This is a genomic window from Streptomyces sp. NPDC029216 (genome assembly GCF_040648015.1).
In the GTDB taxonomy this organism is placed as follows: domain Bacteria; phylum Actinomycetota; class Actinomycetes; order Streptomycetales; family Streptomycetaceae; genus Streptomyces.
Genome location: NZ_JBEZWL010000054.1, coordinates 1 through 47,560, shown reverse-complemented (window position 1 = coordinate 47,560; position 47,560 = coordinate 1). Strand labels below are relative to the sequence as shown.

General features: G+C 72.0%; 56 protein-coding genes and 8 pseudogenes. 30 read left to right on the top strand and 34 right to left on the bottom strand.

What is annotated here, in order from left to right; all coding sequences use genetic code 11:
• Positions 1-164 precede the first annotated feature (164 nt).
• Positions 165-1,259 carry a polyprenyl synthetase family protein gene (locus AB0F18_RS20525; RefSeq protein ID WP_362062651.1) on the top strand — a complete coding sequence of 365 codons (1,095 nt, stop codon included), beginning with the start codon at positions 165-167 and terminating at the stop codon, positions 1,257-1,259.
• Positions 1,260-1,373: 114 nt separating this feature from the next.
• On the opposite strand, the gene AB0F18_RS20520 is transcribed toward AB0F18_RS20525, so the two are convergent.
• Positions 1,374-1,937 carry a GNAT family N-acetyltransferase gene (locus AB0F18_RS20520; RefSeq protein WP_362062649.1) on the bottom strand — a complete coding sequence of 188 codons (564 nt, stop codon included), beginning with the start codon at positions 1,935-1,937 and terminating at the stop codon, positions 1,374-1,376.
• On the opposite strand from AB0F18_RS20520, the gene AB0F18_RS20515 reads away from it, so the two are divergent.
• Complete coding sequence (locus tag AB0F18_RS20515; RefSeq protein ID WP_362062657.1) at positions 1,848-2,279, top strand: LysR family transcriptional regulator; 432 nt, start codon at positions 1,848-1,850, stop codon at positions 2,277-2,279. The two genes, AB0F18_RS20520 and AB0F18_RS20515, sit on opposite strands and share 90 nt — an antisense overlap.
• A gap of 274 nt (positions 2,280-2,553) precedes the next feature.
• On the opposite strand, the gene AB0F18_RS20510 is transcribed toward AB0F18_RS20515, so the two are convergent.
• Positions 2,554-3,927 (bottom strand): TerD family protein, encoded by a 1,374-nt coding sequence (locus AB0F18_RS20510; protein WP_362062647.1) that lies wholly within the window; start codon positions 3,925-3,927, stop codon positions 2,554-2,556.
• Between the two features lie 563 nt (positions 3,928-4,490).
• On the opposite strand from AB0F18_RS20510, the gene AB0F18_RS20505 reads away from it, so the two are divergent.
• The gene (locus AB0F18_RS20505) at positions 4,491-4,667 is read left to right on the top strand and encodes a hypothetical protein (protein ID WP_362062645.1); all 177 of its coding nucleotides are present in this window, start codon (positions 4,491-4,493) and stop codon (positions 4,665-4,667) included.
• A 307-nt stretch (positions 4,668-4,974) separates the two neighbouring features.
• Positions 4,975-5,616, top strand: a complete 642-nt coding sequence (locus tag AB0F18_RS20500) for a carbonic anhydrase (RefSeq protein ID WP_362062643.1) — start codon at positions 4,975-4,977, stop codon at positions 5,614-5,616.
• A 14-nt stretch (positions 5,617-5,630) separates the two neighbouring features.
• Here AB0F18_RS20500 and AB0F18_RS20495 read toward each other — a convergent pair.
• From AB0F18_RS20495 to AB0F18_RS20455, 9 genes and pseudogenes are all read right to left on the bottom strand, one after another.
• Positions 5,631-5,801 (bottom strand): annotated as a pseudogene (locus tag AB0F18_RS20495) (translation factor Sua5); the annotation flags it as partial.
• A 50-nt stretch (positions 5,802-5,851) separates the two neighbouring features.
• The gene (locus AB0F18_RS20490; RefSeq protein WP_362062641.1) at positions 5,852-6,583 is read right to left on the bottom strand and encodes a hypothetical protein; all 732 of its coding nucleotides are present in this window, start codon (positions 6,581-6,583) and stop codon (positions 5,852-5,854) included.
• A complete protein-coding gene (locus AB0F18_RS20485) occupies positions 6,580-6,996 on the bottom strand; it encodes a hypothetical protein (RefSeq protein WP_362062639.1) in 417 nt (138 codons plus the stop codon). The genes AB0F18_RS20490 and AB0F18_RS20485 overlap by 4 nt, the downstream gene beginning before the upstream one ends.
• A 579-nt stretch (positions 6,997-7,575) precedes the next feature.
• Entirely contained in the window at positions 7,576-8,160 is a 585-nt protein-coding gene (locus tag AB0F18_RS20480; protein ID WP_362062637.1) for a nitroreductase family protein, read from the bottom strand.
• Between the two features lie 354 nt (positions 8,161-8,514).
• Positions 8,515-9,102 carry a hypothetical protein gene (locus tag AB0F18_RS20475; protein WP_362062635.1) on the bottom strand — a complete coding sequence of 196 codons (588 nt, stop codon included), beginning with the start codon at positions 9,100-9,102 and terminating at the stop codon, positions 8,515-8,517.
• 272 nt (positions 9,103-9,374) lie between these two features.
• A complete protein-coding gene (locus AB0F18_RS20470; protein WP_362062633.1) occupies positions 9,375-10,655 on the bottom strand; it encodes an MFS transporter in 1,281 nt (426 codons plus the stop codon).
• A 231-nt stretch (positions 10,656-10,886) separates the two neighbouring features.
• A complete protein-coding gene (locus tag AB0F18_RS20465) occupies positions 10,887-11,291 on the bottom strand; it encodes an STAS domain-containing protein (protein WP_362062631.1) in 405 nt (134 codons plus the stop codon).
• A gap of 149 nt (positions 11,292-11,440) precedes the next feature.
• A complete protein-coding gene (locus tag AB0F18_RS20460) occupies positions 11,441-11,608 on the bottom strand; it encodes a hypothetical protein (RefSeq protein ID WP_362062629.1) in 168 nt (55 codons plus the stop codon).
• 89 nt (positions 11,609-11,697) lie between these two features.
• Positions 11,698-12,114 (bottom strand): hypothetical protein, encoded by a 417-nt coding sequence (locus AB0F18_RS20455; RefSeq protein WP_362062627.1) that lies wholly within the window; start codon positions 12,112-12,114, stop codon positions 11,698-11,700.
• A 227-nt stretch (positions 12,115-12,341) separates the two neighbouring features.
• Here AB0F18_RS20455 and AB0F18_RS20450 point away from each other — a divergent pair, with 227 nt between their 5' ends.
• The 4 genes from AB0F18_RS20450 (at position 12,342) to AB0F18_RS20435 (ending at position 14,522) form a co-directional block, all read left to right on the top strand.
• Positions 12,342-12,758 (top strand): hypothetical protein, encoded by a 417-nt coding sequence (locus AB0F18_RS20450; RefSeq protein ID WP_362062625.1) that lies wholly within the window; start codon positions 12,342-12,344, stop codon positions 12,756-12,758.
• A gap of 116 nt (positions 12,759-12,874) precedes the next feature.
• A complete protein-coding gene (locus AB0F18_RS20445) occupies positions 12,875-13,180 on the top strand; it encodes a DUF6247 family protein (protein WP_362062624.1) in 306 nt (101 codons plus the stop codon).
• Positions 13,177-13,431, top strand: a complete 255-nt coding sequence (locus AB0F18_RS20440; RefSeq protein WP_362062622.1) for a hypothetical protein — start codon at positions 13,177-13,179, stop codon at positions 13,429-13,431. Before AB0F18_RS20445 ends, AB0F18_RS20440 begins: the two co-directional genes overlap by 4 nt.
• Before the next feature lie 284 nt (positions 13,432-13,715).
• On the top strand, positions 13,716-14,522 hold the full coding sequence (locus AB0F18_RS20435) for a tetratricopeptide repeat protein (protein ID WP_362062620.1): 807 nt from the start codon (positions 13,716-13,718) through the stop codon (positions 14,520-14,522).
• 634 nt (positions 14,523-15,156) lie between these two features.
• Here AB0F18_RS20435 and AB0F18_RS20430 read toward each other — a convergent pair.
• Entirely contained in the window at positions 15,157-16,134 is a 978-nt protein-coding gene (locus AB0F18_RS20430) for a winged helix-turn-helix domain-containing protein (protein WP_362062618.1), read from the bottom strand.
• 89 nt (positions 16,135-16,223) lie between these two features.
• On the opposite strand from AB0F18_RS20430, the gene AB0F18_RS20425 reads away from it, so the two are divergent.
• The 4 genes from AB0F18_RS20425 (at position 16,224) to AB0F18_RS20410 (ending at position 19,485) form a co-directional block, all read left to right on the top strand.
• The gene (locus AB0F18_RS20425) at positions 16,224-17,531 is read left to right on the top strand and encodes an MFS transporter (protein WP_362062616.1); all 1,308 of its coding nucleotides are present in this window, start codon (positions 16,224-16,226) and stop codon (positions 17,529-17,531) included.
• A gap of 39 nt (positions 17,532-17,570) precedes the next feature.
• Complete coding sequence (locus AB0F18_RS20420; RefSeq protein ID WP_362062614.1) at positions 17,571-18,176, top strand: DinB family protein; 606 nt, start codon at positions 17,571-17,573, stop codon at positions 18,174-18,176.
• Positions 18,177-18,474: 298 nt separating this feature from the next.
• On the top strand, positions 18,475-18,819 hold the full coding sequence (locus AB0F18_RS20415) for a hypothetical protein (RefSeq protein ID WP_362062612.1): 345 nt from the start codon (positions 18,475-18,477) through the stop codon (positions 18,817-18,819).
• Positions 18,820-19,128: 309 nt separating this feature from the next.
• Positions 19,129-19,485 carry a hypothetical protein gene (locus AB0F18_RS20410; RefSeq protein WP_362062610.1) on the top strand — a complete coding sequence of 119 codons (357 nt, stop codon included), beginning with the start codon at positions 19,129-19,131 and terminating at the stop codon, positions 19,483-19,485.
• Positions 19,486-20,104: 619 nt separating this feature from the next.
• On the opposite strand, the pseudogene AB0F18_RS20405 reads toward AB0F18_RS20410, so the two are convergent.
• Together AB0F18_RS20405 and AB0F18_RS20400 are read right to left on the bottom strand one after the other, a co-directional pair.
• Positions 20,105-20,203, bottom strand: a pseudogene (locus AB0F18_RS20405) (IS5/IS1182 family transposase); the annotation flags it as partial.
• Between the two features lie 15 nt (positions 20,204-20,218).
• Positions 20,219-20,551 carry a hypothetical protein gene (locus AB0F18_RS20400; protein ID WP_362062608.1) on the bottom strand — a complete coding sequence of 111 codons (333 nt, stop codon included), beginning with the start codon at positions 20,549-20,551 and terminating at the stop codon, positions 20,219-20,221.
• Between the two features lie 335 nt (positions 20,552-20,886).
• On the opposite strand from AB0F18_RS20400, the gene AB0F18_RS20395 reads away from it, so the two are divergent.
• The 4 genes from AB0F18_RS20395 to AB0F18_RS20380 are packed head-to-tail and all read left to right on the top strand — an operon-like array spanning position 20,887 to position 21,707.
• A complete protein-coding gene (locus AB0F18_RS20395) occupies positions 20,887-21,069 on the top strand; it encodes a hypothetical protein (RefSeq protein ID WP_362062606.1) in 183 nt (60 codons plus the stop codon).
• A gap of 37 nt (positions 21,070-21,106) precedes the next feature.
• Positions 21,107-21,343, top strand: a complete 237-nt coding sequence (locus AB0F18_RS20390) for a hypothetical protein (protein WP_362062604.1) — start codon at positions 21,107-21,109, stop codon at positions 21,341-21,343.
• Between the two features lie 26 nt (positions 21,344-21,369).
• Positions 21,370-21,555 carry a hypothetical protein gene (locus AB0F18_RS20385; protein ID WP_362062602.1) on the top strand — a complete coding sequence of 62 codons (186 nt, stop codon included), beginning with the start codon at positions 21,370-21,372 and terminating at the stop codon, positions 21,553-21,555.
• Positions 21,552-21,707: a DUF6126 family protein gene (locus AB0F18_RS20380; protein ID WP_362062599.1), complete on the top strand. Its 156-nt coding sequence runs from the start codon at positions 21,552-21,554 to the stop codon at positions 21,705-21,707. Before AB0F18_RS20385 ends, AB0F18_RS20380 begins: the two co-directional genes overlap by 4 nt.
• Before the next feature lie 186 nt (positions 21,708-21,893).
• Here AB0F18_RS20380 and AB0F18_RS20375 read toward each other — a convergent pair whose 3' ends face one another.
• The 10 genes from AB0F18_RS20375 to AB0F18_RS20330 form a co-directional block, all read right to left on the bottom strand.
• On the bottom strand, positions 21,894-22,259 hold the full coding sequence (locus tag AB0F18_RS20375; RefSeq protein ID WP_362062596.1) for a metalloregulator ArsR/SmtB family transcription factor: 366 nt from the start codon (positions 22,257-22,259) through the stop codon (positions 21,894-21,896).
• A 138-nt stretch (positions 22,260-22,397) separates the two neighbouring features.
• The gene (locus AB0F18_RS20370) at positions 22,398-22,619 is read right to left on the bottom strand and encodes an alkylphosphonate utilization protein (RefSeq protein WP_362062593.1); all 222 of its coding nucleotides are present in this window, start codon (positions 22,617-22,619) and stop codon (positions 22,398-22,400) included.
• Positions 22,620-22,670: 51 nt separating this feature from the next.
• A complete protein-coding gene (locus AB0F18_RS20365; protein WP_362062590.1) occupies positions 22,671-23,108 on the bottom strand; it encodes an anti-sigma factor antagonist in 438 nt (145 codons plus the stop codon).
• A 17-nt stretch (positions 23,109-23,125) separates the two neighbouring features.
• Positions 23,126-23,554 carry an ATP-binding protein gene (locus AB0F18_RS20360; protein ID WP_362062588.1) on the bottom strand — a complete coding sequence of 143 codons (429 nt, stop codon included), beginning with the start codon at positions 23,552-23,554 and terminating at the stop codon, positions 23,126-23,128.
• Positions 23,551-23,976: a pyridoxamine 5'-phosphate oxidase family protein gene (locus AB0F18_RS20355; RefSeq protein WP_362062585.1), complete on the bottom strand. Its 426-nt coding sequence runs from the start codon at positions 23,974-23,976 to the stop codon at positions 23,551-23,553. Before AB0F18_RS20355 ends, AB0F18_RS20360 begins: the two co-directional genes overlap by 4 nt.
• Positions 23,973-25,658, bottom strand: coding sequence for a SulP family inorganic anion transporter (locus AB0F18_RS20350; RefSeq protein ID WP_362062655.1), 1,686 nt, complete (start codon positions 25,656-25,658; stop codon positions 23,973-23,975). The genes AB0F18_RS20355 and AB0F18_RS20350 overlap by 4 nt, the downstream gene beginning before the upstream one ends.
• 41 nt (positions 25,659-25,699) lie before the next feature.
• The gene (locus AB0F18_RS20345; RefSeq protein WP_362062582.1) at positions 25,700-26,041 is read right to left on the bottom strand and encodes a metalloregulator ArsR/SmtB family transcription factor; all 342 of its coding nucleotides are present in this window, start codon (positions 26,039-26,041) and stop codon (positions 25,700-25,702) included.
• A gap of 159 nt (positions 26,042-26,200) precedes the next feature.
• Entirely contained in the window at positions 26,201-26,866 is a 666-nt protein-coding gene (locus tag AB0F18_RS20340; protein ID WP_362062580.1) for a CBS domain-containing protein, read from the bottom strand.
• 178 nt (positions 26,867-27,044) lie between these two features.
• Positions 27,045-27,260: an MBL fold metallo-hydrolase RNA specificity domain-containing protein gene (locus AB0F18_RS20335; protein ID WP_362062653.1), complete on the bottom strand. Its 216-nt coding sequence runs from the start codon at positions 27,258-27,260 to the stop codon at positions 27,045-27,047.
• A gap of 68 nt (positions 27,261-27,328) precedes the next feature.
• On the bottom strand, positions 27,329-27,658 hold the full coding sequence (locus AB0F18_RS20330; protein ID WP_362062577.1) for an MBL fold metallo-hydrolase: 330 nt from the start codon (positions 27,656-27,658) through the stop codon (positions 27,329-27,331).
• A 131-nt stretch (positions 27,659-27,789) separates the two neighbouring features.
• Here AB0F18_RS20330 and AB0F18_RS20325 point away from each other — a divergent pair.
• From AB0F18_RS20325 to AB0F18_RS20290, 8 genes and pseudogenes are all read left to right on the top strand, one after another.
• A pseudogene (locus tag AB0F18_RS20325) lies at positions 27,790-28,206 on the top strand (zinc-binding dehydrogenase); the annotation flags it as partial.
• Positions 28,207-28,211: 5 nt separating this feature from the next.
• Positions 28,212-28,898, top strand: a complete 687-nt coding sequence (locus tag AB0F18_RS20320; RefSeq protein WP_362062574.1) for a pyridoxamine 5'-phosphate oxidase family protein — start codon at positions 28,212-28,214, stop codon at positions 28,896-28,898.
• 209 nt (positions 28,899-29,107) lie between these two features.
• Positions 29,108-29,326: pseudogene (locus AB0F18_RS20315) on the top strand (hypothetical protein); the annotation flags it as partial.
• 121 nt (positions 29,327-29,447) lie between these two features.
• Positions 29,448-29,897, top strand: coding sequence for a universal stress protein (locus tag AB0F18_RS20310; RefSeq protein WP_362062572.1), 450 nt, complete (start codon positions 29,448-29,450; stop codon positions 29,895-29,897).
• Between the two features lie 69 nt (positions 29,898-29,966).
• Positions 29,967-30,236 (top strand): annotated as a pseudogene (locus tag AB0F18_RS20305) (hypothetical protein); the annotation flags it as partial.
• A 171-nt stretch (positions 30,237-30,407) separates the two neighbouring features.
• Positions 30,408-30,848: a putative PEP-binding protein gene (locus AB0F18_RS20300; protein WP_362062569.1), complete on the top strand. Its 441-nt coding sequence runs from the start codon at positions 30,408-30,410 to the stop codon at positions 30,846-30,848.
• A gap of 49 nt (positions 30,849-30,897) precedes the next feature.
• Positions 30,898-31,395, top strand: coding sequence for a flavodoxin domain-containing protein (locus AB0F18_RS20295; protein WP_362062566.1), 498 nt, complete (start codon positions 30,898-30,900; stop codon positions 31,393-31,395).
• 296 nt (positions 31,396-31,691) lie between these two features.
• Positions 31,692-32,159 (top strand): hypothetical protein, encoded by a 468-nt coding sequence (locus AB0F18_RS20290; protein WP_362062564.1) that lies wholly within the window; start codon positions 31,692-31,694, stop codon positions 32,157-32,159.
• Between the two features lie 315 nt (positions 32,160-32,474).
• Here the strand turns inward: AB0F18_RS20290 and AB0F18_RS20285 are convergent, their stop codons facing one another.
• From AB0F18_RS20285 to AB0F18_RS20270, 4 genes and pseudogenes are all read right to left on the bottom strand, one after another.
• A complete protein-coding gene (locus AB0F18_RS20285; protein ID WP_362062561.1) occupies positions 32,475-32,840 on the bottom strand; it encodes a hypothetical protein in 366 nt (121 codons plus the stop codon).
• 412 nt (positions 32,841-33,252) lie between these two features.
• A pseudogene (locus AB0F18_RS20280) lies at positions 33,253-33,381 on the bottom strand (restriction endonuclease); the annotation flags it as partial.
• A 471-nt stretch (positions 33,382-33,852) separates the two neighbouring features.
• A complete protein-coding gene (locus AB0F18_RS20275; protein ID WP_261993330.1) occupies positions 33,853-34,305 on the bottom strand; it encodes a hypothetical protein in 453 nt (150 codons plus the stop codon).
• A gap of 168 nt (positions 34,306-34,473) precedes the next feature.
• Entirely contained in the window at positions 34,474-35,166 is a 693-nt protein-coding gene (locus AB0F18_RS20270) for a hypothetical protein (protein ID WP_362062559.1), read from the bottom strand.
• Positions 35,167-35,349: 183 nt separating this feature from the next.
• Between AB0F18_RS20270 and AB0F18_RS20265 the strand changes: the two genes are divergently transcribed.
• The 3 genes and pseudogenes from AB0F18_RS20265 to AB0F18_RS20255 form a co-directional block, all read left to right on the top strand.
• Complete coding sequence (locus AB0F18_RS20265) at positions 35,350-36,648, top strand: histidine kinase (protein WP_362062556.1); 1,299 nt, start codon at positions 35,350-35,352, stop codon at positions 36,646-36,648.
• Complete coding sequence (locus AB0F18_RS20260) at positions 36,645-37,334, top strand: response regulator transcription factor (RefSeq protein ID WP_079430956.1); 690 nt, start codon at positions 36,645-36,647, stop codon at positions 37,332-37,334. The genes AB0F18_RS20265 and AB0F18_RS20260 overlap by 4 nt, the downstream gene beginning before the upstream one ends.
• 279 nt (positions 37,335-37,613) lie before the next feature.
• Positions 37,614-37,712 (top strand): annotated as a pseudogene (locus AB0F18_RS20255) (IS5/IS1182 family transposase); the annotation flags it as partial.
• A gap of 530 nt (positions 37,713-38,242) precedes the next feature.
• Here AB0F18_RS20255 and AB0F18_RS20250 read toward each other — a convergent pair.
• On the bottom strand, positions 38,243-38,824 hold the full coding sequence (locus AB0F18_RS20250; RefSeq protein ID WP_362062553.1) for an NAD(P)H-dependent oxidoreductase: 582 nt from the start codon (positions 38,822-38,824) through the stop codon (positions 38,243-38,245).
• 302 nt (positions 38,825-39,126) lie between these two features.
• Between AB0F18_RS20250 and AB0F18_RS20245 the strand changes: the two genes are divergently transcribed.
• Positions 39,127-39,270 (top strand): hypothetical protein, encoded by a 144-nt coding sequence (locus AB0F18_RS20245; RefSeq protein ID WP_362062550.1) that lies wholly within the window; start codon positions 39,127-39,129, stop codon positions 39,268-39,270.
• Here the strand turns inward: AB0F18_RS20245 and AB0F18_RS20240 are convergent.
• The 4 genes from AB0F18_RS20240 to AB0F18_RS20225 all read right to left on the bottom strand — a co-directional run bounded on the left by AB0F18_RS20240 (position 39,257) and on the right by AB0F18_RS20225 (position 41,873).
• On the bottom strand, positions 39,257-39,424 hold the full coding sequence (locus AB0F18_RS20240; RefSeq protein WP_362062547.1) for a hypothetical protein: 168 nt from the start codon (positions 39,422-39,424) through the stop codon (positions 39,257-39,259). The genes AB0F18_RS20245 and AB0F18_RS20240 overlap by 14 nt on opposite strands.
• 231 nt (positions 39,425-39,655) lie before the next feature.
• Positions 39,656-40,207 (bottom strand): RICIN domain-containing protein, encoded by a 552-nt coding sequence (locus tag AB0F18_RS20235; protein WP_362062544.1) that lies wholly within the window; start codon positions 40,205-40,207, stop codon positions 39,656-39,658.
• A 41-nt stretch (positions 40,208-40,248) separates the two neighbouring features.
• Positions 40,249-41,172: a pyridoxamine 5'-phosphate oxidase family protein gene (locus AB0F18_RS20230; RefSeq protein ID WP_362062541.1), complete on the bottom strand. Its 924-nt coding sequence runs from the start codon at positions 41,170-41,172 to the stop codon at positions 40,249-40,251.
• Positions 41,169-41,873 carry a hemerythrin domain-containing protein gene (locus tag AB0F18_RS20225; RefSeq protein ID WP_362062539.1) on the bottom strand — a complete coding sequence of 235 codons (705 nt, stop codon included), beginning with the start codon at positions 41,871-41,873 and terminating at the stop codon, positions 41,169-41,171. The genes AB0F18_RS20230 and AB0F18_RS20225 overlap by 4 nt, the downstream gene beginning before the upstream one ends.
• A 226-nt stretch (positions 41,874-42,099) precedes the next feature.
• Between AB0F18_RS20225 and AB0F18_RS20220 the strand changes: the two genes are divergently transcribed.
• Entirely contained in the window at positions 42,100-45,498 is a 3,399-nt protein-coding gene (locus AB0F18_RS20220; protein ID WP_362062536.1) for a BTAD domain-containing putative transcriptional regulator, read from the top strand.
• A 208-nt stretch (positions 45,499-45,706) separates the two neighbouring features.
• Here AB0F18_RS20220 and AB0F18_RS20215 read toward each other — a convergent pair whose 3' ends face one another.
• Positions 45,707-46,201, bottom strand: a complete 495-nt coding sequence (locus tag AB0F18_RS20215) for a DUF4232 domain-containing protein (protein ID WP_362062533.1) — start codon at positions 46,199-46,201, stop codon at positions 45,707-45,709.
• A gap of 836 nt (positions 46,202-47,037) precedes the next feature.
• Here AB0F18_RS20215 and AB0F18_RS20210 point away from each other — a divergent pair.
• Positions 47,038-47,560: pseudogene (locus tag AB0F18_RS20210) on the top strand (hypothetical protein); the annotation flags it as partial.

Genomic DNA, 47,560 nt, shown 5'->3' with positions numbered 1-47,560 from the left:
AAAGTCCCGTCGTCGCCCGGAGGGGCAGACGGGACTTTGACGACAGACCCTAGGGACGGGCCGCCGGGCGACCGGCTCCGCCGAACAGACGCCGGCGAGGCCATGAAGGCCGGACGGATCGGACGGGGAACCGATCGGTGCGTGGAACGTGGCAGGCTGGGCCGGTGAACGACGCCCTCACCGCCGCCTGGCGGCGCGCGGCCGGCCATCAGCGCCGGTTCGACGCCCGCTTCGCCGCCTACTTCGATTCCCTGACCGACCCCGCGGGCAGCCGCTTGGAGATACCGCGGCACGGCACCTTCCCCGCCCGTGCGCTGGAGCTGGTGCGCGAGCTGTCGCTGCGCGGCGGCAAACGGCTGCGCGTGATCCTGCTCCACGAAGCCGCGGCCCTGGTCACCGACGACGAGAGCGTTCCGGGACTGGACGAGGCCGCCATCAGCATCGAGCTGCTGCAGACCCACGGCCTGATCCACGACGACATCATCGACGACGCCCCCACACGCCGCGGCGGCCCCTCCACCTACTACGCCTACCGCCAGGACTTCCCGGACCGGCCCGACACCGCCCTCGCCCTCGCCGTCCTCGCCGGCGACCTGGCCGCCTTCCTCGCCGGCCGCGTCCTGCTCACCGGCACCCTGCCCCCCGACCGCGCCCTGGCCATGGCCGCCGTCCACGCCGACACCGCGGCGGCCACCGTGGCAGGACAACTCCTCGACCTGGAACGCGACTTCCACCCCACGCCCGACCTCGACCTCCTCCACGAGGTCACCGAGTACAAGTCCACCCGCTACTCCATCCTCGCCCCCCTGCGCATGGGACTGCTCGCCGCGGGAGCCGACCTCGCCCCGCACGACGGCGAACTGCGCCGCTACGCGACCGCCCTGGGCATCGCCAACCAGATCCACGACGACTGGCTCGACCTGTTCGGTGACCCGCAATCCCTCGGCAAGCCGGTCGGCTCCGACATCCGTTCCGGCCGCCGCAGCTACGCCGTCCGCGCCCTTGTGGCCGTCTGCGACGAGAGCGAACGCAAGCTGCTGGACGAAGCGCTGGGAGATCCGGGCTGCGACGACGACACCCTCGAACGCCTGCGCGGCATCGCGCGGGCGCACGGTATCGACCGGCAGCTGCGGGCCGACGCCGACCGCTACGCACGCCGGGCCGCGGCCCAGACCACCACGTGGCGGGAGCACTGGCGCCCGGACGCCGTGGCGTTCTTCGAGCACATGCCGGCCTGGAGCGTCACCCGCGACCGATAGCGGGCCTTCCCCGATCCCGCCGCCGGTACGACTGCGGCTCCCCGGTCCTCACATCAGCCGGCCCGGCGGCCGCGCACGGCTCGGGCCCGGTCCCGCAGGCGATGGGGTCCTGCATCAGCCCCGGCCGGCCTTCCACTCGCGGGCGAGCATCGCGTAGACGTACTCACTGCCCCAGCGCACCTCGTCCAGGTCGTTCTCGACGAGGTGCGCCTCCCGGCGCATGCCGAGGCGTTCGCACACCCGTACCGAGCCGGTGTTGAGTACGTCGAGGCGGGCGAAGAGCCGGTGGGCGCCCAATGCGGCGAAAGCCAGCCCGGCGACCGCCCGCGCCGCCTCGGTCGCGTAACCCCGGCCGCCGTACGCGGGGTTGACGGCCCAGCCGATCTCGACCTGGCGAGCCCGCGCGCTCGCGAGTTTCAGGACGACCTCCCCGACGACCTTTCCCTCGTCGGCCGGGCAGACGGCGACCACCAGGTCGTCACCGTCCGCGGCCCATGCCGTTCCGGCCGCGCGCCGTGACACGCTCTGCGCGCACTGCTCACGGGTGAGCGGCTGCCGGTAGAGGTAACGGGCGACCTCGGGGAGGCCCTGGTAGGCGTACAGGTCATCGAGGTCGTCCGGTGTGAACGGACGCAAGAGGAGCCGTTCGGTGCGGAAGGGCAGCGACAGCGTGGTCATCGGTCCGGTGTTCCTCCCCGAGGGCTGTCCGGCACCCCGGGTGACCGGACCGCGGAGCCCTCAACGACTCGTCTTGGAGACAAGGCAGTTCTAGGCGCCTCCCACCGGCAGCGCAACGCAATTTCACGGGCGGCGCAGCGCCTCGGCTTGCGGTCTCCGTCGCTGAGCCGGCAGCTCCGCCCGCTGGAGACGGAGGCCGGCGTGCTCCTGTACGCGCGCTCTCCGGCCGGGACGACGCTCACGGCTACCACGACGCCGTACTGGCCGCCTGCCACGCCGCCGGATGGCGGCCCGCCGTGCGCACCGCGGCTCCGCGCCGGGCGCTGCTGCTGGCGGAGTTGATCTCGGGCGACCCGGTGGTCGCGCTGCGGCCCCGACCCGCCGCGGAGGAGCCGCGACTGGCGTGGCGCCCGCTGGCCCAGGACCCGCCCCGGCTGCGGCTGGCGCTCGCCACGAGTTCCAGACGACCCGTTCCGCCCTCCCCAGCCTCACCGGACGACGCGGGCTTGACCGGCAAGATCCCAAAGAGACGGCCTAGCCCGGCCCGATTGCTCCGCGGGACGGGGGCCACCGGCGGCGGCCCGCCGCTGGATCGGTCCGGCCGCCGCCCGCGTGTTCAGCGAAGGCGCTTCCAGAAGGGCGGGATCTCGCCTTCCCGCCGGTTGGGGTGAGGGGTGACCTCGCGGGGGGTGATCGACCAGGGGCTGTCACACGAGACGACCAGCAGCCTGGCCCCTCGCGTCAGAGCCACCGTGCTCCGTCCCGACTTGTACCCGGTGTACAGAACACGGCGCGAGGCGCTGCGCCGGACGGACTCGAGCCGGAACCAGGCCTCGTCCCTGCTGTTGCGATGCCTGATGGCGAGGTCAATGGCAGGGCCCGCGTACGCCAGGACGTCAGGACCGGTGCCCTCGACGCGTTCGGAGACGTCCCGCAGCACCGAGACCGGGCTCACGGTGACCTTCCACTCGCCCCGCCCCTTCACGCGCAGCCGCAGCGGTCCGTTCCCGTCGTGGTCGACGAGTCCGCGGCCGTTGAAGTCCTCCAGCCAGCTGTGGATGACCGAGGGGGACCTCTCGCTGTTGCGGTGGTTCAGCGCGGTGACGTCGAAGACGCTGTCTCCTACCCGCTCCACGTCGACCACCGCGAACCCGGCCGGTATGGGAACGTCCACCCGGACGATGTCCTCGCCCCTGCCCTCCTGCGAGAAGACGGGGAAGTCCGGGCCGAAGTCGGTGGGGAGCCGGTTCAGTCGCTTCGTGAAGGTGCCCAGCAGTGGCGCGCCGGTCTTGGAAACAGGAGTGCCGGCGGGCAGGGCGAGGGCCGCCTCGGGGACGGCGTCCGTGCCCTCGGCCGAGACCGGCTCCGGAAGCGGTGGGGCGGGCGGGGGAGCCTCGGGCAGCGCGGGCGCGGGGGGCGGCGCGACGGCCGGCTCCGCCTCGGGCTCTTCCTCCTCCACCGTGAACCCGTAGTCGGTGGCCAGCCCCGGAAGCCCGGAGTCGTACCCCTGCCCGACCGCACGGAACTTCCAGCCCCCGTCCCGGCGGTAGAACTCACCCAGTACGTAGGCGGTTTCGGTCGTGGCATCGTCGTCGTCGACCGAGTACACCGCCATCCGCCGGCCCGTCACCGTGCTGACGGCCTCCACGTACAGCCCTGGTACCTCACCGAAGGTCCCGCCCTCTGCGGAGGCCGCGATGACGATCCGTTCCACTTCCGGCTCGACCCGGCCCGGGGCGATCTCCAGCCAGTCCGCCAACCGGCCGTCCTCGCTCCGGGCGTGGCCCAGCAGCGCCACGGCGCTGGCGGCGTGCGAGCGCTGGTTGTAGAAGATCAGGTCACTCCGCCCCCTCACCCTGCCGCTGTCGTCCAGAAGCAGTGCCGCCGGGTCGATCTCCGGCACACCGGGCCCGTCCGCGCCACGGACTACCGCGACCCGCATGGGCTCGCCGGACACGGGCAGATTGCCCCCCTTGATGATCTGCGTCATAACGGCATCGTCGCAGGCCAGTTGCCCTGACGTCGAGCACTTGTTCCCTGCGGGCGGGGAGCACTTCCGTCGTCTCGCTCGGCGACTCCGGCAACATCGTGCGGAAGGGCCCCGGGCCGGGGGCGTTCCAGGGCCCGGGTCAGGCGGGACCCCGAGACCCTGAAGAGCCGTCCTGTGCGCAAGCCCGCCGCGCAATGCCCGGACGGTCGGTAGAGTCCTCGTCAGCCGGAGCGGTCGGGCGCGGACGGGGGAAGCGCATGCCGCGCCCTGCTCGGCGGCGTCGGCGGCTGGGTGGGCTTCACCCCGGACGGCAACGGGCTGCTCGCCATCGACGACGAGGGGAAGGCGATCACGTGGGATCCCCGTACCACGCGGCGCGTCGGACCCGTCTTCGGCGCCTCCCGCAAGGACGTGGACCAGACGGCGACCCGGAGCCGGACCTGCTGCCACGGCTGCCGGGCGGGGTCAGCGGACTCGTCTTCTCCCTGACCGGCGGGGAGCTGGCCTCCGCGGGGGGCTGACGGTTCGGTGCACTTGTGCTGGGCGAGGCCTACACCGCCGGCATGTCGGCGTCCGCGATGGCCCTGGACTTCTTCCCGGACGGGACGGTCCTGGCCGCCGTCGCGGACAAGGGCGTTCACCTGTTCGCGACGGACGACGGCGCGACGCTGGCAGCGCTGCCGCACGAGACCGGGGGTCGTGGGCGGGCGTGCGCTTCAGCGCCGACGGGACTCGGCTGATCAGCGCGTCGGCGGCGAGCGACATCCGTTCCTGGGACGTGTCCCGATGGCGCGCCACGGCTGCCGACCGGCTGTGCGAGCGCCTCGGCGGCCCCATCACCCGCGCCGACTGGAGCGCCCTCGTCCCTGCCCGCTTTCCGTTCCGGAAGCTGTGCACAGGAGACGTGCGGGCGGCTGCCGCTGCCCGCAAGGAGCGGTGAAACGTGTTGCCCCAGGTGCCGTCCGAGCCGTCGGCGTCGCTTCGCGTACAGGCTGCGGGCTCGACCTGGCGGTGCGGGGGAAGGTGCCGGATCGTAGGCTGCCTGCCATGAGTGAGATCAAGACTCCGACGCCCCGTGACGCTTTCGACCTGTTGATATCCGGTAACCAGCGTTTTGTGGCGGGCACTCCTGAGCACCCGAACCAGGACGCCGTCCGCCGCGCCGAGACCGCGCCGTCCCAGCGGCCGTTCGCCGTGCTGTTCGGCTGCTCCGACTCCCGCCTGGCCGCCGAGATCATCTTCGACCGCGGTCTGGGCGACCTGTTCGTGGTCCGCACCGCCGGTCATGTCGCCGGTACCGAGGTCCTCGGCTCCATCGAGTTCGGCGTGAGCGTCCTGAACGCCCCGCTGGTCGTCGTCCTGGGCCACGACTCGTGCGGCGCGGTCGCCGCGGCCTGCTCCGCCCTCCAGGACGGCCAGACGCCGGGCGGCTTCGTCCGGGACGTGGTCGAACGGGTGACCCCGAGCGTGCTGGCCGCCCGCGCCGCCGGACGCGAGAGCGCCGAGGAAATCCTGGCCGAGCACATCGAGCACACCGTGGACCTGCTGCTGGAACGCTCCCGGGTCCTGGCCGAGGCCGTGGCTGCCGGCCGGCTCGGCGTGGTGGGGATGTCCTACCGCCTGGCCGACGGCAGCGCCCAGCTCGTCACCACCCGCGGGCTCGAAGCGGCGGCAACCCCCGCGTCCTGACCGCCCCGGCCGGCTCACACGGCGCCGAGGGCCGCTCCACGTGGTCCCGCGGCGAGGTGGAGCCGGTTCGCGATGGCGAGCCCCAGCCCGTCCCCGGTCGGCAGGTAGGCGACGATGAGGTCACATCCCTGCCGGCCGGGCCGGAGCAGGAAGCCGTACGGGCTGCGCGCGTGGGCGGCCGCCGAGCGGCCTCACCGTAACGGGGCCCGGTCCGCCGGCCGTCGGACGTCCGGGGTCAGGGTGCGTCGCGTCGGGCCAGCATCTGCTGGGCGATCCGGGTCAGGCCGTGGTCCAGTCGGCGGAAGTACGTGGCCCGGCTCAGGTGCACACGGTGTGCCACGCCGACGTGGTCGGACCGGCAGCGTACGTAGTACGCGTCGAGGATCCGGCCCGCCTGGGCGGTGCGCGGGTCGTCGGAGGCCATGAGGTCACCGATCGCGTCCACCAACGACCGCCGAAGCTCCTTCGCGGTCGGGATCACCGTCGAGGCCAGCAGCGCGCTCCGGGCCAGGCGGACGGGGTCGTGAAGGTGTTCCAGCGCCTTGCGGACCTCCGCCACGCACCATCGCAGGTTCGGCGGGAATGGCCCGGTCAGGCCGGTGGCGGCGATCCGGCCCAGCCAGGCGGTCAGGCTGTCCGGTGTGGGAAACGCCAGTTCGTGGACCTCCGCGCACTGCCCGCCGTCGGACGTCTCCTGCCGCGCCGTGCCGATGAGGCCGAAGGCGAGTCGGCGCACCGGTTGCTGGTAGTCGGGGGACGGCGTGGCCACCCCCATCCGCCGCGTCCCGATACCGTTCGTCAGGATCTGGCGCAGCAGTGCGGCATGCGCTTCCGGGTGGCCGTCCTCGCACGCCGCCATTCCCATGAAGGTCCCGCCTGCCGAGGCGGCCAGCCAGTCGGTGTGCTGGCGGGTCACGGGTTCGATCACGGCGACCGAACGGTCGGTGAGCAGCGGGGTGTAGCTCATGCCCAAGGGCCGGTCGTCGTGGTCGCACACCACGCGGAATCCGTCGGGGGTGTGCCGGAGCCAACCGTCGAGCAGCCAGCCGGCGCGGGCGGGAACAGCGTCTTGCGGACGACCGGGTCGTCCGTGAGGTACAGGGAGTGTTCTGCGAGGGCCTGTCGGCGGGTTTGGTCGGCAGTCGCGTCCAGCAGGCGGCGGTCGCGGCCGGCCGCCTGGGTGATCGCGGTACGGTGCGCGACCGGCCGGCGCCAGCGGTACCTGAGGTCGAGTAGGGACCGGTACGGCTGGACCACCGCCGGACCGCACTCGGTGGCCGTGATCAGCGCGAGGTCGGTGAGCGCGGCGAACCAGTCGGGGCCGTCCGGTGGCGCCACCAGTCCGGCCGGCAGTTCCTCGTCCGCGTCGTCGACGTACACGACGGGTCGCGGCCCGTCGGCAGCCTCACGCAGGGCGGCCCTCAGGTCATCCCGACGGGCGCTGATGACGTGTCGTCCTGCCCCTTGTTGGGTAACGCAGGCTCCCATGATGCCCGTTCCACGTCAGGCCCCCCGCCCCTCGGCCACCACCGCATGCGGACCTGCCGGAAGCGGTCCGCAGGGGACGATGCTACGGCGCGGGCAGTGCTGAAGAGGGCATTCCGATCGCTCCGGGAGAGCGTGACCCTCCCGGAGCGAATCGTCGAGATGGGACGTCACTCACCGCAGATGACGACGTAGACACCGTACGGTCGGAGTAGATGATGTACCCGCCGTAGCCGGAATGCCCGCGAGCAGCACCGCACCCAGTCCCAGCGCTCCCCCGACCAGGCCGGCACGCATCCGTCGCATCATGCTTTCCCCTCGCTATCCGTGACACGCGTACGGGTGGGCCTCTGCCCCCTGACGTCAGAGGCGGACACCAACGACGCTACGGGCGCGACCGCCCCCGGAGTCTCACGAACGTCTCAACCGCCCGCGGCAGCACGGATGTCGTCGCGGCGGACGGTGCCACCGCGCTCACTCCTGAGCCGGCTCCTCGCCCTTCTGCGACGAGGCCCAAGGGGCTGAGCGGAGGTCGCACGTGGTACGCCGCTCCCGCACCACCGACGGCCGGCCGGCTGCCTTACCGACCGCGATCATGGAGACGACGGCCCAGCCCGGGTCCGGGCGGAGCGTTTCGGTGAGGGCGTCGAGGTCGAAGGCGCGGAACTGGTGGCAGGCGAGCCCCATGGACTGGGCCTGCACCGTCAGATGGGCCACGGCCTGGCCGAGGTCGTAGTCGGCGAACTCGGAGTAGAGAATGTCCGGGTCGCCGGCGTGCCGGCGGGTGAGCGCGACGATCAGCAGACCCGCGTCCAGGGCCCACCGGGCGGAACTGGGCGCGAGGTGGGGTACCACCCGTTCGTACTCCGGCTCACCGGGCCTGGCCGTCAGGAACCCCCACGGCTGGGAGTTTCCGGCGGAGGGCGCCCACCGGGCCGCCTCGAGCAGCAGGTCGAGGACGTCGTCGTCGACCTTGACGGACGGGTCGAACTCGTACGGGCTGAAGCGGCCCGCCAGCAGCGGATGGACCTGACCGGGCGTAATGAGATCATCGGACACATGGGCGGACAACAGCCCGCCACCGTGATCCATTCCGGCCGGAGCCGGCACAGCCGGAACACGCCTCCCGCCCGGCGCGGCCACGCCCCCGTAGGCACGGAGGGCCCAGCTCATCCGGCCCGAGCGCGACGGGCCAACTGCGCGCTCGGCACCGGCGCGTGAGCGGCCGGGCTTCTGCCCGGGCGAGGACGAACACCTCGTCGCGCCGCTTCAGGTACGCCACTTCACGCGCGCGCCGCTGAAGGCCGCGAGGGCTTCCGCGCCACGCCCCCCGACCTCAGCCCGGCCGGCCCGGCCCGCCTCGCTTCACGACCAGACGGACAGCGCCCTGACGCCGCCGTCCGCGTCCGCCTCTCAGTCGAAGATCTCCAGCACGTCGAGCCAGGAACCGTCGTCCCGACTGGGGCGGGGCCGCATCGGCATCGGATCCGGGTGGCTTTCCGCCGCGGCCCTCGCGCGGACGATGTCCGGCCCGCCGCACGCCGCGACGGCGAAGGCGCCGAGGGCCTCGGCGAACGCGGCCGGGTCGCGGAATTCCACGCCGAAGGCACGGCCGTCCCGCAGCGGCACCCACACCACCCGGTCGCAGCGCCTCCAGTCGGGCACCGGCTGGTCGTCGGCGGTCGACCGCCCCTCCAGCCACAGCCGCGCCACGTGCAGCAGGTTCACCTTCTCCATGGGGATCCGCCTGCGCCGCACCCGCAGCTCATGCGTCGTCAGCGTCACCAAGTGGTCCTTCTTCGGGTACCAGACGACACCGATCCCGAACGGCACCCACAGCAGGACCCCGATCATCGGCAGGACCAGAGCGTCGCCCCATGACCGGAGCAGCCCGCCGTCCAGCAGGTACAGGGCGCCGAACACCGCCACCCATTTCGCCGTCATCCGCCAGAACCCAGTGCCCTGCCGGTACAGGACCCGCCGCTTCCCCGATATCGCCATGCCCGCACGCTATCCCGAACCGCGTGATCAGGAAGGAAGGCCGGGACGAGCTTCACGGCGCCATAGCGCTGAAGGCGCCGGCAAGCGGCCCGGGGGAGAGCAGGGACACTCCCCGCGGAGCCGACCACTCGGCAGCCTGCGGCCGAAGGCGAACAGCAGGAGGTCCAACGACCTGCCGAAGGCCCCCGCGCAGCAGGGCGGCCAGGCCGTCTCGGTGCGGTTCGGTTCGGGCCGAGCCGTGTGATCGTGGCCCGCTGGACGGAATGCCGCTGTTACGCCGAAGCGTCCGCGTGGCGTTCTTCGGAAGTCCCTTCCGGACCGGCTGCCTCTCTTCTCACCTGGGCGAGGCGCTTGTCGTTCAGCACGGGCAGGACCGCGAGGGCAGTGAGCGCCATGGCGGTACCACCGGCGTAGAAGGCGGCAGGGATTCCGAAGAACTTCGCCACCAGGCCGCCGGCTATGCCTCCGACGGTGAAGGCGCCCACGGCGACGGACCGGTAGGCCGCGGTGACGCGGCCCATCAGTTCGTTCGGCACGATCTGCTGTCGGAGCGTGACGACCTGGACGGTCTGGATCAGGACGACGAAGCCGTCCAGCGCCATGAAGGCGACGGTGGCCGCCGGGCTGATCGCCAGTCCCATGCCGACGGTGGATCCGGCCGACAGCAGGTTCGTCACCAGGATCAGCGTGCCCAACGGCATCCGCGCGCCGACCTTGTCGGCCACGAGGCCGCCGATGACCGCTCCGATGGCACCGGCCGCGAGCAGTACGCCGTACCAGCCAGAGCTGACTCCGAGCACGTCCGTGGCAAGGAGTACGAGGATGCCGTAGGTGGCGGCGCTGACGGCATTGCCCATCGCCGCGATGACACTGAGTGACCGCAGCGTCGGCGACGTCCAGTACCACCGCGCGCCGACGGCGATGTCTGCCGCGACGCTCTTCACCGTCAGGGGCTCCGCGGACGGCTCCTGCCGGTGCCCGGTGACCGAGGGGATCAGCGCCAGCAGGCCGACGGCGGCCAGATAGCCGCCGGCTCCGACCACGAACGGGGCTGCGGCCGCGGAGGCGAAGAGGAATCCGCCCATCGGCGGTCCGACGAACTCATTGCAGACGACGAACGTGGTCTGCAGCCGTCCGTTGGCCCGGCCCAGGTCATCCGGTGCTATCAGGGTCGGAAGCCATGCGGACGACGAACTGTCATAGAGCGTCTCGGCCGTCCCGATGGCGAAGAAGACCGCGTAGAGCAGTGGCATGGAGACGGCGTCACCGAGTACCGCCACGGCGAGGGCCGCGAATCCGGCGACCCGGATCCAGTTAGCCGCCTGTGCCACACGCTTTCGATCCAGCCGGTCCGCGAGGGCTCCGGATATGAAGGCCAGGACCAGCCACGGGGCCCTCTGTGCAACGGTGATGCCGGCGATGAGCGCCGGGTCGTGGGTCACTGTGGCCGCGAGGAGGGGCGCCGCGGCCAGGCTCACCCCGTCCGAAAGGTTCGACGTGGCGGTGGCTGCCCACAGCTTCTGGAAGGATCGTCTGCTGGGTGTGGGGTCCATCGTCACTTCTCCTTGGATGAGGCTTCATGAGCCACGACTTCATGAGCCACGGCGGCGGAGCCCTTGGAACGTGACAGGCACGGCTTCCACGATCACGGAGCTCTACGCCCCGTGATCCGAGTGGAAGCCGTGCCTGCCAACGCATCATCGCTGATCCCGCCTGCGCTTGACGAACTGTGCGATAGACCGCAGGCCGGGCCCTCCCTGTGACGCCGGACCGAACCGCCCGGGCTAGACGCCGGACAGCCATCCGGTTTCGGAATCGGCGAGGTCGCGTGCACGCTGCGCCCGCTCCTCGACAAGCCGGCGGAAGCCCGCCACGGCGTACCTTTCGCCGGTGGCTGACTGGCGCCCGCGGATGCCCGCGACGTCGGCCATGAGCTGCTGGGGCTGGGGCTGCCAGCCGACGACCAGAACGCGCAGGCCCAGGTTCTCCGCTCGCCGGTGGAGGGCCAGGAGGTGGAGCAGGCCGTCCACGTCCATGGACTCAGCGTGGTGCAGGTCGACCTTGAGGTCTCGCTCGCCGACGGTGACGTCGTCCAGGGCCCGCTGGAGCGCCGGGCCCGCGCTCTTGTCGAGTGGCCCGGTGACGCTGACGAGGACCGTTCCGTGACGCTCGACGTTCGTGGTGATCAATGCGCTCTCCTCACGCCCGGGGCGCCGGGGCCTCCGGGGCTCCCCATCCTGTCGCGACGTTGCCCGGGACGGCGGCGCGGCTCGCCCTTCGGCGTCAACCTTGCCGGCTACAGATACGGCTACGCCCGTGCCGTGCGGGTGGGCGGCCTTCAGTGGGTGGGGCCCGGGGGCTGGTTGAGGATGTGGCGAAGGTGGAGGAGGGCTGGCAGGTCGGCCATCTGAGCGAAGGTCTTCAGCAGGTCGCTGATGCGCCGGTCATCGCCGTCGCGGACGGCGCGGGCGATTGCGTGGGCCAGGGCCTCGGCGGTGTGCGGCATACCGGCACCCTTACCGGTGTGGTGGGCCTTCACACCTCGGGTCCGCGGGCCAGGGAGATCGGTAGGGCGTTCGGGCCGGGTCTGGCGGGTCAGGTAGCGGTGATGTGGGTGAGGGTGGCGTGGAGTCGGCGGATGGCGCTTTCGGCGTCGGTGTACTCCTGCGGGGACGGTTCGACGGCGCCGAAGGTGGGGCCGTGCTGGTCGGGCAGGGCGCGCCAGTTCAGGACGGGTGTGAGCGCGGTGGTGGCTGCGCCGAGGAACCAGGCGAGGCGTCCGTGGACGTGGGCGAGGGCGATGGCCAGGACGGCGAGCGCTTCGCGCAGGTGTTCCAGCCGGTCGATCGCGGGCAGGGCTCCTTGGGCGGACGGGGCGCTGATGACGGCGTTCAGGTCGGCGGCGGCCTTCGCGGCGATGGTCCGGTCGGCGGTGGTGGGGGCCCAGACGTGGTCGCGGAGCTGCTGTTCGGCTTCCTCGGAAAGGATCTCGATGCTTGTCCGCATGTCCATGTGGTCACCCTAAGGCCGGGGGAGGGGAGTGCGCCGCCACGGACGCCGGGACCGTCGGCGGCGCCCGGGACATGCCGCCGTGTGGCTGTGACCGTGCCAGGTCAGGGTTGGATCTCGGCGAGGAGCATGCGCACGGTGAAGCTGCGCTTCTCGGGCGGGACGGCGGCCGCTTCGATGAACGCCGCTCCGCAGCAATCGGCCCGACCGGGCCGTCGCACACTGGGCCGGTGAACGCATTCGAGGAGTACCTCGCGGACTGGGAGCTCGGCGACGCATGGCGGCCGGTCGTGGAGCGGCTCGCCGAGCGGGTGGCGACGTGGCCGTCCACCGCCCCCGAGCCGGACGACTTCTGCGTGGACGCACCCGTCGACGTGCTGTGGCGCGAGGGAGTGCTCGTCTGGGCCTCGACCGGTACGGACGGCGCCGTATGTCTGGGAGGCCAGTTCGATGCGGCCGGTCTGCGGTGCGGGGCGCTCAACCCGCACAACCCCGGGGACCACCTCGACACGTGGTACGCGGCGGCGCGCCACGGCAGGACGCTGGAGAGCCTGGCCGACGAGTTCCTCGGCTGGATCGCCCGCGAGAACCGGCCAACACCTTCCCGGGGTCCGGGCACGCCGCCTTCGCAAGCGAGATCAACATGACCCGGAGCCGACCGACGAGAGGCGTCGTTCCCCCTCCCGGCAGGAGGAAGAGCGCATCCCTGCATGCTCCTCGCCCGGGCCCGGTACCGTGACCAGGAGACATTTTGGAGGAGTTCATGAGCGCCCAGCCCGAGCACGCGCCCGTACCGCCCCCGGCCCCCGCTCCTACCGCGGCTGCGGAGCTCCTCGTACGGATCCGGGCGGACCGCCGGGCCGCCCAGTGGGTGCCTGCCTTCGAGCGGGACTGGGCCGAGGCCCTGGAGGACTCGCGGCACAGCTACAGCCTCACCCCGCTTCACGAGGTCGTCCGCGGATGGAAGGCCCGCCTGGCGGCCGCCCCGGCCGTCGATGCCTTCATCGCCTCCGGCATGGACGACTCCGACGGCATCGGCCTGGACGACGTCCTGGGCGCACGCCCGTGAGTGCGTGGCCGGCCCGTCTGTCTCCACAGGCCGCGAAGGTGCTCACCGCGCTCCCCGAGCACGCGGTGGAGATCCTCCGCGATGTCCTGGACATCGCCTCCCGCGACCCTTGGTCTTTCCCGGCCTTCGACAGCCGCGACCCCGAAGGAGAGGACGTCCGCTCCGCCTTCGTCGGGCAGCTGACGGCCGTCTACTTCATCAACCGGGCCGGCGGCCGCCTCTATGTCATCGACATCGTCTGGCTCGGCTGAACCTGGGCAGACGTCATGGGCGAAGGGCGCGTGTCGGGGTGGAAGACGGACGGCACCGCCGAGGTTGATTCGAGACTTTGGCCGTGCTCTGCAGACGCAGGTCGCCCGGGCCGCGCTCAAGGCCGCGATCCGCTGACGGCAGGGGCGTCCGCGCCGTGCGGCGGCTCGTGGCCGGAGGGCCGTCGCCCTGGCCGCCCGGACGCCGGCGTCCATCATCGCCCGAGTGGAGCAGGGCGTGGCACGAGCTGTCGCCTGCGGCCTGGGGCCACGGCAGGATCGAGGGCATGCGGTGGCTGAGGATGCGCAAGAAGGGCGAGCGGCAGGAGGCGATGCTGCAGCGCGCCGCTGACGCCGGCGACCTCGACAGCATGGCCAGCCTCGGTGTCCTGCTGGAGGAGCAGGGGGAGGCCGAGGGCGCCCGCACGTGGTACCAGCGTGCTGCCGACGCCGGTCACACCCCCGCCATGTCCAACCTCGGTCTCCTGCTGGAGGAGCAGGGGGAGGTCGAGGAAGCGCGTACCTGGTACGAGCGCGCCGCTGGCGCCGGCCTCCCCACCGCCATGTTCAACCTCGGTCTCCTGCTGAACAAGCAGGGAGATACCGAGGGAGCGCGTACCTGGTACCGGCGCGCCGCCGACGCTGGCGACCCTGAAGCCATGCACAACCTGGGTGTCCTGCTGCTGAGGGAGCAGGACACCGAGGGAGCCCGCGTCTGGTGCGAGCGTGCCGCCGACGCCGGCCACACCGGCGCCATGTGCAACGTCGGAAACCTTCTGAGATTGGAGGGGGACACCGAGGGAGCCCGCGGCTGGTACCAGCGTGCCGCCGACCGCGGCGACTCCGATGCCACGTACAACCTTGGTGTCCTGCTGAGCGAGCAGGGAGACATCGAGGGAGCCCGTACCTGGTATGAGCGTGCCGCGGACGCCGGCGAGCGCGACGCCATGTTCAACCTCGGTGTCCTGCTGGAGCAGCAAGGGGAGGTTGAGGGAGCCCGCGCCTGGTTGCAGCGTGCCGCCGACGCCGGCGTCCCCGAAGCCCTGAACGCCCTCCGTGACCGTGGCGGCGCAGCCGGAGGGGCTTCAGGCTAGACCCGCAGACGACGGCATCCTCCGGGGCACATTCAACAATCCCTTCGCCGACCCAGGCCTCCCCTGGTGGAACCGTCGCACCGGTGTCTGGCTGTCCAGCCCAGGGCGTCACGGGTGCTCGACATGCTTGGGCCTCGGGCGGCTTGCTGGTGGCGCGCGCGAGTGGACGGGCGAGACGGAGTCGGGTGTGCGCGGCCAGACTCCACACGCTGCCCCACCGCCGAATCAGTCGGGCCGTGTCCTCGAACAATGGCCTCGGTGTGGCATCGCGGCATGACCGAGCCGGCCCCTCCCCGGCATTCCTCGCCGACGTGGGACCAGGTGGTCACGCTGCGGGACTTCATCCACGGACGGACCTACGCTGCCGCCGTTCCGACTATCCGCCTCGCCGGAGAACCGCCTCACGCCCCAGGGTCCGCACTGGCGCGTGCCGCGGAGGTCAACGGAACCCTAGCGCGAGGACCCTGAGCCGCAGGCTGGATGAGCGAGCGAGCCCTTGCCGGTCAAGCCCCCCCGAACTGCGAGCACGGCGGTGATGGGAACGCCAGTCCGCGCCGACATCCAAGACCTTCCTCACCCTCGGCCGCGCAACCATCTGCTGACGGCGCCTCAAAAACAGTGCTGATCCGAGCCCTCAGCCCGAACCGGCGACCAGCGCCTCGCCGAGCGGAGTGCGCCGGTAGAGCACCGAGCGTCCGGACCGGGCGCGGACGAGCAGCCCCGCGCCTCGCAGGATGGCGAGGTGGTCACCTACCGCGCCGGGCGCCATGGCGAGGCTTCTTGCGAGGTGGCTGGTACTGGCCGGGGCGTCCAGCGCCAACAGCAGCCGGGCTCGGGCCCGGCCGACCAGGGCGGTCAGCGCGTCCGGTTGGGGGTGGGTCTCCTGTTCGTCCCACAGGGCGGCGGTGCCGCGGGCCGAGTAGATCAAGGTCCTGGGCCAGGGGTCTTCCATGTGGGCGGCGACATGCCCGACGAAGACCGAGGGGATCACCAGGAGCCCGTCGCCGGTGAGGCGGAGTGTTCCGCCTCGGAGGAAGCCGATCTCGATGCCGCCGGCGCGCCAGGCGATGCCCGGGTGCAGGCTCTCGATGGTCGTGGCCCATCCGTGTTCGCCGATCACGCCCACTCGGTGCACGACATCGCGCTCACAGATCGCGCGCAGTTGCGGCCAGTCCGCGGCGAGCAGTTCGTGCCATGCCCGGTCCATCGCCTCGGCGATCCTGGAGACGGCGTCCGGCGAGTCCAGCACCGCACGTACGCGGGGATCACGGGCGGACGGGCCGGTCGCGGTGGTGGCGATTTCGTGGCGGGCCGCTTCCAGCGGTGTGGCCCGGATCGCGGCCAGGTCGTCCGCCCAGGTCTGGTTGAGGCCGCGCGGGGGCGGGGCGACGAAGTTCGGTCCGCCTTGCGGGGTCTGCAGGGCGAGGGCGGCGTCCAGTTCGGTCTCGCGGCGAAGCCGCTCAAAGGCCGGCAGGAGCCGCGTGGCCCAGGCCTGCGGCAGCGGCCGGCCGTGGCCGGCGAGCGAGCGCAGCAGGAAGCAGAGGTCCATCGCGGGCGACAGCGCGAAGCGGCTGCGCAGCAGGTCCTCGACGGAGACTTCGAAACGGAGCACCCTGCCATGCTACCGCCGGACGTCTGCTCCGATTCGTCCAGCGACGAATCATTGGTGAGTGGCGTGGGCGCACGGCGAGGCTACGCGGCATGACCAAAACCGCCGTACCCACGCACGGCAACCACCGTGCCACCTACCGGGAGGTCCTGGCCGAGCCGCGATTCCGGCTGCTCTTCTCGACCCGCACCGTCGCGATCACTGCGGGCTCGCTGCGCATCACCACGTTCTCGGTGCTGGTCTTCGCGACCACCGGCTCCGCGCTGCTCAGCGCACTGGCCTTCGGCATCGGCTTCCTCCCGCAGTTGTTCGGCTCGCTGCTGCTGGGCTCACTGGCCGACCAACTGCCGCCCCGCGCGCTCATCGTCGGCGGCTACGCCTTGGAGTGCGCCGCCGCCCTGCTGCTCGCCCTGGTGCGGATGCCGATCGCGGCAAGCCTCGGCGTCGTGGCGCTGGTCGCCCTCGCCGCACCGGTGTTCGGCGGCGCGTCGAGTCGGCTGGTCGCCCAGTGGCTGGAGGGCGATGCCTATGTACTGGGCCGTTCACTGAACAACATCGCCTCCTCCGGCGCGCAATTGTTCGGTCTGGCGCTGGGAGGTGCGGTCGTCGCGGTACTCGGCCCGCACCGGGCGCTCGCGGTGAGCGCCGCCCTCTACCTCGGCTGCGCGCTCGCTATCCGCATCCGGCTACCCCGGCTGCACTTGGGAGAGTCCGGCGGCACACCCGGCAGCGCTCGGGGCGGTGGCGGGGCCGTCCGGGCAAGCCTGCACGGCGCCGGCCTGCTGCTGCGCGGACAGACGGTACGACGACTGATGCTGGCCCAGTGGCTACCGCCCGCGTTTCTGGCGGGCGCGGAAGGCCTGATCGTCGCCTACGCGGGAGGACGGCACTTCGCGCCCGGCTGGTACGCCGTGCTGATGGGCTGTCTGCCGGTCGGCATGCTTGTCGGTGACCTGCTGGTGGGTCGACTGCTACGGCCGACCAGCCGGGAGCGACTGGTAGTCCCGTTGATCGCGCTGATGGGACTGCCGCTGGTCGGCTTCGCCGCCGAGCCCGGAGTGGGCGTCTCGTCCTGTCTGCTGCTGCTCTGCGGCTTCGGATTCGCCTACGGTCTCGGCCTGCAACGGCCGTTCCTCGACGCCCTGCCGCAGGATGGCCAGGGCCAGGCCTTCGGTCTCCTCGGCTCCGGCAGCATGACGCTGCAGGGCGTGGGGCCGGTCTGCTTCGGCTGGGTGGCCGCGGGGATCGGAACAGGCGGCGCAATCGCCCTGGCAGGCGTCGCGGCGGCGCTCACCGCCGGCTGGGTCCTCACCTGGCACCCGCCCACTTCCCCGGCCCCCGGATCCGTCCCGAACTACTCAACGGAATCAGAGAACGGCACTGAACACGCATGCGTGTAGTTCTTTCGCGCAGTAACCCTCATGGAAGGTTCATGACGCATGATCGATGAATTCGCGAAGGCCAACCTGCACGGCAGACTGCGGCGGGACCGCGAGGCACTGCTCTGGAAACTCGACGGCTTGTCCGAATACGACGTCCGCCGACCTTTGACGGTGACCGGGACCAACCTCCTCGGCCTGGTCAAACACGTGGCCACCGTCGAGGCCAGGTACTTCGGCGAGGTCTTCGACCGGCCCTCCCCGGAACCGCTGCCCCGGTGGCAGGACTCCGACGGCAGCGATCAGTGGGCGACCGAGGACGAGACCCGCGACCAGATCATCGGGTTCTACCGACGCACGTGGGAACACTCGGACGCGACGATCAACGAGCTTCCCCTCGACGCCCCCGGCCACGTGCCGTGGTGGCCGGAGCCTTATCCCAACACGAACCTGTTCGCCATCTTGGTTCACGTCCTCGGCGAGACCATCCGGCATGCCGGGCACGCCGATATCCTGCGCGAGGGCCTCGACGGCCGGACCGGTTTGCGCGCCGAACACGAAACGCAGATCGACGGGGAAGCCCGTGCAGCCCACTGCGCGAAGATCGAGCAGGCCGCCAGGTCGGCCGCACCGATCAAGGCTCAGTCGGACGATCAGGCAGCCTGACGTCAGCTCCCTACCGACCCGACACGTGCGACTTCCGAGCACCCGGCCACCCGAGATGCCCGCGGCACATCGCGGATCCCGGCCCCTGCGCGGATGGGCCACACGCTGCCTTGGGCCACGTTGCGTGCGGTATGCCGGTCAAGCCGAGGAGCTGCGGCCCGCCGAGGAGTGAGGGCGCCGTTTGGGTGTACGAGGGATCGTTTCGCTGCCACTCGTAGGTGTGAGCGGTGGCTGTGCTGGGGCTGAGAGGGCAGAGATCGCCACGTCAGTTGTTCCCACCAGCAGAAAGACATTTTCGATGCGTCTTCGTTCCGCTGTCACGGCCGTTCTCGGTGCGGGGCTGCTTCTTGCTGCCGTCCCCACTTCGGCCGTCGCCGCCACGGGTCAGTTCCGCTACGACTATGTGACTGTGGAGGGCTATGAGGCGTCCGGTTTTCTGAACGCCCCGCGCAGCGGGGAGTGCCTGAACCTTCCCGGCGTCGGCCAGGAGAACCCCGAGCCCGCTCATTCTCCGAAGAACCGTACGGACGCCTGGGCGCGGGTCTTCGTGGACCTGAACTGCGAGGGCCCCTCGTTCGACCTGCGCCCGTACACCGGTGGGGGCTCGGAGCGGTTGAAGGTGCGCTCGGTCGTCTTCAGCTGACCCGATTGCCGGGAAGGCGGTCGCAGGGCCCGCGGGCCCTGCGGCTCCGGGGCCGAACACCACCGGTCACGGGCGGCTGGCGCAGCTGGGCAACCGCTCTACATGCAGCACCTCGGTGACCCCGCGACCACGTCAACAAGATCGCCGCGGCCGTGAGCGGCGACTTCATCCTGGCCAGCCAGCATTGCCCCATGGGCAAGGAGTCCGGACCGTGTTCCTGAACCGCATCCCGTCGGAAACGACCGACCCGGCACCCGCCCGCCTGCACGCCGACGGATATGTTCCGCTGCCCGGTCTGCCATGGCATGCATGGACGACTCACCGCGGCACATGACCACCCTCGGCGGGGGTGACACCCACGGCGTACACACCGACGACTACCCCTACGCACTCGTCCTGTTCCTAGAGGCGCCAGACACACCGGCCGACGGCGGACTCCTTCAATACGTTCCCCACACCTCGGCCCTCGACGTCCTCGACAACGGCCCCGTACACACCCGGCATCACCGAGCCGGTGACGCCTACCTGCTGCGCAGCGACACCACGGCCCATCGCGTCAGCCCCCTGAGCCGTCCCGGCGTACGCCGCACCGTATTGAACTTCGCCTACACCCCCCCCACGGCGCAGCCCTCTGCCATCCCGTCGGCCCGCGAGCTCTACCAGTAGCGGTGTGGTGAGGTCCGCCTGCGCCATGAAGGAGGTCACTCGTACGAAGGCGGATGATCGTTTCTGCGTTCGGACCGCGCCGGCGATCACGGAATGCTCACGGCGCCCTGCCGTCAGCAGGGGAACCTTTCACCTGCACTCGGAGGTGGCCGCTCGTGGCCCTCGTCATCGTCGTTGCCGTCGTCGCCCTGGTCGCAGGCCTCGCCGCCAACCGATGGCTGCGGCCCGGGCTCTGGATCAGCTGGTGGAGACCGCTGAATACGCGCCCGAGGCGCAGCGGTCCTACGCCCGCGCGGTCCGGAAGCAGGAGTGGCCGGCCATGTCCGACGGTCACGGACCGTCGGCGCCCCCTGCTCGCTCGCGACCCTCTTCATCACCGTGATGGCCCTCGGTATCTGCCTGCCGAGGAAGAACAACCGCGGTCAGCTGGTCACTCTGGCGGTGATCACCGCGCTCTTGACGACGATGCTGGTCATCATCCGGGACGTCGACCGGCCTTTCGGCGGCATCATCGACGTGCAGCCGACGGCGATCAGCGAGGTCGAGCGTCAGGCTACGCGCGCTTCCTCGCCCACCACCCGGCCACCCAGCTTCCCTGCGACGACGAGGGCACTCGCCGGGCCGTCTGACGGCGTAACGCGGAGATCAGGTTCCCGAACTGCCGTGGGCTCAGTCCGCTGAACGGGGCTATCCAGGAGGGCTCTGACGCGGTGATCACACCAGCACTGCATGATCATTCCACTGCTTCAGGTCCTGCCTGCTCGAACGCGATGCGGCAGCGTTCAACCTGGTCGGCCACCTGTTCCATGAACCAGCGCATGATCTCGTAGGGCACCACGCGTTCGTCAGGGCTGTAGACACGAACGGTCGGTTCCAGATTCGGGTCCTCGTCTGGGACAAGCGCTACCAGGCAAGCAGGACCGGGAAAATGGGTCACCGCGGCGCCGGGGTTGGCCGGCGCAGGCCGAGCCTCGCTCAGTTCCACGGCCCAGGCGTCGTCCGGCAACGCGTAGTGGAACAGGACGGCGTAGTGACGGCCTGCATGTTCTCGCAGCTCCCATGGCACGCCAGCAGGCTGCCACAGCCGCCGCGCCGGAGTCTCGCGGGCATCCCGCTCTCACCCAGGCGCAACCCAGCCAGCGTTTACGGGACAGGCAGCGCCGACGTGCATGCCTGCATGGAGCGGATCGGCGGACGGATTCTTATCGACGGGGTCGCCGTACGGCCCCGGCATCCGACGATGCCGGCGCACCTGCCCGATCATCGCTGGTGGGCGGCGCTGCCCGGAACCCCCCTGGCTGCGTGCGCCGCCCAGAGCGTGCTTTCCCCGCAAACCGCCAACCCGGGCTAGACTTGCAGAGTTATGCAATTTACTAGTTTTGATATGGCGGGGGTGGTGGTGTGACCGGTTTCGCGGAGGCGGCGTCGGAACGAGTCCGCATGGCGCGGGCTCGCCAGGCGGCAGCGCATGAGGCCGGCGACGCCTTCGAGGAGGCGCAGGCCGCCGAGGAACTGGAGGACGCGCTCCGCGTGGCTCACGATCACGGCGTGGTCACCGGCGTCGAAGGGGAGGAGGGGTCATGACCCCCTATGGCGGCCCCCGCCGGCCAGGGGCCCGGTAGTGGCCCGGCATCCCAGCGGCAAGACCCAGACGCGGTCGGAGAAGTCCCTGGTGCTCTTCGGCCTCGCGGTCGGCTCCTCGCTGTGCGGTGCCGCCCCGCTGGTCGTCAGCGAGCTGTTTACCCATGCCGTACGCCATGCCCAGCAGTCCCCGGACGCCGAGTTCACGCTGACCGCTGCCGATCGGCGGGCCAAGGCGGTCATGGTCCGCTTCATCCCGCCGGAAGGCACCCCGTGACCAGCACCGGCCAAGAGGAGGCACGCATGTACGAGATCACCTACCTGGACGCCGGCACCGAACCGGCCACGCACACGGCGGGCGCGGACGAGATCGGCGACCTCGTGGCCTGGGCGGGTCGTCATGGCGTGAAGGTCCGCGTCCGCCCGTACACCGGCCCGGGCAGTGGGCACGTAGCCGGCGGTGCCGGGGATGGAGGCGAGCGGCTGTGAGGGAGAAGTCCGAGAACGGCGCTGCGACCGAGCACGAGAAGTGGCTGGAGAAGGGTGTCGCGCTGCGCGCCTTCTTCTACATCTTCGGGACGCATCTGTTCGCCGGCTTCGTGTGGCTGCTGTTCTACCTCGGCCGGCACGCCCAGAAGTGAACACGTCGGCCGGGCGCGGGCGGCGGTGGGATTCCCTGCCCCGCCGCGGCCTCCGCCAGATCCGGGTCCGGCGGGCCGAGATGACAGGGAGCGGCCGCCTCCCGGTGTCAGAAGCGCGAGTGAACCCACACTTACGGGAGGCGGCCGCCGTTCGTGGTCCGATGGCGGAGTGCCCTCGGAGCAGCCCTACTGCGGGCCGGTGGCGCGCAGGTCGGCCAGGAGTTCGGCCTGGCCTTGCAGGACGCCGGAGAGGATGCTGCGGGCGACGCGCAGCAGTTCGGCGACCTCGGGGCTGGTGAGCCGGTAGTACACGTTGGAGCCCTCGCGGCGGGTGAGGACGAGGTTGGCCTTGCGCAGGACGGCGAGTTGCTGGGAGAGGCTGGCCGCTTCGATGTCGACCTCGGCCAGCATCTCGGCGACGGCGTGCTCCCGTTCGCTCAGCAGTTCCAGAACGCGGATGCGGACCGGGTGGCCGAGGGTCTTGAAGAACTCCGCCTTGAGCTGGTAGAGCGGCGCCCGCGTATGGGCGGCTTCGCCCGCTTTGCTCGTCACGCGTGTACTGCGCACCTGATCCACCCAACGCTCATCGTCATGGGGACAGCCCTTCCGCCCCCACCCACACAGTGTGTGACCTCCACAATTGCAGATTCCAATTCTCGGGTACTGCGGTTGTGCCGCTCCAGCGTGGGGTCAGGCCTTCTTCAGGAACTCTGTCTTCAGCACGAGGCCCTTGACCTTCTTGGTGTTGCACTCGACCTCGCCGGGCTTGCTGGTGAGGTGGATGTTCTTGACCAGGGTGCCGCGCTTGAGGGTCTCCGAGGTGCCTTTCACTTTCAGGTCCTTGGTCAGTGTGACCGAGTCGCCGTCCTGGAGCGGGGTGCCGTTGGAGTCCTTGACGATGATGTCGCTCATGGTGCTGTCTTCCTTGGTGTTCTCGTAGAGGCCTGAGGGGGTGGGGGAGGGTCAGCCGAGGGCCGGTGCTGCGTGGCTCGAGGTGCCGGGCCAGTGGTCGGTGTGCCACTCCTTGCCCGCTGCCTCGCCCCGGCCGGTGGACATCGCCGCCCCGCCGCAGTGGGCGGCGAGGGCGGTGGGCAGATCGCAGTGGACGGGGATGGCCGGTCCGTTGGCGTCGGGAACGAGGGAGCCGTCGGCGGGGATCGCGGCCAGTTCGAGGTTTCGTCCGGCGGCAGCGAGGCGCCGGGCGGCCTGGGCGACCGCGAGCTGTCCTCCGGCCGACCAGCCCAGCAGTTCGGTCAGGTCCAGGATCACCGGCCCGCTTCCGCGCGCTTCGGCCCAGCCGATGGCGCCGGTGAAGCGGGCGGTCGCGTCCGCGCCGAGGTATCCGGCCAGGGACAGCACTCCCAGGTGGTCGTGGGTGGTGTAGCGCCACTCGATCGTCATCGTCGTATTCCTCGGCTTCACAGGGGCAGGGTGATCCAGATGCTTTTGCCGCGTCCGTCGGCGTCGCCGCGCGTCACGGCGGTTCCGCCGAGCCCCGTGGTCATTTCGGCTACGGTGGCCAGGCCGCTGCCGGGCGCCGTGGCCAGGGCCCCGAAGAGCGGCGGCTGGTAGGGGTGGCGGTCGTGGACGGCGAAGGCGAACACACCGGGTCCGTGTGCGTAGGTGACCGTGATCATCGGGGTCACGGCGGCGGCGTGCCGGATCGCGTTGGTGACGAGCTCGGACAGGATCAGCAGGGCCGGCCCGGTGCTCGGGTGGCGCAGGCCGACCCCGCATTCGACCAGCACCAGCTCGGTGGTCTCACGCGCGATGCGGACGGCCGAGCCTGTCGCGGGGACGGTCAGGACGTGCCGGTACGGCAGCGTCTCCAGCCGTGTCGCCGTCATCGGCCCACCCGGTGGACGGGGCGGGCGAGGCGGAACCCGGACACCGACTGCGGGTGCAGGCGCAGCAGGGTGTCGTGGGGGCCGTGGCTCCAGCCGGGCAGGGTGCGCCGGTAGTGGGCGGCCTCGTCCGGGTCGTTGATGACATCGGCCGGCCCGTAGGCGCTGACGGTCCAGCCCGTGCCGACAGGATGGATCTCATCGGCCTGATAGGTCAGCCCTGCCCTGCCCAGAGCCGCGGCCGCTTGGACGGGAGCGCGCACGATGAGGCGGCCGTACTCCATGACATGCGTGGCGGGGCGGATGACGGCCTGCTGACGCTGGAGGTAGACGAGCCTGCCCTGGGTGGCACCCTCCAGGAGCCAGAGGGCCTCGGTGCCGGAGACCTCCATCATGCGCAGGCCTGCGGGGGCGGGGGCGGTCATCGCGGTGCCTTCCGGGTGCGGTGCTGATGGGGGCGGTGCCGGACGGGCAGGAGCCCGGCTTGTTCGAGGTGCTTGCGGGCCCCGGCGATCGCTTCGGGGGTGGTGGCGTACTCGCGGCCCTCGTACTGGAGGAGTTCGAGGGCGCCGACGGATGCCAGGGCCTGGCGCTGGCCGGGGCGGATGCCGGAGGTCATCACGGCGATGCCCCGCCGGTTCAGCTTCTCGACCGCGTCCTTGAGCACGAGGGCGCCGGTGGCGTCCATGGTCGTCACACGCGACATGCGCAGGATGACCACCCGGACGTCGGAGACCTCGGAGAGTTCGAGGAGGAAGCGGTGGGCGCCGGCGAAGAACAGCGGACCGTCGATCCGGTAGGCGACGATGTGCTCGGCGAGCAGCGCGTGTTCCTCGTCGCTGTGCTCACCGGGCAGATCAGGGCGGAAGTCGACCCGGTCGAGGCTGGCCTGGGCTGCCACCGCGCGCAGCGCGAGCGCCCCGGCGACGACGAGCCCGATGATCACCGCATAGACGAGGTCGAGTGCCAGGGTGGCCACGGCGGTCAGGACGAGGACCACGGCATCCGAGCGGGTGGCCTTCGCCATCGCGCGCAGTGCACCGACCTCGACCATCCGGATGGCCGTTGCCAGCAGCACGCCGGCGAGCGCGGCGAGCGGGATCTTCGAAACCAGGGGGGCCGCGGCGAACACGATCACCGCGAGAACGGCGGCATGGGTGAGGGCGGCGAGGCGGGAGGAGGCCCCGGTGCGGACGTTGACGGCGGTACGGGCGATCGCGGCCGTCGCGGGGACCCCGCCGAACAGCGGGGCGGCGAGGTTGGCGATGCCCTGCCCGAACAGTTCCTTGTCCGGGTCGTGCCGCTGCCCCACCGTCATCCCGTCCGCCACCGTCGCCGACAGCAGCGACTCCAGGGCGGCCAGCGCCGCCACGGCGACCGCCGGAGCGATCAGGGAGCCGAGCGCGGTGACGTCGAGGAAGGCCAGGGAGGGGGCCGGCAGCCCGGACGGCAAGCCCCCGATGGGGGCCGCTGCGTCCAGGTGGAAGAGCTGCGCGATGACGGTCGCGGCGATGACCGCGACGATCGAGAACGGGATCCCCGGCCGCCACCGGGCTCCGGCCAGCATCACCACGGCCACACCGAGGGAAAGGCCGACCGCGGTCCAGTTCGGCGCCGCGAAGAACGCCTCCACCGCCCGCCAGGCCACCAGCAGGACCTTCTCCCCTTCGGGCTTGGCTACCCCGAGCGCGTTGGGTACCTGCTGCAGGCCGATCACGCACGCGATCCCGAGAGTGAAACCCTCCACCACCGGCGCCGGCACGTACCGCATGTACTGCCCCGCCCGCAGCAGCGCCAGCGCGATCAGCAGCACACCCGCCATCACTCCGACGGTCAGCACGCCGCCGGGCCCGTACCGGGCCACGATCGGCACCAGGACGACGGTCATCGCACCCGTGGGCCCGGACACCTGGAGGTTGGACCCTCCGAACACCGCGGCCAGCGAGCCCGCGACCACCGCCGTCGCCAGTCCCGCCTCGGCGCCAAGACCGGAAGACACTCCGAAGCCCAGCGCGAGAGGCAGCGCCACGATCGCGACGGTCAGCCCGGCAAGCAGGTTCCTCCGCGGATTCCGGGCCATCAGCCGGAAGTCGGCGCGAGCGGGCATCACGGCACGCAGGCGGTCAGCCGCACCCAGCAGAACGGGGTTCACGAAGCCGCGACCTCGCCCTCGCGCAGCTCCTCCAAGAGCTCCGTCTGACCGGTCAGCACCTCGGTCAGGATCCGCCGGGCCGCGAGCATCAGCTGCGCCACGTCCCCGCTGGCCAGCTCGTAGACCACGGTCGAGCCGTCCCGCGTCGAGGTCACGATCCCCGACCGCCTCAGGACCGCCAGCTGCTGCGACAGGGCCGAAGGCTCCACCTCGATCGCCGCGAGGAGCTCCCGTACCGGCATCGGCCCGGCCTGCAACAGCTCCAGGACGCGTATGCGCACCGGATGCCCGAGCATGCGGAAGAACTCGGCCTTCGCCTGATACAGCGGAACCGGCACGGTGTCTCCTTCGCTCGATCACCCAGCCCCAGCCACGGGGGAGGGGGGCCATCTAAGGATGTATGGAATTGCAGATTTTTGCAATTCATGGAGTCTGCGGCCCCTCGCAGGCACGTGCCGGCCCTTGGTGTGCAGGGCCCCGCCACATCCCCATGACGTTCAGGCCGCCGTGTTGGCCTCCAGCCGGCAGTGGACGTCGACGATGCCTTCGACGGAGTGGGTGAGGTGTTCGGCCAGGGGGATCAGGGTGTGGTCCCTGACCTGGCCGGTCAGGGTGGCGATGCCGTGGGAGACGGTGACTTCGACGGCTTGGTGGGAGAGCGGGAAGAGGCGCTCGACGACGTTCTGGCGGATGTCCTCTGTGAGTTCGTCGTCGGTGCGGAGGAAGATCTTGAGGAGGTCGGCGCGGCTGACGATGCCTTTGAGGGTGCCGTCCGCGTCGACGACCGGGAGGCGCTTGATGTGCCGGTCGGCCATGAGGCGGGCGGCCTGGGGGAGGGTGGCGTCGGGGCGGATGGTGACGGCGGGGGTGGTCATGAGGTCCTCGGCGCGGGTGGAGCCGGCCTTGGCGGTGTCGCCGAGGCGGCGCATCTGCTCGATCAGGCCGGGGCGGTGCTCGTGGAACTCCTCCTTGGGCAGGAGGTCGGCCTCGGAGACGACGCCGACGACGCGGCCTTCGCCTTCGATGACGGGGAGGGCGGTCACCTTCCACCGTCCCATCGCGGCGGCGATGTCCTTGAAGCCGGTGTCGGGGGTGAGGGCGATGACCTTGGTGGTCATGACGTCGGCGACGGTGTACGGGGTGGAGCCGGAGGTGGAAGTCATGGCGGGTCCTCAACGGGCGTAGGCGAGCGGGGTTCCGCTGCCTTGGGGTGCGAACAGGTCGAGGAGGCGTGCATCGTGCTCATGGTGTGCCTCCGATCCCTCTCCCTCACGGTGCACAGGGTGCGGCGGGGGCCGGGAGGGCCGCGTGGTGCAGACCGCGGGGGCCGTCCGGCCCACCTCAACGGATGGGTACGACGGCCGTCCAGCCCAGCTCGTCCGTGATCCGGCCGCGTAGGGTCTCGGCGGCGCCCTCTTCGCCGTGGACGAGGTAGGCGGTGTGCGGGGGCGGCGCGCTGCGCAGCCAGCCGATGATCTGGTCGGCGTCGGCGTCGGCGTGGGCGTGAGCGGAGAAGCGTGGGACGTCGGCGACCCCGGCGCGTACGGGCCGCCAGATCCCGGGCGCGGGGGTGCCGGCGGCGGCGAAGCCGACGATGCCGACGGCGTTACGGGGGTCGGGCAGGCCTACGCGGAGCCGAGGAAGTGGCCGCCGCGGTGGAGCGTGAGCCTGGTCCCGACGGTGATCTCGACCTCGCTGCCGACGGGGACCGGGTCGAAGAACTTCACCGTCGTAGAGGGTCTGGCGGGCCGGTGCTTGGGCCAGCCGTGCCGGACCAGGCGCGGCAGATAGCCGCAGTGGTCCAGGCGGGCGTGGGTGACGACGACGGCATGGATGTCGGCGGCATCGCAAGGCAGCTTGTCCCAGTTGCGGCGGCGCAGCTCCGCGCCACCCTGGAAGAGCCCGCAGTCGACGAGGACCCGGACATGGCCGCTCTCGACCAGGAACTTGCTCACCGGCCCGGCCGGACGGGAGGGGCCCTACCGGTCCCCGGTGGGGACCGACCGGCCCAAGCGGGACAGTGGGACGCGGGCAGAGCCTGGCGGTGAGCCCACCTCCGCACCGCACACAGAGAGAAGGCCGCGCCATGAAGGCACTCGCCCTCCACGTGTCCCGGCTCGCCGCCGCCCGCGACCTCGGCGCCACCGCCAGTGCTCAGGAGGCTCCGGAGAAGCTGGTCAAGGACCTGACCCGAGGACTGGGCGCGGACGTGTTCATCGAGGCGGTCGGGGTGCCCGAGGCGTTCGGGATGTGCACCCGCAGGGTGCGTCCCGGCAGCCGGGTCGCCGATATTGGCGTCCACGGCAAGCCGGCCGTCCTCCTGCCGCCCATGATGGCCGCCGGCATGCTGCCCGGCGCCGTGATGGTCACCCACCGCTTCGCGCCGGACGAGGTGGAGGAGGCGTACGACGTCTTCTCCCGCGCCGCCGACACCGGCGCGCTCAAGGTCGTCCTCGGAGGCCCACAGCACGACGCGGTCGCCGTGCCGCCCAGGGAGCAGTGATCGCCATGAAGAGCATCCCCCCTACCCCGCACCCGCAGTCCGGCGCCACGGCCGGTCGCACGGACCTGGGCCGCCGGCTGGCGGCCCGCCGCGTAGCCCTGGGCCTGAGCCGTGAAGAGCTGGGCCGGCAGTGCGGAGCCGACGGCAACTACATCGCCTACCTGGAGGAGAACACTGCCAGCCCGGCCGTCGGCCTCCTCGTGCGGATCGCCGACGTCCTCGGTGTCACGGTCGACGACCTGACCGGCGCGAACGCCGGCCGGGTGCGCGGCCGGGCCACCGCCCGCCGCGACACCGTGCTGGCCCCCCTCGACGAGGAAGAGTGCCGGGAGCTGCTGGGCACGCACGGAGTGGGCCGCATCGCCGTCTTCACCCCCGAGGGCCCGGCCGTCCTCCCGGTCAACTACACGGTCGCCGGCACCACCATCGCCTTCCGCACCGCCGCGGAGACCCTCGCGGCCCGGGCGGCGGGCACGGAGATCGCCTTCGAGATCGACAACATCGACGACGTCACCGCCGGCGGCTGGAGCGTCCTCGCCGTGGGCGAACTGCGGGCCGTCACCGACCCCCAAGAGATCCGGCACCTCACCGCCACCGCCCGCTCCCACCCCTGGGCCGGCGGCCCCCGTACCCACTGGATGAAACTCGACCCCGTCCGGCTCACCGGCCGTCGTGTGGTGCACGCGCCATGAGTGCCCTTCGACACCGACGCCGTCCTACTCGCCCCGGCGGTCCGCCACGCGGCCGCGCGAAAGGAAGCCTTCAACGGCTGCCTCATCCAGTGGGCGCCAAGGCGCCCAGGCGAGGGCGCACGCCCGTTCGACGCCGTCGACGAATACCGGGAGCTGCTGGACGGCCGGCCCCGGCTGGACGGCGTACGCCCCTGCGCTTCCACCAGGACCTCTTCCGTCCCGCCGAACTCGCCGGGCTCTTCGCCCGGCGCGGGTACGCCTTAGACGGCGAGCTCTGAGCGAGAACAATGGCGTACCACCTGCGCCAGACCTGGAAGCCCTGCTCGGCGACATCACCGACGTTCAAGGCCGCACCACCGGCGAGGGCATCCATCTCGGTGCCATGGCCAGCACCCTCCGCCCTCGCCGAGCGCGGCATCGTGGGACTCGCCCCCGCCGCCGACGACGCAACGGTCGCCCCAGGTCAGGAACGCTGGTTCCGCCTCGCTCCTGTGGAGGTGTCCCCGTACCGCGCACACGCTGGAATCGAGAGTGAAAGGGGTGAAGGGCGTGGACACGCAACGTGAGGCAGCCAGGATCGTGGTGGGCGTCGACGGGTCGCCCTCGTCCCAGGCCGCGCTGCGCTGGGCGGTGCGGTACGCCGGCCTCGTCGGCGGAACGGTGGAGGCCGTCACTGCCTGGGAGGTCCCCGGCGAAGCGTCATGGTCGGCCCCCGCGGTGGACGCGACCTTCGACGAGGAAGACGCCCAGAAGCGTCTGATCGACGAGGTCCGCACCGTACTCGGAGAACAGGGCGCATCGCTGGTGCGGGAGCGCCTGGTGCACGGCCACCCGGCGGAGGTCCTGGTGGACGCTGCCGACGGCGCCGACATGCTGGTCGTGGGCAGCCGTGGGCGCGGTGGTTTCCGTCGTGCGCTGCTCGGTTCCGTCAGCCAGCAGGTGGCACTCCACGCCCCGTGCCCCGTAACGATCGTCCGGCAGGACGTGCCTGTCACGTGAGCCCGCCCGCCGTGCGGCAACCCCGGGTCCCCCGTCCTTCCCGTCAACGACGTCAGTGGCGGGGCCAGGCGCCGCAAGGCCGTCTACGCGGAGGGCGGCCTCACCGACACCGTCGACACCAGCGCCGAGGAGCAGGACCGCCGCGTCCTGACCGACGCCACCGACGCCGAGGCGCGCCGGCCCGCTGAGTGGGCCGTCGCGGTCGAGGAGCACCACGGCTGCCCGATGGACCGGGAGTGGGCCAAGACGGCATCACCGGCGAGCCGGCGATCGTCCAGGCCCGCCCCGAGACGGTGCAGTCCCGCCGCCGGACCACGACCCTGCGCCGCTGCCGCCTGACAGGCCTGCCCGGCGAGGTGCTCGCGGAGGGCTCGCCGTCGGCGAGGGCGTCGGTGCCGGCTCCGTCTCACTCCTGGACACCCCCGTCGACCTGGACCGCCTCCCCGCGGGTGTCGTGCTGGTCACCTCGCTCACGGACCCCGACTGGGAACCGATCACGAAGCGCGCCGCATGATCCCCTTCTGCCGCACCCTGCTGGAGGCCGACGAGGCCCTCGACGTCATGGCCGCCGAAGGGCTCCGGTGGGGCGAGAGCGGGCTCAAGGTCTACGTGATGGCCGAGATCCCCGCCAACATCTCGCTCGCCCAGGACTTCGGCGAGCGCTTCGACGGCTTCTCCATCAGCAGCAACGACCTCACCCAGCTCACCCTGGGGGTGGACCGGGACTCCGAGGCCCTCGCCGACGTGTTCGACGAGAACGCCCCCGCCTTCGCCGCCTTCCTCGTCGGCGTCGGCGTCGGGATCGACTCGATCTCCGTCGCCCCGACAGCTTCCCTCCCCTTCGAGCAGCACGTCGCCGCGGGTGAGGAACGCCGGTACGGGGAGGGCCGAACGGCCCCGGCCGAGAGTCGCATGGCCCAAGCGGACAAGCGGCCTCCCGCGCGACAGTGAGACCAGCCCCGCTCACACATCCCGGAGCACAGGACGAGGAGCAAACACCATGACCACCAAGCGAGTCCTGGTCGCCTACGGCACCGAGCACGGAGCCACGGCCGGCATCGCCGAACAGATCGGCACGGCCCTCCGTGAGGACGGCCTCGACGCGGTCGTCCTGCCGGCTGACGACGTCGACGACGTCCGCGACTACGACGCGGTCGTCCTCGGCGGCGCCCTCTACGCGGGCCACTGGAGCGGCAAGGCCAGGCGCTGCGCGGAACGCAACGCCGACCTGCTGCGGCACCGCCCCGTCTGGATGTTCAGCAGCGGCCCACTCGACCGCTCCGCCGAGGAGCGGGACATCCCGCCGGTCGCCGCCGTCGCCCGGCAGATGCAGCTGGTGGGCGCCCGCGAGCACATCACCTTCGGCGGCAGCGTCACCGCCCGCACCCCGGGGTTCCTCGCCAAGGCCCTGCTCCACGAAGGCAAGGGCGGCGACTACCGCAACCCCGAACGCATCCGGACCTGGGCCCACCACATCAGCGCCGAGCTCGCAGCCTGACCGGGCGGGCGGCTCCGTACCGGACACGCGAAGGCACCCAACGCACCAGCGGACCAGACGTATGGCCGCCAACCCGCTCAGGCGGGACGCCAACCGCACCCGCACCCGCCTGCACACCGCCTTCGGCCTGGCCTGCCTACTGGCCGCACTCTGCGGCGTCCTGGTCGGCCGGGCCGTATGGGACGACGGCAGCCGCGCCGCAGCGGAGACCGCCCTCCACCGGCATCCCACGACGGCCACCACCACTGCCGGGACCGGTACGTGGCCGCTGACTCAGCCGACGCCCGACCGTGACCGTGGCCCCCGCCACCTGGCACTACCCGGCGGGCACCGCTCACGAGCAGACCATCCCCGTCCCGGCCGGCTCCCGAAGGGGCGACACCGTCCGAGCATGGGTGGACGACCACGGCGACGCGGCGCCCGCCCCTCCCACCACCTCCGACATCGCCGTGAACACCATCGGCCTCGACGCCGACGCGCTGTGCGGGATCGCCCTCGCGGCCGATGCCCTGCTCTTCGTACGCCTGCGGATCCTCGACGCCCAAAGGGCACTCGTCCCGTACCCGGTGGCGAACCCGGACGAGGTCGAGGTGCTACGGGCAGCGTGGGGCTTCCAGCCGCTGGAGACGTACATCGAGCACGTCGCGGCCGGCGCCGGTAGGACTGGCCCGGGCGGCAGTCAACGGGCCCGGATCGGCTCTGCCATGAGCCGACGGCGCGCCGCCGCGAGCGGATCTGGCCGTGCCTGCCCGGCGGCCAGATGATGGCTCGAAGTGCGCGACGCCCCTTCCCCTACACCGCGCGGATGCGGGCTGGCGGCGCGCCCATCCCTGTCGAGGAGTACCGCCAGACCGGCCGGGCATGGGCCTACGACCAGTGAGGGCCGACGCGACGCCTCCGAATTCTGGCCCGACCTCTTCCCCGTGACTTTCTCCTCCTCGGCTGGACAGACCGCGTCCTGACCGGAAGCGTCCTGCCCGCCCGGACCGACCGATCCGAGTGGCTCGCCCACCTCACCGCTGCAGCCGGGGCCGGCACCTATCTCGGCCTCGGAGGGCGCCCGTGGGGGCCCAGCCGAGCTACAGGCCGCGGCAGATCTCCCGAGCCTGGTCCAAGTCCTTCTTCGCCGTCGCGTCGAAGTCGAAGACCTGGGCGTGACGATCCTGTGAGCGACGAATGGCCTGTGCGAGTTCCTTGTACTTCGCGTCGCCTGCTGCCGCCGACGCAGAGAGTGCCCCGGCTGCCGCATAGCGGTTGACGGCGATCTCGCCGGCAGGACCCTTCTCGGTGTACTTCCCCGCATCGAACCCGTCGAGCGCCTCGCAGGCGGCGCGCGCATCTGCTGCCGACGTTTCGCCGGCAGGGGAGTTGGAGCCGGCGCTCATCGCCCAGGCGGCGCCCACCCCCGCAGCGCCGAGCACGAGCCCGGCGACGAGGGAGAGCACTACGGTCCTCGTGCGCCCGCCGGGCTGCACGGGGTACGTCGAGGCGGGGGTGTCGGGCGTAGAAGGTTGCTGTGGCTGCATCCGGCCAAAAATAGCCTGACCGCTCAGGATCCGGGTAGGGGCACCGGCGAGCTGCTTCAGCGGCTCCCGGCGGCCGGGGACGGCTCGGCCGCGCCGTCGTGGGGGCGCCGACCCGACAAAAACCTCCCGTTACGTCCTCGATCACCAGCCGGAACCGATAGGGCCCCGCAGCCCGGCCGAGGAACGCCCGGACTGGCTGACCCTGGCCGGCAGCAGTGCCTCGGACGAGGCCGTGGCCGTGGCCGCGACCGGGCGGGCGTTGAGGAGGCCACGGCGCACGCGCGACGTTCCTGACCAAACGTTCACCTGACGCCACCGTGCTCGTCTGGGATCAGGACCCGGAGGCGGGACGGCGGGGAGAGGGAACCGCGCCCAGGAGTTCCCACAGCGGAGTCGAGCCGGCGGCCCACCGGGCGAGCAGGTGGCGGTCGACCAGATGGAGTCGCTGGGAGCGGGCGAAAGGGCGTTGCGATCCTCGCCGACATGCATCGGCGCCGGCCCCTGGGTGACCACACCAATCAGACGGCTTCCCGGCCGGGAATTCTTCTACGCTCGACGTCCCGCACGAGCTCGTCGAGCATGTTTCCTGGCTGATCCAAGCCCGTCGGCAGGAGCTGAACTCGCCGTGGCGGAGGCAAAGCGGGCACGGGCGGGCCGTACCGTGTTCCTGCCCGGGGACTGGACCGAGCTGAAGGCCCCGCACCTGCCCTTGGAAACCGCGAAGCTGGCGACGCACCTGGTGCGGCCGCTGTGGAGCAACCGGATCCACTCCCCGTTCGGGCGGATCCTGCCGACCGCACCGCTGCACGAGATGTTCACGGCGGCCTGGGAGCGGCTGCACGGCGAGGCCGGGCGGTACCGGCTGAGGTCCCCCGACCGCGGGCCGGTGCCGTCCCCCTGGCTGGGGTCGGCACCCGCCCGTACGCCGCCGTCAGTCTTCCTCCCTGCGCCGACGGCGGTAGTAGGCGATCGTGACCACGGCCAGGAGCGGGCCCCAGGCCAGCAGCGGGAGGTAGCAGGCGGTCATCAGCCAGGCGGACGCGCCCTTGGGTGCATCGGCGGCACGCATCTCCTCGTTCCACCCGCCACACGCCGCCAGGGTCGTGATCGCGGTGAGCACCGCCGCTCCCCCCGAGGCCGGGACCACCGCTGCCAGGGCGGGGATCCGCCGGCCCCCGAGAACCGGTATCCAGCGGGGCACTCTCTCGCCCCACGGCCGGATGAGGCCCAGGGTGAGCAGTCCCAGGCATTCGGCGAAGACGCTCAGCGCGATCAGGTAGAGGGACGTCCACCCCGGGAAGTTGCCCTCGTGCAGCTCATTTCCCTCGCCGAATCCGGAGGGCATGCCGAGGGCCACCGCGCAGCGCCACAGGCCCGAAGGCACCAGGCTCAGGGCGGCAGCGTGCGCTGCCCACCGGATCGGACGGGAAACCACCGGCCGGTCCGGTCTCGTGGACGGGGGGCGGGTCGTCGTCGGAAGTGCCATGACGTCTGTGATCCTCTGCCTCTGCTGTCTGTTCCGTGCCGTTTTCCGGACCGTCTTTCCGTGCTGTCACCGGCCCGCGCCGGGCTGCCATCCGGCCGGCAGTGCGGGCAGGTCCGCGTGCGTGACCTTGAAGCCTCCTTCGGTGACCGGTGCGAAGGGGGCAGGGGCCATGCAGGTGCCGACCCTGGGCATGACGGGCTTGCCGTCGACGACGTCGAGATTGCCGACGCCCCAGCTGAAGGAGAACCGGCCGCGGCCCGGGCCTCCGCTCTTGACGCTGAACCCGTAACGGGTGCCGATCTCTTCGGGGTCGACCGACTTGGTGATCACAGCGGTGAGCGTCGCCGTATCGCCGCCCGTGACCAGGCAGTCCACGGCCGCCTCCGCCGTCCGGGTCTCGTTCGTCTCGGCCACCCAGTGGGAGATGGTGACCGTGCCCCGGGCGTCGGTGGGCATGCCCTTCGGCAACGTGTCGACGGGCCGGCTGAAGGGCGCCGCGGTCGCATCCACCGTGAAACGGATGTCGTCGTCGGGCGCGTAGGTGTAGAAGATCCGTCCCTGCCCGCTGACCTTGGCCGGGCCGCCCGGCTTGTTCGCGGACGCGGACGCGGACGCGGATGCCGGTGCGGAGCCGGATGCGGAGGCCGCATCCGTGGCCGAGGCGAAGGAGGACGGTCCGCTCAGCGCGGCGAAAACCGTCGCGGCGGCGACCGCCCCGGCGGCGATCCGGCGGCGCGGGGTGGAGAGGAGGGCGGGCATACAGGGCTCCTTGGTCGGCGACCGCCCGACGGCGGCCGTGGTTTCGGTGACAGGTTCCACCCTCGCCGCGGTGGCGGCGGGCGGACCATCTGCCGATCAGCGGATCTCCCGCCCCGGCAGGTCCTTCCCCCTATGCCGTTCGGCAGAGGGACCGGCCCTGCACCCCACCCGTAGGATCAAGACGTGGGGAATATCAAGGACTTCGGGCACCGAGACGTCATCCTGACCGCGGCCGCCGTTGTGACGGGGTGTACGGCGCTCGGGGCCGTCGCCGTCGTGCACGGCGGCCTGTCGGGGCCCTACGGGGCCACGTCGGCGATCGCGACCGCCACGACGTTGCTGTGGGTCCTGGCCGGCTGGCCCCGCTCGCGCGAACGCCTCGCCCCGCCCCTCGCGTTCGCCGGAGTCCTGTCCCTGGCCACCACCGCCGTCGCTGCCCCGCCCACGGAACCCGACGCGTCATGGGCGCGACTGGTGGAAGTGGTCCTCCTGCTGGTGCTTCTCGTCGTCGCGGCCCGCTGGGTCCCCTTGCGGCAGGCGGTGGGGGCGGTCGTACCGGCGGGTGCGGCGGTGGCGGCGTGGACCCTGCCCCTGCTTCCGGAGCCCACGCTGCTCTCGCTGGCCGGCGCGGCGGCGTTCTGGTCCCTGCCCGTACTGGGTGCGGTTGTCATCGGGGGCTATCCGCGGCTGATGGAGCACCGGCGGCAGCGCCTGGTCGTCGAGACCCGTCGCTCCCAGCGGCTCGAACTCGCCCGTGACCTCCATGACTTCGTCGCTCACGACGTCAGCGGGATCGTGGCGCAGGCGCAGGCGGCACGTTTCGTGGCGCAGGCGGATCCCGGCCAGGCGCTGTCGGCGCTGGAGCGCATCGAGGCGGCCGGGCTCAGCGCGCTGGCGTCGATGGACCGGATGGTGAAGACACTCCACGAAGCGGACGGCGGTGATACCCGGCCGCCGGGCGCCGGCGGTGTCGAGCCGCTGCCCGGGGTGGACGGGCTGCCCGCTCTCGTCGCGCAGTTCTCCTCCGCGGGCGCGGCCCCGGTGGCGCACCTTCACGTGGCGCCCGGAGCCACGGACGGGCTCTCGCGGGCCGCCGGTTCGACGGCCTACCGGGTGGTCGTCGAAGCCCTCACCAACGTCCGCCGCCACGCCCCCGGCGCCTCGCGGGTCGAGGTGTCCCTCACCCCCGCCCGTACCCTCGACGGCGCGCCCACGCTCCAGGTCGAGGTGTGCGACGACGGCGGCAGCGGGCGGCACGCCGAGCGGTCCGGCCCGCGTACGAGCATGCGGCGGCCGGGGGACGGCCACGGCGGACGCGGCCTGAGCGGTATGCGCGAGCGCGTACGGGCCACGGGCGGCACGCTGACGTACGGGCGCTGCGGCGAGGGCGGTTGGCGGCTCGTCGCCGTGCTGCCCCTGGCGTCGGAGTCCCAGGCGTCGGAGCCGACAGGCGACCTCGTGGCGGCGGAGACCCCGTCGTGAACCACGCCCCCATCCGCATCCTGCTGGCCGACGACCAGGACGACGTCCGCAGCGGCTTCCGTCTCGTCCTGGACTCACAGCCCGACATGACCGTGGTCGGCGAGGCCGCCGACGGAGCCACGGCCCTGGAGCTGGCCCGGAGCCTGCGGCCGGACGTCGTCCTGGCCGACATCCGCATGCCGCGGCTCGACGGCCTTGAGCTCACCCGCCGCCTCGCCGGTCCTGACGCCCCGCATCCCACCCGGGTCATCGTCGTGACCACCTTCGACCTGGACGAGTACGTGCACACCGCCCTCCACCACGGCGCCAGTGGTTTCCTCCTCAAACGCTCCGGGCCCACCCTGCTGATCGAGGGCGTCCGGGCGGCCATGGCCGGTGACGCGCTGATCAGCCCGCAGATCACCGTCCGCCTCCTGCGCCGGCTCACCACGGCCCCGTCACTCCCGGCCACCGCCTCCCCGCCGGCGGAGGCACGCGCGGCGGATCCGCTGACCGACCGCGAGCGCCAGATCGTCCGCCTCATCGCCCGCGGCCACACCAATGCCCGGATAGCCGCCGAGCTCTTCATCTCGCCGGGAACCGCGAAGACCCACATCGCCAACATCCAGACCAAGCTGAAGACCGCGAACCGTGTCGGCATCGCGGCATGGGCCTGGAAGACGGGGCTGGCCACCCCGGAGCCGTGAACCGGCGTGCGGACCCGTCAAGGCCTTTCGCAGGCCCGCGACGGGGTAGCCGACCAGGGAAAGGGAGCGCGGCAGGACAGACGAGGAGCAACGGTGATCACTCAGGAGCAGCTCTTCGTCCCGCTGCGGCACGCGGTGCTGGAGGAGGGGCGCCTGGTCCTCCCGTATCCGGTGGCAGTGATCGAGGAGGCTCCGTGCGCGGCGCTGGACTGCGGCAGCGTGCCTTCCGTGGCGGAGGAGCAGCAGCTGTTCGGCCACTGCGACCTGCGGGACGTGCGCGCGGCGGGTTTCGGGGTCTCAACCGCCACGGCCTGGAGGTATGTCGACGAGACCGTCGAGGTCCTGGCGGGGTGGGCGCCGGGTTTGCACGAGGCCCTCGTCGGGCTGGGTCGGCACTGGCGGCGGCCCCGCGTTGGACGGTGGGCGCCGAGTGCGCGCTGCCCTGCTGGGAGGTCTTGCCTGGGCCGGTGATCTTCTCAGCCTCTTCCTTGACCTTCTTGGGTCCTTGAGCGCGTCCGGACGGGACGGCCCTCTCAGGCTTACCCCACGGCGGGCTTCCGGCCTGCTGGGCACGGCAACGAGGTGAGCGGCGGCCCGCCGTACCGAGGAACCCCGGTAAGAGCAATTGCCCGACGAACACAACGCGGAGGGCACAGCGCAGCGTCAGCGGTGACGACAGCCAGACGATGGCCGGCCCTCGTGCAAGCCTGCCGGTACTCGGGGGGCTGCGGATCGTTGTCCAGCTCCTGGCGGACGAGACGGCACGCTACGTCGCGCGGAGGCGGAGGTGACGATGTCTCCCAGCGGAACCTGGAATGGACGCCTGCGTGGCCCAGCAGTTGAGCAGACCGCCAGCATGGTCGCGACTATGCCAGGAACCATCGAAAGAGCCGAGGCGGCCGGCCGTGTCACTCCTCCTCATACGGGAAGCGGGCGAATGGCGCATCCTCGGCGAAGAAGGTCTTGGCGCGAATTGCGGCTCGCTTATCGTCGAGTACTTGCCCCGGCCGGGTGCCGTTGCCGAGCAGCACGCCGCCGAAGCGCATACCCATGTATGCGGCAGTGTGGTGCAGGGTGAGCACCAGCGGTTCTGCGACGATCTCCTCTCGATGCGCCATCGCCGTCACGCCCCACAGAGTGCGACCCGCCATCTTCGTCCTGAAACCCGGGGCCGGGGTGCTCAGCCACTTCGACCAGTAGTCGAAGTAGCGCTTGGCGTGAGAAGACAGCGAGTACCAGTACAGCGGCGACGCGATCACGATGTCGGTGGCGGTGAGCGTTGCCTGCCGCAGCAGTTCCTCGTTCTCCTGCTCCGGCCATGGCACGTCGGCGTGCCGTGCGTCGACGTAGTTGGGCAGCGGCAGTTGTGCCAGGTCCAGCCACCGCTGTTCGGTGTCGCTCGGGAGCTGCTCCGCTGCGGCCCGAGCCAACTGCTCGGTGTTGCCGTCCGGTCTGGCGCTGGCTAGGAGAAAGAGGAACGAACGGGTCACGTGAGGCTCCAGTTGTCGCTGTCGAAGACGCCACGTCCAACCCCGCCCGACCCCGCGGTATTTCCGGGTGCGGTCCAGCCAACTCCCTGCGTCTCGCTTGGCCGCAGCAGCGCGTTCATCAGTACTGGCTTCAGACGCCGCCTCCGAAGCCTTACGGAAGCGCCGTCGGGGTGACCTGTCCTTCGACCTGGCCGGAGCTCCAGGCGTCCGCGTACGCACCAACTGGTCCAGGATCCCCACTGCTGGGAGCCGGAAGCACCGAAACACCTGCGGGCGCTCGCCGGGCGCTGTGGACTGACCGGGTGACCAAGACCCTGTATGTGATCTCCCGCGCCGCCCCGCCCGCCTGCCACGTCACCACCGGCATCCGCGCCGCCCAAGCCCGTGGCTGGGACGTCGCGGATGACGCGGTCGAGGGCGGCGGGCAGTACTTCACCGTTCGGTGATGTGGACGGTGCTGCGCTGCTGTTCGGCGAGTGCTTGGGGTGGCGCCGCGCTGCGCCGGCGGCGGGCCCGGGGCCCCATCGGTCGGTCCAGGCCCTGGAGGGCCTGGATGTGGGGCTGGTTGGTCCAGTAGACGCCCCGGACGAGTGGCTGCACGAGTTCCTCGGGAAGGGCGACGACCAGCCGGCCGGTGAGTACGCCGGCTGATGGCGCCGGACACGCGCCCGTGAGGGTGGAGTGGTGCTGGCTTGGGCCGGGCCGGCTGCGGGTGGGTCGCGCTGCCCTGGCCGGACAGCCTCCGCGGGACGCCGCCGGGGTCGAATTCAAGGACGGGGCGTCTTCTATCAGCGGACGAATGTGTCCGATCGGATCAGGCGGTTCCGCCGGTCACAGCTTGATGTTCCACACCCACGTCTGGTTGGCGGCCGGGCGGCAGTCCCAGATCTGCACGCCCGCGCCGTTGTGGGTCTGCCAGTCGGTCACGTCGAGGCACAGGGCCGGTCCGCCGTTGAACCCTTCCCCCACGATCAGGTCGGGATTGCGGTCGGTACGGCTCCAGCGCTGGTTGGGACTGCCGTTGCAGTCCCACTGGTTGACGTGGGCGCCGTTGATCCTGGCCAGGTTGCCGATCTGGAGGCACTTGCCGCTGTGGACGTTCCTGATGGCGTAGCGGGTCTGGTACGTACGGTCCACGACCATTCGCCACTGCTGGTTCGGCTGACCGGTGCAATCCCAGAGCCGGGCGGGCGCCGCGTTGTCGGTGCGCCAGTCAGCGATCTCCAGGCACTTGCCGGAGACGTGCATCGGCCGGATCTCGTACGCGTAGTCGTGGTTGGGGACGGGGTTGGCCCTCGCCGGTCCCGCCGCGAGGGTGAAGGCGGCGGAGGCCGCGACGAGTACGCCGAGCGTCCGGCGGGCGGGAGGGAAGCGGTCGAGCATGGGTTCTCCAAGAGGGGGAGGGGGTGGGCTAGCGGGCGCTGTCATCCGTGGTGCGGCCGGGCCAAGTCCCGGAACAGGTCCCAGCGCACCTTCGGCCTGGGCAGTGCCCGGCGTTCCAGATAGCGGTCGGTGGAGCGCCTGGCCCGTCGCAGGACCGTCACCGCGTCGCGGGCCGCGCCCGAGCCCATGGGCTCCACCACCTGCGACGGCACCAGTACGAACTCCCCTGCCGACCGGCGCAGTTCGCCCCGCACAAGAGCGTTGTACATACGGTTCAGCAGTGCGTCGTGCCGGTGCACCAGGAGCGAGGCCGGGCCCGGTACGACGGCGCAGTGGGACGGTATGACGATCCGGTACCCGGCAGGCCCCGCGACGGTCCGGGTTCTGGCCAGCACGGGCGCGCCGGCCGCATCCCGGGCGGCCAGGACGGCCGTCGGGAAGCTGCCCAGCCGGGCGGCGCCCGGCAGCGCGGCAGCGGCCGCGGAGGCCTGCGCCGTCGGCACCGCCAGTTCCGCAAGGGGCGGCCGGACGTCCACGCGCTCCGGCTCGACGGTGATCAGCAGCCGCAGGTAGTACCAGTCCATCAGCGGCCGCATCGGAGCCCGGACGTACCCCCGGCTGTGCGGCTGGCGTACGAAAAGCATGCTCCAGTAGTCCTCGGCTCCCTGGGGCCCCGTCATGATCTCGTCGGGGCACGCGGCGCGGCCGCTGACGGCGATCTGCGGGGCGGGGTCGAGCCCGCTGCCCGTCGGATCGGAGAAGAGCAGGGCGACCCTGCCGTCCCGGCGGATGTTGAACGCCTTCTGCGCGAACGCGAGGGAGGTGGTCAGCAGCAGCGTGCCGTCCGGCCTGCGCTTCACCGCCGTCGGCCAGGCAGCCGGGGTGCCGTCCTTGCCCAGGGTGGCGAACTCGCAGGTGCGGTAGGCGTCCAAGACGTCGAGCGGCGCCGACGCGAGGACGCTCACCGGGCTGCCCCACCGTCAAGCGGGGCGCGCAGGGTGCGGCACGCGGCGGCGTACTGGCGCCGGCCGAAGGCCCGCCACATCAGGCGGCCGATCAGGGGTGCCCTGTCCAGGAAGTAGGCCCGCTCCTGCGGGTCCGTGTCCTCGAGGAGAGCGCCGAGGGCCAGCAGGAGCTTGTCCTTGGGAACCGTCTCCATGCCCCGGCGGCCCACCGCGTCCCACTCGGCAACCGACAGGTGCTCCTCGACCAAGGGCAGGACCATCCGTTCCTCGTCGTCGAGGTGCTCCAGGAGAGCGCACCGGTGCTCCTCCAGGGCCCCTGCGAGCTCCTCGGCAGCCGCCCGGCCGGGGCTCCGCTGCCAGGCGGGCGCTCGGTCGGTGACCTCGGCCAGGCTCCGGTCGATCCGAGCGTGCTGCTCCTCCATGCGCACGACGATGTCCGTGCCCTCGGCGACCGCCTCGGCCCGCCCGCGCAGCAGCGGCCAGATCGTCTCGTCCTCGACGTTGTGGTGGTGGTGGAGCCCGGTGACGTACTCGGCCAGGTGCGCGCCGACGATCGCGGCCCGCTCCGTCGCGCCTTCGGGCACGGCCCGCACCAAGCGGGGAAGCAGGGCCGACTCGCGCCGGAAGACGCGGTGCACGACGACCATCTCGTGGGTGTACGGGCGCCCGGGGGAGGGGCTGGGGGTGCTGCTGTGGGACACGCTCGAATGCTCCGGGTGATCGATGGCGGAACGGGCGGGAGCAGCGTGCCGAGCGCCGCTTGGCGTTCACTGCGCCCCCACTTGGCGGTGGCTTGGCGGGCACGCGGAGTCCGTGCCTCCGACGCTGCCGCCCCGACGTTCCGTCCCTTCCTCAAACACCCTCTGAGCAGGTACGTTTACCCGTCGTCCAGTGATCGTTCCAGTCATCTCCGGTAGATTCGCCGACGTGTTGCGCATACGAGTGCTGGGCCCCCTGGAAGCCGAGTCGGAAGGCAGGCCGGTCCCCCTGGGAGCCCCCCGGCAGCGGGCCGTTCTCGCCGGGCTGCTCGCCGCCCGGGGCGCGGTGGTCTCGGTCGACCGGCTCGCCGAGGATCTGTGGCGCGGCACCCCGCCCGCGAAGGCCACCGCCTCCCTGCACGCCTACGTGTCCAACCTGCGCCGCCTCCTGGAACCGGAGCGGCCGCCGCGCGCCCCCGCCGGTGTGCTCGTCACCTGTGCGCCGGGATACGCCCTCCGGCTGCCGGACGAGGCCGTGGACGCCTGGCACTTCGAATCCCGGCTGGAGCAGGCCCGGCGGGCCGCCGCCCCCCGCTCCCGGGAGCTGCTGGCCGAGGCGCTGTCCTGGTGGCGGGGCTCGGCCTTCCAGGAACACGCCGACGAGGAATGGGCCGCACCCGAAGCAGCCCGGCTGACCGCCCTGTTGGCGGACGCCCGCGAGCTCGCCGTCGCGGCCGACTTGCGCGCCGGGCCCCCGGCCGAGGCCGCGCGGGCGGCCGCCGCCCTCGTCGAGGCGGAGCCGCTGCGCGAGGAGGGATGGCGGCTGCTCGCGCTCGCGCACTGGGCCTGCGGGCGCCAGGCGGATGCGCTGGCCGTGCTGCGCCGCGCGCGGGCCGTGATGCGGGAGGAGCTGGGCTGCGATCCGTCGCCCGTCCTGACCGGCGTCGAGCAAGCCCTCCTGGAGCAGCGCCTGGACGCCCTGCGCGCCGGGACGTCACCGGGCACCGACCCGTCCGGCGGCCTCGACGTGTCGCACGCGGCCGGTGTGCATGTAGCCGCTGCCGAGGTACGGACGCCGCCGCCGGGGACGGCCGGGGCCGAGGCCGCGCGGCCGTTCCTGGGGCGGGCCCGGGAATTGCGCACCGCCGAGGCCGCCGCCCGCGCCGCGCGTGCGGGCGGAGGACTGATGCTGGTCACCGGAGAGGCGGGGGCCGGGAAGTCGGCCTTCCTCGCCCGGTTCGCCGACCGGCTGGCCGGTGACGGCTGGACGGTGGTGGTCGGACGCTGCCCCGAATACGAAGGGGCGCCCCCGGCCTGGGCCTGGGTCGAGGCACTCGGCGCACTCGCCCGCCAGGCACCCGCCGCCCCGGCCGAACTGGCGGTCCTGCTGCACGAACCGGACGCGGCACCCGCCGCCACCCGGGACGAGGCCACGGCCGGCCGCTTCCGCATGCACCGGGCGTTCGCCGCCTGGCTCTCCGCCGCGGCCGACGGCAGGCCGCTCGCCGTGCTCCTGGAGGACCTGCACCGGGCCGACGGGGAGACGCTGGCGCTGCTGGAGGCAGCCGCCGCGGTCACCGGCGTGCCGCTCCTCACCGTCGGCTGCTACCGCCCGGCGGAGGCCGGCGACCGGCTGGCGAAGACCCTCGCCCAGCTCGCCCCTCGGACCCCGCACCGGATCGCGCTGGGCGGGCTTCCGGCCGACGCCGTCGCCACCGTCGTCGCCGCGGTCTGCCGCACCCCCGCTTCGCCGGACACCGTGGCCGCGATCGCCGCGCGCACCGGCGGCAACCCGTTCTACGTGTGGGAGAGCGCCCGCCTCCTGGACAGCGAAGGCGCCCTGGTCGCCCTGTCCGAGGTCCCCCAAGGCGTCCGGGACGTCCTGCGCCGGCGGCTGGCCCTGCTGCCCGACGCCGCGCTCGCCGCCCTGCGCCTCGTGGCCGTCATGGGCGCGGAAACGGACGCGGCGCTGCTGGTGGAGGCGGCCGACACGGACGAGGAAACGGTCCTCGAAGGGCTCGACGCCGCGCTCGCCGCCGACCTGCTCACGGAGCCGGGCCCGGGCCGGGTCGGCTTCGTGCACGCCCTGGTGCGCGACACCGTCTACACCGACCTGACCGGCGTGCGCCGCGCCCGGCTGCACGACCGCGTCGCCGCGGTCCTGCGCCGCCACCGCCCCGACGACCTGGCGGCGCTGGCCCACCACTTCGCCCGCTCCGGCCGGTCCGTGAACGCCCCGCTCGCCGTGGACTACGCCCTGCGCGCGGCCGAGCAGGCGGAACGCAGGTACGCGCACGACGTGGCCGTCGGGCTGCTCGCGCAGGCACTCGACGTGCACGCGGCGGCCACCGCCGACCCGTACGCCGACCCCGACGCGAGTATCGCCCTGCTGGTGCGCCTGCTCGGCGCCCAGGTCCGCGCCGGCGCCACCGACGCGGCGCGCCACACCCGGCAGCGGGCCGCGGACCTGGCGGTACGGGCCAACCGTGACGACCTGGTCGCCGCGGTCTACGGAGCGTGGACCGAGCCCTCGCCCTGGCGCACCCGGCTGGAAGGGCTCTTCGACCGGACGGCGCTGGCCCGGCTGGAGCGGCTCGCCGGGGACCGGGCGCTGGACGAGGCGACCCGGGCCCGGGTGCTCCAGGTGCTGGCGGACGCGGTGGCCGGCGAGGACGCCGCGCGCGCCCGTGAGGCGGCCGACGCGCAGCTGGCGCTCGCCGACTCCTCAGGGGAGCCCCGGCTGCTGGCCTCCGCCCTGATGACCTCGGCCAAGCTGCTGCCGCACGAACGGCAGGCCGGGGCGCGGGACCCCCTCGTCGCCCGGCTGCGCCTCCTCGCCGCCGAGCACGACCTGCCCGCGTACCGGTGGGTGTGCGAGCACCTGGACGCCATGACGGCCGCCACCCGCAACGACCCGGCGGGTGTCCGCCGTCACACGGGGGAGGGGCTGCACCTCGCCGACCGGTACGGCATGCTCTGGGCGCGCGGCATCAACGTCACCACCCGGGCCATGCTCGCCGCCGTCGAGGGACGGTTCACGGAGGCGGAGGAGCGTTACGCCCAGGCCGACGAGCTGTTCCGGCGGGTGGGCGCGCACCACGCGAACGGTCCGCGCACGCTGGGCCTGTGGACGATCCGGTTCACCCAGGGGCGGACGGCGGACATCGAACGCAGCGTCCGCGAGGTGCACGAGGCGGTCGGCGCGCCGGTGGCCGTGGCGCACGCCCTCCTCCTGGCCCGCCAGGGCCGGCTGGACGAGGCCCGCGAGATCCGCTTCCCGGCCCTGCCGGTGACGGACCACCTGTACGGCGTCGAACTGGACTACCGCAGCGAACTGGCCGTCCTGTGCGGGGACACCATCACGGCCGGCCTGCTGGCCGGGCATCTGCTGCCGCTCCAGGACCAGTTCGGGGGCGCGGCGGGCGGGGCCTACGCCACCCGGCCGCTCGCCCACCCGCTGGGGGACCTGTACCGCCTGCTCGGCGAGGAGGCGGCGGCGGCCGACGCGTACGCGCGCGCCGAACGCGTCGCGCTGGCCTGGAACTCCTCCCTGCACGCGGCATCCGCCCGCCGTGCCGCCGCGGAACTGGCCGCGGCACGGAGGCGACGCCGAGTCTTCGCGCCCTGACGGGCCGGCAAATCTCAGGCGTCTCCAGGAGGGACCATGGCATTGAGGACCGGGGTCGCCGAACGGGACGAGTGGTCGGCCCGATGAAGGTCGTCGAGTGTGCACGGCCTCACGCGAGCTTCTCGCCTACCTGGAAGGCCGAAATCCATGACGTACGCATCGGTTCGCCGGCCCAGCCCAGCCCAGCCCAGTCGCCCGGCCTCGGCGGTCATTCAGAGGCCTGCACCGGGCTTATCTCGAAGGCTCCGCATACCCGCAGGTGGTAGGGGATCACCTCGGCCTGGAAACTGTTCGGTGGGTAGACCTTGACGTACGTCGCGGTCGGCCGGCAGCTCGCCACGCCCGGGCTGTTGGTGCGCAGAACGGCGGTCACGGTCTCACTCGGGACCACGGACACCGTCTCCACCGCCTCGCCGGTGCGGATCGCCGAGGTGCCGATCTGGCGGTGTCGTACGTCCACGACACTGACGCCCGGGTATCCGCGCAAGGCGCAGGTCTGGGGCGATGTGTTGGTGAACAGGATCGGGTAGTAGAGCGACCCCGCCGCGCCGTCAGGCTCGCCGACGGCCAGGTCCAGGTCGGCCACATGGCAGGTCGGGGTCCTTGGCAGGGCCGACGCCTGGGCTGCGCCGGCCAAGGCGCCGGTGGTTGCCAGGAGGGCTGCGGAAGCGATGGTCGCGGCCCGGGTCAGGACGTTGCTCATGTCGCCAACTCCCGTGTCAGCGAAGGAATACGCGGTTTCGGCGCACCGATGTCCATCCGGTGACAGTCAAGGGACCGGGGGGTCGGTATCCGGCTCTGTGCAGCGCGGACCGACCGGGAAACGTGCCCGGATTTCTCGCCGAGGTTCATCCTACCGGTCCGGCGTCCCTGCGGCCTTTCGGCACCGCCTCTGCACGCTGCCGCTGCCGGAACCAGTCGACCTCGATGAGGCTGGGCTCCTGGTCTACCTCTGCGGGGATGTGGGCTTCCCCGACGTCCCCCGCGATCAGGTCGCGGCCCTGGGCCGGCGCCGAGCCCGTTACTGGACCGGCACGTCCCTCTCGGCCCCGACCAGGCCGCCCGCTGGGTCGGTGTCCGCCACGCCGACTCCGACGCTGCCGTTCTCGCTGCTGCCGAGGAGGCGCCCCGAGATGGAATGGCGGGCGGTCCGCCGAGCCGCATGAGCGCTTGACGCCTTGGTCTTGGGCGTAGAGGTCGCGGAGATGTTCCCTCGTCTGCCACTCAAGATCGTCCACGTTCAGGGAGGCGAGCGTAAGGGCACCCACTGGCAACCTACCCACGGCCGCCGAGGAGGGCTGTGCCCTTCGTCGCGACTGGGTGGCGCGACGGCCTGCGGGCGCGGGCCGATATCCTGCTTCGGGCGGACCGGACGCAGGAGGCCCTGGATCTGGTCCGTCCGGACGAGGCCGACCCCGCGTCGGCGACCGGATGCCGCGCGTTCGCCTGAGTCCGCCGCAGCCCTTCAGCACATCTCCTGGCCCAGCTCGTCCGCCAACCGGGCGGTTTCACCCACGAAGCCCTCGACGCTCTCCGCGGTTGGCAACCCTGGCGGCCGCCGAGGCACCGGACGGGGTGCGGCTGCGGGTGGGCTGGAGCCCGGACTTCCTGCGCGAGGCGCTGTCCATGGAGACGACACTGCGCCCCGCCCGGCTCGTCCTGGGATCGCCGGACGCCGACCGGACCGTGGTGGAGAGCATCGCCCGACGGGTCTGGGCCGGCTGGCTGGAGGCCGGGGTGGTGCTGCTGTCCACCGAACTCGTGACCGCCGACCTGACCAAGGCGGCCGTCAACGCCTTCCTGTCCACGAAGCTCTCGTTCGCCCACGTCGCGGGGTTCCTGACCGCCGCGCACGGCCAGGGCGTCGGCGTCGGCCGGGCCGTCGCCGCCCTCCTGGCCCAGCAGAGCGCCGCCGCACCGGCGGCCGCCGCCGAGGTCGGGTGCCTGCCGCACGGCCCGCACCCGCCCCGAACCCGTACGCGGCGCCCGCACCGCCCGCCGCTGTTGCTCCTGATCCGGCCCCGGCCCCGGCCCCGGCCCCGGCCCCGGCCCCGGCCCCGGC

Bases quoted from the DNA above. Each gene is read 5' to 3' on its own strand.
- AB0F18_RS20520 (WP_362062649.1), bottom strand. From the start codon at position 1,937: ATGACCACGCTGTCGCTGCCCTTCCGCACCGAACGGCTCCTCTTGCGT.
- AB0F18_RS20510 (WP_362062647.1), bottom strand. From the start codon at position 3,927: ATGACGCAGATCATCAAGGGGGGCAATCTGCCCGTGTCCGGCGAGCCC.
- AB0F18_RS20505 (WP_362062645.1), top strand. From the start codon at position 4,491: ATGTCGGCGTCCGCGATGGCCCTGGACTTCTTCCCGGACGGGACGGTC.
- AB0F18_RS20500 (WP_362062643.1), top strand. From the start codon at position 4,975: ATGAGTGAGATCAAGACTCCGACGCCCCGTGACGCTTTCGACCTGTTG.
- AB0F18_RS20490 (WP_362062641.1), bottom strand. From the start codon at position 6,583: ATGAGCTACACCCCGCTGCTCACCGACCGTTCGGTCGCCGTGATCGAA.
- AB0F18_RS20475 (WP_362062635.1), bottom strand. From the start codon at position 9,102: ATGGCGATATCGGGGAAGCGGCGGGTCCTGTACCGGCAGGGCACTGGG.
- AB0F18_RS20470 (WP_362062633.1), bottom strand. From the start codon at position 10,655: ATGGACCCCACACCCAGCAGACGATCCTTCCAGAAGCTGTGGGCAGCC.
- AB0F18_RS20460 (WP_362062629.1), bottom strand. From the start codon at position 11,608: ATGCCGCACACCGCCGAGGCCCTGGCCCACGCAATCGCCCGCGCCGTC.
- AB0F18_RS20455 (WP_362062627.1), bottom strand. From the start codon at position 12,114: ATGGACATGCGGACAAGCATCGAGATCCTTTCCGAGGAAGCCGAACAG.
- AB0F18_RS20445 (WP_362062624.1), top strand. From the start codon at position 12,875: ATGAGCGCCCAGCCCGAGCACGCGCCCGTACCGCCCCCGGCCCCCGCT.
- AB0F18_RS20435 (WP_362062620.1), top strand. From the start codon at position 13,716: ATGCGGTGGCTGAGGATGCGCAAGAAGGGCGAGCGGCAGGAGGCGATG.
- AB0F18_RS20425 (WP_362062616.1), top strand. From the start codon at position 16,224: ATGACCAAAACCGCCGTACCCACGCACGGCAACCACCGTGCCACCTAC.
- AB0F18_RS20420 (WP_362062614.1), top strand. From the start codon at position 17,571: ATGATCGATGAATTCGCGAAGGCCAACCTGCACGGCAGACTGCGGCGG.
- AB0F18_RS20415 (WP_362062612.1), top strand. From the start codon at position 18,475: ATGCGTCTTCGTTCCGCTGTCACGGCCGTTCTCGGTGCGGGGCTGCTT.
- AB0F18_RS20410 (WP_362062610.1), top strand. From the start codon at position 19,129: ATGGACGACTCACCGCGGCACATGACCACCCTCGGCGGGGGTGACACC.
- AB0F18_RS20385 (WP_362062602.1), top strand. From the start codon at position 21,370: ATGTACGAGATCACCTACCTGGACGCCGGCACCGAACCGGCCACGCAC.
- AB0F18_RS20370 (WP_362062593.1), bottom strand. From the start codon at position 22,619: ATGAGCGACATCATCGTCAAGGACTCCAACGGCACCCCGCTCCAGGAC.
- AB0F18_RS20365 (WP_362062590.1), bottom strand. From the start codon at position 23,108: ATGACGATCGAGTGGCGCTACACCACCCACGACCACCTGGGAGTGCTG.
- AB0F18_RS20360 (WP_362062588.1), bottom strand. From the start codon at position 23,554: ATGACGGCGACACGGCTGGAGACGCTGCCGTACCGGCACGTCCTGACC.
- AB0F18_RS20355 (WP_362062585.1), bottom strand. From the start codon at position 23,976: ATGACCGCCCCCGCCCCCGCAGGCCTGCGCATGATGGAGGTCTCCGGC.
- AB0F18_RS20350 (WP_362062655.1), bottom strand. From the start codon at position 25,658: ATGCCCGCTCGCGCCGACTTCCGGCTGATGGCCCGGAATCCGCGGAGG.
- AB0F18_RS20340 (WP_362062580.1), bottom strand. From the start codon at position 26,866: ATGACTTCCACCTCCGGCTCCACCCCGTACACCGTCGCCGACGTCATG.
- AB0F18_RS20320 (WP_362062574.1), top strand. From the start codon at position 28,212: ATGAAGAGCATCCCCCCTACCCCGCACCCGCAGTCCGGCGCCACGGCC.
- AB0F18_RS20300 (WP_362062569.1), top strand. From the start codon at position 30,408: ATGATCCCCTTCTGCCGCACCCTGCTGGAGGCCGACGAGGCCCTCGAC.
- AB0F18_RS20295 (WP_362062566.1), top strand. From the start codon at position 30,898: ATGACCACCAAGCGAGTCCTGGTCGCCTACGGCACCGAGCACGGAGCC.
- AB0F18_RS20270 (WP_362062559.1), bottom strand. From the start codon at position 35,166: ATGCCCGCCCTCCTCTCCACCCCGCGCCGCCGGATCGCCGCCGGGGCG.
- AB0F18_RS20235 (WP_362062544.1), bottom strand. From the start codon at position 40,207: ATGCTCGACCGCTTCCCTCCCGCCCGCCGGACGCTCGGCGTACTCGTC.
- AB0F18_RS20215 (WP_362062533.1), bottom strand. From the start codon at position 46,201: ATGAGCAACGTCCTGACCCGGGCCGCGACCATCGCTTCCGCAGCCCTC.